A 55,865-nucleotide genomic window follows, 5' to 3' on the forward strand; every position below is an offset into this window, starting at 1 on the left:
GCCGGGCGGGGCCGCTCCGCGTCCCCGCCAACTGCATTGGAGCCGGGGCGCCTTCGGCGCCCCGGGGGTCGGCCTCCGGCCGACCCGTGGCCTCCGCTCCGCTCCAGCCACCGCCCGCGCTCCGCACGGGCACAGACCAGGCAGGCAGTAGACCAGCCATCAGACCGGACGGGGGTTAGGCCCAAGCGGCAGTAGAAGGCAGGGGGTGACGGGCCGTCGGGGAAAGAGCAGGAGCATGGGGGCCGACCACTCAGACGGGGGAGGCCAGCTCCGCGCGTCGGAGACCAATGCGTCAAATTGAGAGCTAGATTGGTTCTGGAATGGATGACACCCAGCATTCCGCCACAAATGGCGAATAGACGGACCGCCATAGCCGCAGGAGAAATGTAAATCAGAGGTGGGTCGAGTCCCCGAGTTCAGTAAATCCAGCGCGGTATTAGATGGTAGCGGATTAGCTGCTGAGCAGAATTGACGTGGTGGAGTTGAGCTTCGCAGCAGAGGGATGGCAGCGAGTGGCCCGTGAAGGACCGTAGAGACCTGGAGGTGTGCGGGACAGGATGCGGGCCGCGCGGAGCGCTGCAGAGGGAGCTGGGGGCCTTCGCAAGTGAGCAGGGACGAACAACCGAGTGTCGCTACCGGGACGGGCCACCAGCTGCGTGCGCACCTGCCGGCGCTGAGGGGCCTGCCGTCGGCTGCGGGCCTTCAGCGCCTGGGGCCGGCGTCGGCGCCTTCGTGCGCGAGGCCCTGGTGGTTGTCGAAGCCTCGCGCACGTGCGTCTTAGGGAAAAGAGGGCTGCTCCGAGAAACCGCTCCTGACCTGCGGTTTCTCGGAGGGGTATGTGTCGGCGCTGACACATTGACCTGCGGAAATGTGTCCGTGGTGCCACACCGGCACCCATATTCGCCAAGCTGTCTTGTACAACTGTGCATCGTTGCTGGTGAGGGCGTGTTCCCCGGAAACAGGCCCGGAATCGGCCGTGTCGGCAGCGACACTAAAGCGCCACGCCAGCATGTACAAATCAGCCAACTGAGGTTGGACAACTGTTAGGGTCCGTTGCCACCCCAAGATCGAGGAACAGGACGACCGTCGATGGCCCCCCGCCCCAAGCGCCCTGCCTCCGGCCGCAGCACGGGCCGGATCGCCGCTGTTCAGCCCGGTAGCGACAGTGCCTTCCGCGAGACCCTGTCCTCTCGGCTGGGGCAGGACATCAAGCCGCCGACCCGCAAGCGGCCGGTGCAGCAGATGGACGTCAACGTCCGGTACACGTACCGTGCGCCGCATGAGATGTACGGGCGGTCCGGCTACAGTGTGGTCTCCAACGACTTCCTCGCCGACGTCCTGGCCGTGCTGATCGCCCAGCACGGCATGTCGCCGATCCAGTCCGCGGTGCTGCTGTGGTGCATCGGCCGCCAGCGCGAGGGATGGCTGAAGGCCACGCACAAGAAAATCGCTGCCAAGCTGGGCGTGGAGCGGTCGAACGTCACCCGGGCGCTGGGGCGGCTGGAGACGTGGCACATGCTCCAGCGCGTCGACACCGGCCTCATCTTCGTGAACCCGTTGCTCGGCTTCGAGGGCAACGGCGACGTACAGCAGGAGATCCTGGAGGCCCTGCGCCGGGGAGCGCCGGAGGGCGCCTTCCCCGAAGTGAAGCCGCCGCCGGCACCGCGCAGCGTGCAGCTGGAGCTTGGATCCGAGAACGGGGACGATGAGGCTGTCGACAAGGAGGGGCGGGCATGCTGATCCAGGCGAGCGCCGGTTTTGGAATGCTGTACCGGCTGGACCTCACCAAGGCCGCGATGGAGCTGCTGAGCGCCCTCATCGAGCGCCAGGAGCCCGGCGGTGAGGTGAATGCCTCCCAGGCCGAGCTGGGGGCCCGTGTGGGCCTCTCCCGCAACTCCGCGAACACCGCAATGGCGCTGCTGGAGAGCCGCAACCTGGTGCTGAGGCCTGAGGACCGCAAGTACCGCACGTACTACCTCCACCCGTACATCGCCTCCTACGCCTCCCAAGAGGAGCTCGTGGAAGCGATCGAGGACGCCTCCGAGCGCATCGCCACTGGCGAGTTGCCTGAGATCACCGCCCCCCTGTACGAGACGCCCCCGCCGAAGCGTCAGCCGCAGGCGCCTCTCCGGGCCGTCCGCGCCGCCGGGTAGGGCCGGTCCTACCCGCCGAAGCGGCGCCGCGCCTTCATCACGAGGAAGCGGCGCCGCTTTCGTGTGGGGGCGCGGTGTGTCAGATCCCTGCATACCCATCCCGCAGGAGGGGAATCAGGCAGGTCGATCAGCAACGCCGTTCGGATCCCGGCTCACGCACTGCGGCCCAACAGCGCCGCCTCTGGACGACGCCGCCACTCACCGCCCTCGCAACGGCCGCTCTGATGGACATCTCATTCCGGTTGCTCGCCTTGCCTCAGGCCGCCTTCGGCCAGGCCGTCAACGCCCTGCTCAGAAACGCTCCCCCACCCTCGGCACTCGGTTGGGGACGGACCTGGACCATGATCCGCACACGCGAGGTCCCTGCGTTCACGAAGGAGGTCCGGGCCTCGCTGCCCCCACCCTTCGTCCCGACCGCACGGGTGGGGCAAACCCACATGGCAGCGCGCTCGCCAGCCGATCGCCGCCGTCCGAGACCGCGGCTACCTCCCCGAGCACATTCCCCAATGGCTCCCGGATGACTGGTTCACCGTCATGGTCACGCACAGCGGCGGGACAGCCCTCGCCCGAAGCGCCGTCTTCCGTCGCTTCGCGGCAGTTCAACTCGTACAGATCGCCACAGGAATGCAGATGGACGGTGCTGCTGCGTTCCTCGGCATCCCAGATGACTGGCATCTCTCCGACGTCCACAAACGGAAGCTCCACCCCCTTCACCGCTACCAACACCGACAAGAAGACCTCGTGCCCGCCCTCGAAGGGCTCGGTCAGCACATCTCCCACCTTCGGGCACCTATCGATTACCGGGCCCGACGTTGTCGCTTCGCCGACTGGGCCTTGGACCCCGCAGCCTGGGGCGTCATCCAGGCTGGGCTGCCCCGCCCCCACCGCAACCGCTGGAACATCCCCGAACACGAGGTCGAGGGCCTGCTTCAGGAATGCGCTTCCGAGTTCATCTGGTCTCAGCTCACCGGCAGCGAAATGAGCCTCGCTCCAACGAGCCGGGACCTTGGCCCCGACGCCTCCGAGCCTGCCCAGGCCAGCCCGAAGGGCCTCATCCGGCACCGCCTCGTTTGGCCTCGCGGCTTTCCCTACTACCTCGAACTGCGATCGGCTCTCACGAACCACGCGCACGCGCTCGCCACCAGCAGTGACCAGTGAGCGAATCCTTGACCATCGACTCTTGGAGAACACGAACCGTGACCACAACGGCCACGAGTGGCTTTGCAGGTGAGTTTGGAGAACGTCCGTCGCTCAGCAGCGAGAACGCCCGGATCCACGGGAGAGTGATGTCGCTGGGTTCTGGAAACACCTGGGTGCTTGCTTCGGGACCACTCGCGCCCGAGCCGAACAGTCCCTGGGCTGAGGGGCCCGATCGAAGAGGCGGGAAAGGTCAGGACTGCGTGGTCCGGAACGCGAGATACCGGCTGAAGGCTTCATGGCTGTCGGGAGTGAAGCGCCACTCCAACAGGGCCGAGTGAAGCTCCGACTCGGTCAGCCAGCCATGCCAGGCGACCTCATCGGGATCGGGGGTCACAGCGTCGGGAACCACGGCTTCATGCACGCCGAGCCAGTGAGGGCTCAAGCCGCTGCGGTTGATGAACGTGAACAGCAAGCGCGGCAGGCCACGGATGCCCAGCTCTTCGACCAGCTCCCGCGCGGCAGCCTGTTCATAGGATTCGCCGGCATCCACGGCGCCACCGACCACGACCTCATAGAGCCCGGGGAAGCGCGACAGATGCTCCGACCGCCGATGGACGAGGATCCGGCCACGCTCATCACGACACACCGTCGAGGCGATTCGATGCAGCCACCCCTCCCGGATGGCCTGCCGACGGGTGACCACCCCCAGGACACGATCTTGACAGTCGACACGCTCCACCAGTTCATCCATGAAGCACACCCTGGCAGAACCCACTGACAACGCCGTCTCTCGGCGAGCTGTTCTCGGAACTCGACAACATTCTGGACCCGCTTGATCAACATCTGTTGCCTGAACTCGGCATCAACCGTTCTCGCGTTTCATCGACGAAGCCACCACGAGCCGCCAACTAGCGATCAACAACTCCGCCAACTACCAATCAACGCACTCAAGCTACCGGCGCCGATTCCTCACGCAGCCGCCAACCACCGATCAAAGTCACACGCAGCTCGGGGTTGCCAGTGAAGGTCCAGCGAGCCGCGCAGCCCCGCCGTCACCTCCGGTCCTGCGCCGCGGTCAGCGGCGGCCGCGCTGGTTCGGCGACGGCTTCCTGGTCCTGGTCGTGCTCGCCCATGACCATCGCCCTCCGCGTCGGCGGGCAGGTGTCAGGCGTACGGAAGCACGGGCGCGAGCTCCGTCTAACTGGGTCACACGCACAGCCCCCTACCTGCGGACACGGGGTGGGGGAGGCTTACAACCACTCAGTCCTCGGCCGGATCCAGCACCTCCTTCCGCGGACGCGGTACAGCGGCCGCGGAGCGCCCCGGTACCGGGTGCTGCCGCTTGCGGATGGTGGAGGCGCGCCCGGTGCGCCAGCGGGAGCAGTACATGCGGGGGGCGGCGGGCGGAGGCGGGTAGCGGCTGGGCGCAGACCGGGCAGTGGCCGGCTCCGATGACGGGGGCAGGCGTGCCAGCAGTTCGTTGGCTTGGTCCTCTTCCTCTTGGTCGTACGGGATGGCGTCGGCCTGGCAGCTGGCGAGGAGTTCAGCGACGACGGTGCGCAGCACGGCCAGGTCGCGGCGGCAGGTGTCCAGGAGGCTGAGGTACTCCTCTACGGGCCAGCTGGCGAGGACGCCGGAGCGGGTGAGGTAGAGGCCCAGGGTGTCGAGCCGATAGCGGTCGGCGGTGTCGAGGAGCAGGTAGCCGATCAGCTGGTTCGCGGTCTGCTTGGACAGCCCGCCGGCGAAGGGGTGCTTGGTGCGCTAGTGCTGTGGCCGGAAAGGTTTGCCGGGTCGCGGCGTCCGGTGCGGTGCATCGCAAGGCGGAGGGCCGCAGCTCGTACTGGACGTACTTGCGCGGTCCGACAACGCGGCGAGGTGCCGTGCCGGGGGTCGTGACCCGGTGAACCTTTCCGGTCGCAGCACTAGCTGCTGAAAGCCCACTGACATACCCGTGGCAAACCGACTGACGTTCTCGTGGCGACCTGTGAATGGGTGCGGTGGTGGCACTGGATGGCGTCAGCAGAGACGGGATGGATCTTCCTGCTCGTGCTACGCAGAGATAGTGATCATGGCTGTCGCGAGGTGACCGAGCTGCTGGTGTCAGGTGCTCATCGCGAGAATGACTGGCTGTCATGGGCGTGCCTGTTCACACAACAGTGCCACACAACGCCGAACATCCCAGTGACATCACAGCCTCACAGCCGCTGTCAGCACAGCCCGGTCCGTTCCGTCATGCTGCTTGTCCCGCCTTCCTGAGAGTGCCGCCGTCGGCGAGGTCACCCGCGAACTCCAGCCACGTGTGCGCATACCCCTGGGCCAGCTCGGCCACCGCCCTCCGGCAGTGCGGTGGCAGGGACGCGGCGATGTCCTCCCGGTTGCGGGCGAAGGCGGTGCACGCGTCGAGTATCCGCAGGACGGCCCGCCCCCTGTCGTTCAGGCGCAGCGACGGGTCCCGCCGCAGCGACTCAAAGAGCCCGACCAGCTCGGTCGGCGTCCGCCCCGGACCCCCTGCGGCACCCGGCCCCCGTCCTGCGGCCAGGGTGCTCCTCATGGGCTCGTCGGCCAGGACGCTCCCCATGGGCTCCGCGGCCGGCGCGAGACCCATGGGCTCGTCGGCCAGGACGCTCCCCATGGGCTCCGCGGCCGGCGCGAGACGGATGCGCCGCCCCTGCTTGGCCTGTACGGGACTCTCGCCGCGCCGCATCCGATCACGGACGTCCGAGACCGTCGCGGGCGAGATCCCGGCCCGCCGCGCGATCTCGCGCAGAGATGCCTCCGGATGCGCCCGCAGCAGGTTCCCCGCGATCTCCCGCCTGTGCGCGGGGTCCACCGGCCGTGCCCGGCCGTCGCGGCCGATCCGGCTGCCCGTCGGCCGGTGTTCCTGCCCGAGCAGCCGCCGGCGGATATCCGCAGCCTTCTTCGCCGACATGCCCGCGACCGCCGCCACGGCCCGGTCGGACCAGTCGGGGTGCGCCGCGAGGATCCGCTCGACCGCGGCCGAGCGCTCGCTCATCGACAAGGGCATCCCGTGGGCTACGTTGACCGCCACGGCCAAGAGGTGGCCGTCGTCCTCGCTGCCGTCGAAGAAGCGCGCTTCGATGTGCGTACGCCCGCGCAGGACCGCTGCCCGCAGGCGGTGCACCCCGTCGACGACGCGCATCGTGCCCCGGTGCACCAGGATCGGCGGCAGTTCACCAGGAGCTTCGCTCAGGGTCCGTACGTACTCCGCGACCTCGCCCGAGAGCCGGGGTGAGCCGCCCAGCGTGAGGTCGTGCACGGGCACGAGTTCGACGGGCCCCTGGAGCACCTCGTTACGGAGTTTGAGCACGTAGTCCGAGTTGCTGCGGGATGAGTTCACGACGGCTCCGGGTCGGCTTGTGGGAGGCAGGACAAGCGAGGGGTAGGTCACTGCCAGCCCGCGTCGTCGTTCGGACCGTCGGTGCCGGTCGCTATCCGGGGGCCCGGGTTCTGCCAGCCGGAGTCTTCCGCCTGGCTGGCCAGGATCTCGGCGCGCTGCCACCCCGAGTCGCCGGTGACAGACGTGGCCACCGCCACGAGAGCCGCCGACAGTGCGAGAACCGTCCCCAGAACCTTGGTACGTCGCATCCTCGTTCCACTCCTACGTCCGTACGTCACTACGTCAAGGGCTGTGCCCGAGAAGAGTCTCGTTCGTCGAGGGGCTGCGATGAAGGTCCCCGGGGGCGGGCAAAGCGGCCATGTCCGCCTGAGGACACGCTCCACGTTCTAATTCTCGGGAGCCGGCGGCTCCCACCATTCGAGAAGCGGCATAACGAGCGGAACTTCGGCGCGCCGCAAACGCCAGTCCCGCAACCGCGGGTGCCCATCGGCCGCACGCCGCCAGAGTTCGGCGGCTGCGGCTTCGGCGGATTCGATATCGGCCGCCCGCAGGAACACCCCGACCACGGGATGCGAACGGGCGTCGCCGTGGACGGCGACGTGGATTACGTCGGCACTGGTGGTAGCAGCGGCTGCGGCCAGACGGGTCGCATCCTCCTCCGACAGTAGGTCACTGCCAGGATGAGGGTCGAGGTGCACATGGACGAGATACATGGTGAGAGACCTCGCAAAGCAGCGGAGGCACGAGACCGGTCCGCAAAGGATGCCCGGTTTGACCGAATGCTTCCCTATGGAAAGCATTTGTCGGGGCAATTCTAGAAAATCGGGTGGCGGCTCGGATACTCTGCATCCAATATTTCGCTCACGGGGACGGAGTATATGTTCAACAGGAGCAATACCCATGCTTTCTAAACTGGGGATAGATGCGGTCACCGAAGCTGTCTACCGGTGCATGCTGGAGCACCCGCAGAAGGACGTTCCCGAGTGGGCAGCCGGACTCGGCCTGAGCGAAGACGAGGTACGGCGGGCCCTGCACCGGCTGAGCGAACTCGCCCTCGTGCGCGTCTCCGCCGAGGACACCTCTACCGTCCGCCCGGTCAATCCGATCCTCGGACTCGAAGCCCTGGTTGCTCGTCAGCAGGCCGAACTCGCGGCGCAGACCCAACAGGTGGAGGCTTCCCGGGCCGCCGTCGCCGAGCTCCTCGCAGAGTACTCCCACCGGCACTCCCCGACCTCCAAGGTCGGCATGCAGTACCTCGCCGGCATCGACGAGATCCGCGACCAATTGGAGGCCATCAACAGCGAGGTGCGCGAGGAGTTCCTGACCTTCGCCCCCGGCGGCCCGCAGAGCCCCGAGAACATGCGGGCCTCTCGCCCGCTCAACCAGCGACTCCTGGACCGCGACATCACCATGCGGACCATCTACCTGAGCAGCATCCGCCGGGATGCCGCGACGGTCGCCCATGCGGAATGGCTGGAAAGCCTGGGTGCCCAGATCCGCACCGTGCCCACCCTGCCCAACCGAATCATCATCTGCGACCGGCGGATCGCACTCATCGCCGCCAACACCGAGAACACGGCCGACGGTGCCGTCGTCGTGACCAGCCCGGGCATGATCGCCCTGCTTTGTGCTCTCTTCGACCACGTCTGGCAGACCGCCGAACCGCTGGGCGCCAGCCCGCGCCGCTCTCCCGGTTCGCTCGACAAGCAACAGCTCGAGGTGCTCCGCCTGATGGCCCAGGGTCGTACTGACGAGTCGATCGCCAACAGCCTGGGCGTCTCCACCCGCACGGTACGGCGCATCGCCAACGGTCTGCTGACCCATCTCAACGCGCGCAGCCGGTTCCAGGCCGCGGTCCACGCGGTGCGGCAGGGCTACCTGTCGGCCTCGCCGGAGTGACACCGGCACCCGCGCCGACACCGGCCGCCGCCGTGAGCGGCGCGTCCGGGCGGGTAAGGTGCCGGGCCAGACGCCGGTCGGCCTGCCGGTGCTCCGCGCTGAACCCCAAGTGCGCGACGGTGTCGAGCAGCCGCTCGTCCGAGGGCCTCGCCGTTGCCACGAAGGAGTGGGACTCCTTCAGACGGGCCCGCCCGCAAGACAGATCGGCCACCAGCAAGGTCCCCTCCGGTACGAGCCAAACGTCCCGTCCCGAGAACCGCACCCCCGCGGCCCGCGCGGCCGCGCCGAACCAGCCTGGGTTCGACGCCCAGTACAGGGTTCCGTCCCCGGCGAAGGCCACCGCCAGCGGACTGATCGCCGTACGCGCCAGCCAGAGCAGCTCCGGAAAGCGCCGGTCCACCCAAACCAGGGCGGCCCGCCCCACACAGTGCCGCAGTACCTCCAGGACGGCCTCCCGCACGCCCGCCGCCCCGTCGAGGGCCTGGAACAGCACCTCGGTGTCGGTCTCCCCGACCGGCGATGGCAGCGCGTACCGAGCGCGCAGAACCGCCACGTCGACGTCCCCGTTGTGCGTCCCGATCAGCTGACCCACCGCGAGTGGACTGGTGTTCACTAAACGGGGCGTACGGCCCTGCGTCGGGAAGCGGGTGTGAGCTAGCACCACCCGCGCCCCGCCCGGGCCGGCGCCGACGTCCCGTACCGGCCAGTCGGCCCGGTCGAAGCGGTCCAGCCGCTTGACGATCCGCCAGCCGCCCCGCGTGGTATCGGCCGCGGCCGGTTCCACCCGCGCCACCGGGACGACAGGACCGGACACGGTCAGGGCGAGGCCCGCCGCATCCCAGCCCCGCTCCACGGCGAGACCGCCCAGCTCCACACAGACGCGGCAGGCCGCCGCACCGTCCCCGCCGGGGCCGAGAACCATGCCGAACAACCCGCACATCTAACCGGCCCGCCCGCCGGACGACCTGCTCGCGACATTCCGGGTCGCAGTCAGCCGATCGGTGAGCCGGAGCATGTCGTCCCAAGTGAGCAGATGGCCCGGCGCGGCGATCTGCGCCGCGGCCCGCTCGCCCGTCTCCTCCCGACCGCCCAGGGCTTCCTGTACAGACCGTACGGACTCCGCCGGAAGCCGGTGGGCCCCTACCGCCCGCCGCAGCACAAGCAGCAGCTCCGGCAGTGGACGCCGGTCCCGGTGCCTGTATGTCGTCCCTTTGTCCTCCTGCGGCCGCACAGTCAGCGACCGACCCTCCTCCAGGACGAGTGCCAGCTCAACGAGCCGCAGCGCCGCGTGGTGCACCGATCTGCTGTAGAGCCGCTCGTCGGTGTCACCCGGTAGGAAGCCCGGCGTAACCCGGTCCAGGAGCGGGCCGGCGTCGAGCGTCGGCGTCACCAGGTGCAGGCTCGCACCGATTCGCTCCCAGTCCTGCGCCCGGTAGGCGAAGTACACCGCGTGGTTGCCCTTGTACTCGGGCAGCCAGCCGCCATGAATGTTCACCATCATGCCCGGCGTGGCCTCGATGAGCCGCCGCCCCAGAACGCTTGTCCCGCACACCACCGTCAGGTCCGGAGCCGCTTCGGCCACCAGCCGCCGGGTCTCCGCACTATTGACGGAATCCACCCGGTGCAGCGGCGAACCCGCCTCCGGCAGCCCCTCCGAGAGCCTGGCGAAGTAGGCGCGCCGCCACCGGGCTCGGCCGGTCAGCCGCTGTCGCCACCCCTGGTAGACGCGATATGCCAGATCGCTATGGCGGCCCTTGTCACGCAACCGCCGCTTCTGCGCCGCACCCGGCTCCACGACCGTCATAACCAGGTCGAGGCGGTCTGCCAGGAGCCGCCGCAGCCAGGCGTGCTGGGGGTCGTTGGAGGTCAGCAGCAGGACCCGCAGACGCGCCCCGTCGGGGCGCGCGCGGACCGCCCACCCACCCTCGGCGACGTCCCTAGTGTCCTCCCGTACGTTGTCCTGAGTGGTCGTCATGCGAGGGCTCCCGGTCGGTCCGCCGCGATGCGGGTCCCGGAGCCCGGGCCGCCGACGGCACCGAGGAAGCGCTCCGTCCGCAGCGGGTGGTAGAGGGTGTGCATCGGATGATGACGGCCACCCAGGGCGTACAGGACCGCCTCGGCGACCACCGGGGCCTGCGCGAACCCGCCTGTGTTGTGCCCGCCGGTCATGACGAACGCGCCCCGCTCCGCCCGCTCCACGTCGAACAGGCCCAGGTTGGACGCGGTCCACGGCCGCACGCAGTGCTTCCGGGTAGCCCGTAGCCCCTCCTCGCCGCCTGCCTGCTCGAAGGCCCGCGGGAAGAGCCGGCGTGCCGTGTCCGCCACGGCCGTGTGGATGGCGTCGAGCTTCTGCTCGTCGATGTTGTGCGGATCGGCGCCGGTCCAGCCGTACCCCGAGCCGATCATCAGAGCCGGACGGCCCGCCGCGTCCCGCCCGACCGTCACGTTGGCATCCTCCGCGACATGCCCACGGCGCGCCACCTTGAGAGAATGGCCTAGCTCCGGCTCAACGTTCGGCAGTGTCGCCCAGCAGCCGACGACACCGTGAATCCGGCCCGCGAGCCGCCCGCCCGCCAGGAGCCCGGTGCCACCGACGCCCGGCGAGAGCACGTAGTGGTCGTGGACGAGTGGCCCGTCAGCAGTCAGGACACCAGTCACCTGGCCGCCGCCACCCGTGCCGTCACGGAGCACCCGCTCCGCCCGCAGGCCGAATCGCAGGACCGCTCCGGCCGCTTCCAGGCCGCCGAGCAGCCGGGCCATGAAGTCGTGGACGTTCACGGTGAACCCGCGGACGAGGAGCCCGCCCGCGAAGATGCCACCCTCGGCCTCGGCGAGCCCCGGGAACCGCTCGCGGACTTCGTCCGCGCCGAACGCGGCCAGCAGGGCGCCGACGCCCCGCTGGCGCCGGTTCGCCGCGACCAGTTGGTCTGGGTCCTGATAGAGCCGCAGGATGTCCTCGCGCAGGTGCGAGCCCTCGAACAGCTCGGGCGCCGACCGCCGCCAGACGTTCCACAGTTCGCCGGCGCGCCGGTTCAAACCGAGGATGTCGCCGTTGTACGCGCGGGCAAGCCAGGCTGGCACCCGCTTGAACTCCCGTACCCACGACTGGTCGCCGTCCGGGTTGTCGGGGTCGGGGCGGATGTCCCAGCCGAGCTGGCCCGGTGGCCGGTCGAAGACCAGGTTGCTCTCAGTGTCGGCTGCGCTCTTGCTGTGGTAGTCGTCCATCTCGGTGTACGTGAACATGCGGGCGTTGCCGCCGCCACGCGAGCAGCCGTACTCCTGCCACGGTCGCCGTAGGCGGGGATCGGGCGCCGCGTCGACGACCGTCACTCGGTAGCCGTGGGCCAGCAGGGTCCGCGCCGTGACCAGGTTGACGACCCCCGCCCCGACGAGCAGCACCGAGGGCGCCCCCGCCGGGCGGGTCGGCCGCACTGGGGGCAGCTCCTCCTTTGCCTGCTCCTGGAGGAATCGCTCGGCGACCGCGAGCGCCCGGTACATACCGGCCTCCCGGTCAGCCGTCCGCACCGCCGTGAACAGCGTGACGTCCAGCGGCGCGAGCCGCTGCCCCGGTTCCGGGAGCATCGTCGGAAGCCCTGCCCCGACACCGCTCCGGGACGGCCCGCGCCGCAGTCGCACCACGGCCCCCGGAACCCCGTCGCAGGCAGCGTGCCAGGCCCGCAGCACGGGCATCGACAGCTCGCGGTCGGTGAGGATTACACGGGGTCGCAACCGCCTCAGGGCCGCTGCGAGCGCGTCGTCGTCGGCGGCCTGGAGGTCCGGCCGGAAGACGACCTGCCCGTCGGCCGACTGCTCCGCCGGGTAGTCGCTGAGAGCGGTCAGGGCGAGGATCTGCATGGGGGTTCTCCAAGGTCGGCCGACCTGGTCGCTCATCTCATTCGCTCCTCGGCGCCATCAGCGTGAACCGGTCGGCCGGCCGGATGTACATGCGGTCGCCCTCGCCGACCCCGAACGCTTCGTAGAAATCGGGTATGTGGCCGAGGACGCCGTTGCAGCGGAATCGGGGCGGTGCGTGTGTGTCGTTCTCCAAACGCTCACGCATCCGTTCCGGTGTGCGCTTTCCACGCCACATCGACGCCCACAGCACGAAGAACCGGCGCAGTTCACGGCGGCGGGCGGCTCCAGTCACCCCGCGGGAGGCCAGGTGCTCGTCGAACGCGGCCTGCGCCACCGTCAGACCGGCGATGTCGGCGATGTTCTCGGCCAGCGTGCGGGCCCCGCTGACCCGGCGGCCGCCGGGTCCCTCGGGCGCGTAGCGGTCGTACTGAGCCGCCAGCGTGGCAGTACGGCGGTCGAACTCGGTGCGGTCGACGCCGGTGCGCCAGGCGCGGACGAAGGCGTGCGCCATTTCGTGGCAGACGATCGCGCCGAGCACGGCGTGGTCGCGAGCCGGGTCCTTCCCGGCGGTGAAGACCGGGGGCCGCAGGAGTCCGGCCGGGACCACGACCTGGTTGATTCCGTGCCGGTAGTAGGCGGTGACTGCCTGCGGCAGCACCCGCCATTCGGCCGGGTCCGGCGGACCGGCGAGCCGGCTCAGCTGGTGGGCGAACAGCCGGGCCCGGCCGCGCTTGACGTTGCCAATCAGGTCGGCGGGGTCGGTGACCAGCGGGCCGGGCTCGGCCGCGGGTCCGGGCTGGCTGGGACGGAGGTGACCGTTGGTAGCAGGGCCGCCGAGGTCGAAGCGCATGTCGGCCAGCAGTGCCAGGTCCGCCGCCCGGCCCGCGGGGCTCTGCCAGTCGGATCCGGCCAGCCGGTCGCGGAAAGCGGTGGCCAACCGGTTCACCAGGGCGGTGGCGGATTGAAGGGTGTGCGGGTCCAGGTGGGTGCGCAGGTAGCGGGCGCCGACCAGGTCGCCTGCAGCGGTCTGGACGAAGGCGGTGGCCCGCAACCGGCGCGGCCAGGGCCGGCGAACGCCGGTCAGGTCCCGCCAGTAGAAGTTGAAGTGCTCGGAGAACATCCGGCGTGGCGCGAACGGGGCCATCTCGTGGACGTAGCGCCAGACCAGCCAGAGCCGCAGAGACTCCAGCGGGGTGGTGGCCCACCAGTGTTCGAGAGCGTCCAGAAAGCCGGCGGGCCGGATCCGCACCCGGGCGGTACCGGGTACTGGGCCGAGCTCCTCCAACCACTCCAGCCAGGGGAACCCACGGTCCCGGTTGGCCAGCTCGGCGGCAGTGCCGGGCATCGGGGGAACGTTAGGGGCACCGGCACCCGTGCTGTCCGGCGGGACGTGCCCGCCGGACAGCAGGGTCTCCGCCCGCAGGACGCGGGCTGCGGCCGTTTCGGCGTCGGGCAGCCCGGCGAGGGAGAGCATCGCTGCCACATGGGCGGCGTACCGCTCGCGCAGGCGCCCGCTGCGCACCTCGCGGTACAGCGAGGCGGAAGGCAGGCCGAGGCCGGACGGGGTGAGGTCGAGTACGTACTCTCGCGCGTCGACGGTGACGGCGGGGGCGGCGGCGCCGGTCACGCCTTGCGCCTGCAGCCGTCCCAGCACCTGGGCGAGTGCCCGTCGGTCGGGCACGGTGCGGATCGCGGCCAGGTCGCTGGCGAGGGGGCGGACGCCGAGCTCCTCGATCCGCGGTTCGTCCATGAAACTCGTGTAGAGGTCGTCGATGCGGCGCCCGTCCGGGTCGGTACCGGGGGCCCGCACCAGGGCGGCGACCTCCTCCTGCACCTGTTCGGCGAGGAGGGACAGCATGGTGGCCTCGGCCCGGTGCTCGGGCAGGACGAATTTTTCGGCCCAGCGGCCCGATGTGTACTGGTGGAAGTCATCCTGCGGGCGGACCGACAGGTCGAACAGTTCGGGCTCGGTGCCGTGAGTCTCGGCAGCGGGATCGAAGATTCCGGCGGACGGGCGGGCGGGGGCCGGGACAGCGGTTGGGGCGGTGGTCATCGGGGCCCGCTCCCCGCCCTGACGGTGGCCGGTTCCAGCAAGCCGAGCCGGGTCAGGGACTCGGCGGCGCGCACGGAGCGCGGGGCGGGGGCGCCCTGGAGCAGTTCCCCAGCCTGGACCGACCCGCCCCCCTCGAGCAGACGGAGGGTGTCGGCCACCGCATCCGGGACGGCAAGGGTGTGGCCGTTGACGGTCAGCTGTGTGCGGCCGCCGTTGCTCGGGCCGATCGCGACCGGGATCTTGCTGCGTCGGAGCGGGTCTTGCGGGGAGAGCCCGGAGAGGGAGGCCAGCCGCTCGAACTCACGGGGCCGAAAGGCGCCCGCCCGCTCCTGGCCTGCTGTGGTGAGCCGTGCCGCCTCTGCGGCGGGGTCCACCTGAGCCAGCCGTTCGACGAGCAGTCCGAGCTTGACTGCGAGCGCGGTAGCGACCGGGTCGTTGTCCGTGCCCGTGCTGTCCAGGTAGGGAACGTTGGCGAAGTCCTCGCCGGCGGTCAGCGCGTCCACCGTCTCGCGCAGCAGATCCCGCCAGCGGCGGGGGGTGACGGTGACCGATACGTGCAGGGAGACCAGGTCCCCTGCAGCAGCGGCGTGCGGGGTGCCGTACGGAAGGTAGAGCACGTCGCCGGGGTACAGGGTGGTTTCAAGAGCGGGCTCGCCGAGAGTGCCGTCGGGGTAGGTGGCAGGGTCGCTGCGGCGTTCGCCCGCCGGCTCCCAGACCCGCCAGCGCTTGGTGCCCTCCGTCTGCACGACGAACACGTCCACCGGGTCATGGTGCGGGGCGTAGCCCTCGTGGCCGGCGGGAGTGAGGAAGGCGACCGCCTCGGCCGGGGCGGCGAAGGCCTGTGTGAACGCCTGAACCAGGCGGCGGGCGGAGGGTAGGAAGTGGTGGAGGTAGTTCCAGGTGACTGTGCCGCCGGAGCGGAACAACTCGTAGACCTGCTCGGGCACGACGGCCTCGGTGAGTGCGGCGCCATGCTCGGCGGCCACCCTGGTGTAGGCCTTGCCGGGGATGCCCTGGCCGCCGCGGGCCACGCGGATGTAGGCGGGGTGGACGGTCTCCATGGCGACGAGGTCGTCGAGCCGGCTGACCGACACCAGCTCCCGGGCGCGGGCGGCGTCCAGCGCACCGCGGCGCAGCAGCGGGCGCTCGCCGAAGTGCCGTGAGAAGAACTCTTCGGTGTCTCCGACCAGTTCCTCGAAGGTCCAGTCCGTCACGATCCCGTCTCCCATTCGTCCCTGCGGCCAAAGGGGCGGCCGAAGCCGCCCCTTATGCCGCGACCGGCTATTACTGGATGTTCACGTGGTACGCGGTGGCCAGCAGCTCGGCGGAGGTCTCGATGAACTCGATGTCGTCGTAGGTGTTCTCCATGGAAATCAACTCCTTTTTTCTGGCCGGGTTGTTCCCGGCGTTGATGAAATGTTGTCCCACGGAGGGGGTTGCCGTCAACGAATACCGATGGTGTTCAACCTGTTCAACCGATGCCGCGCACGCACTTGAACGGGATTTCGGAAGGAAGTGGAGCGGAAACACGAAAAAGCCGTGCCTCACTGCCGGAAAGGGCAGTGAGGCACGGCATGAAAGGGTTTTGCAGGTGCCGGGAGTTTAGACCCCGGTGCTGCCGTCGATTCCCTCGCGGAGGAAATCGGCGTGGCCGTTGTGCCGGGCGTATTCGTGGATCATGTGGAGCATCACCCAGCGGAGCGAGACGTCGAGGCCGCGACGACGCTCGTGGACGACGAGCTCCAGGGAGCCGGCCTCCTTCTCGATGCGCCGGGCGTGCTCGACCTCGGCCTGCCAGGCGGCGAATGCCGCGGACACGCTCGCGTCGTCGGCCTCGTAGGCCGTCTGGAAGTTGAAGTCTTCGGACCACACCAGCGGAATGTCCTGCCCATCGACCACCCGGCGGAACCAGGACCGTTCCACTTCGGCCATATGCCGGACCAGGCCCAGCAGGGTGAGGGTGGAGGGTGGCATGGAGCGTGTGCGGAGCTGGTCGTCGGACAGGCCGGCACACTTCAGTTCAAGGGTCTGCCGGTGGAATTCCAGGTGGGCGCGGAGCATCTCGCGCTCGTCGGCGACGGTGGGCGGAGAAGTGCGTTCGATGGTCACGGCCGGATCCTCTCATCCGGATGGCGGGACCGGTTCAGGCTGCTACCTCCAGCAGGCCGATCCTGGCCAACCCCTGCGCGGTACGGGTGGCCCGCTCGGCGGGGACCCCGGGAAACACATTGGCGGCAGCAATCTGTTCGCCCGCCGAGAGGTCCGCCAGGCTGACGGCCACCGGCTCGGGCACGGCGATTCGGTGCCCGTTGACGGTGAGCTGGACCCGTCCGTGGTCGGGAGCGTCGAATTCCACGGTGGCGGCGGTGCGGCGCATCGGCGTGTCCGGTTCCAGGGCGTCGAGGCGGGCGGTGGTCCGGAAGGTGCTCCCCGCGGAGTTGCCGGGCATCCGGCGGCCGAGCTCGGCCAGGCGGTCCAGCTCCGGTCCGGGGGCGAGGGTGGCCAGACGCTCGGCAACGGCTCGCAGCTTCTCGGTGAACAGCGTCTCGGTGCCGACCGCACGGTCCGCGCCGATGAACGGGAACTCGTTGAACTCCGGGTCCCGTACCAGCTCCTCAAAGGTCTGCTTGAGCAGGTCCTTCCACATCCGCGGGCGGATCATGATGGAGAGGTGAACCGAGGCCAGCTCCTCGGCGGCGGCCGCGTGCGGGGTGTCGTACGGCAGGTAGAGGACGTCACCGGGCTCGAGCAGGACGTCGATGACGGGCTCGCCGAGCTGCTCGGCGGTGTACGAGGCCGCCTCACCGCGGCGTACCTCGGCCGGGTTCCACAGCCGCCACCGCTTGGTGCCCTCGGTCTGCACGATGAACAGGTCGACCGGGTCGTGGTGCGGGGAGAAGCCCTGCTTGCCGGCCGGGGTCAGAAAGGCCACACAGTCGGTCTTGGCACCGAACCGCTCGCTGATCACGCGTGTGAAGTCGCGCAGCGAGGTGTCGAGGTGGTTCAGGGAGCTCCACACGATGGTGGCGCCGGCCCGGAACAGCTCGTAGACCTTCTCCGGGACGATGGCGTCGGTGAGGTCGGTGCCCTGGACGGTGATGGTCTGGGTAAACCCCTGGTCGGGGACGCCGGCGCCCTTGAGGTTGGCCCGCAGGTAGGGCGGACGGATGATCTCAAGCTGGACCAGCTCGTCGAGCCGACGCAGCGAGAGAATGTCCTGGGGGGCCTTCAGCGCGCCCTTGCGCAGCAGCGGCTTCTTGTTGAAGTACTCGGCGAAGAATTCCTTCTCGTCACCAACCAGGTCGGCGAAGGTGTAATGCGTCATGCCGGTAGTCCGTTCCAGGTGTCCCGGAGTCTCTCCGGGGATGGGTGTCAGTGTCGGAGAGCGGGGGCGTCGCCGAAGACCGTGCCCGGGCCGTGGTCGCGGCGGAACTGCTCGAGGTTTTGCTCGAAGGCCGGGTCCTTGGAGGCGATCCGCTCGGCGAGCAGCCGGACGCGGTTGGGGGTCCAGGTGCCGGGGTCTGCAAGAAGCTGCGGGGTGCCGGTGAGCAGCAGCAGGCCGGCTTCGGTGTGGCCGCGGTCGAGCCAGGACTGCCAGATTGCGTCGCGGTCGGCCTCCTGTCCGGCGAAGAACGCGGTGGCCCGGGGGTGCGGCCCGGCCGGCGGGACGGCGTCGGTGGTTCCGGGCTCGCGGAGCAGCACGCGACGGCCGGCCAGGTAGACGATCCGGATGCCCTTGCGGACGGCGAAGTTCAGCGACTGGGCGGCAGTGTCGGCGATCGGCTCCCCCTTGTCGTTGAGGGAGGTGTTGCACACGATCGGGACCCCGGTGGCGTCCCGGAACGCCTCGATCGCCCGGTACAGCAGCGGGTTGTCGGCGGCGGCCAGGGTCTGGTGGCGTGCGGTGCCGTCGAGGTGGAGGACGGCCGGTATGCGGTCTCGGGCCTCGGGGCGAACCCGGGCGGCCTCCAGCATGTAGGGGGAAGGGCGGTCCTGCTCGAACCAGTCGCCGGCGTGCTCGATGAGCACGATGGGGGCGACCGGGCGCCACCACTGGCGCTGCTTGTACTCGTTGAGGAGGTCCTTGACCTTCTCCGAGCGGGGGTCGCCGAGCAGGCTTCGGTGGCCGAGGGCGCGTGGTCCCATCTCGGCGGCGCCGTCCGCCCAGACCACCACCGAGTCGGTGAGGTCCTCGGCGAACCGTTCCGGGGTGAAGTCCTCGACGTCCTCGACGAACGGGGCGAACGCGGCCAGCGCCTCGTTGATCTCGTCGGTGCGCAGGTCATTGCCCTGGTAGGCGGTGGCGATCTTGAGTTCGGCGGTGTCGAGGGCGCCGCTTGTCCACAGCCCGAGCAGGCCCAGGCCCAGAGCCACGCCGGAGTCGTTGGCGCAGGGCGGGGTGAGCAGGCCGCGGAACCGGTACCGCTCCAGGGTCCGTGTGTTGGCCTGCACGTTGAGGGCGAAGCCGCCGCTGACGCAGAGGTAGCTGTCCTCGGGACGTACGCCTCCCAGCGCGGCGAGTTTGTCCACGGTGCGGGCCGTGATCAGCTCGCAGCACTCCTGGACCACCTTCATCACGGCGCTGTGCAGGTTCTCCTCGGCGGTGAACCTGGGGTCAGGGGTGGTGCCGGCCAGCTGCCGTTCCGCCTCCGCGAGCACCCGCCGGACCAGGCCGAACGCGGCGGTCCAGGGCTGGACATGCCCGCCGAAAAAGGTGAGGTCGCCAAGTTCGGCGGCCGCGTTGAGGTCGACTGTGGTGTCGCAGGCGGAGGCGAGTGCCATCAGGGTGCCCGGCTCCTTGCCCAGCACCCTGTCGGCGGCGTGGTAGAGAGGGGCAGGCGACTCGACCGAGGCGAAGGTGATCTCACCGCGGACCGATACGCATCCTGCGTAGTAGGCGGGCGGCAGCTCCCGCTCCAGGACCAGGTCGGGGGCGGCGTCCACAGCGAGCCCGATGATCACCGACTCCTTGAACAGCCGGGTGTCCAGCATCAGTCCGCTGAACAGGTGGCCCAGGCTGTGCAGCGGCAGCTTCTCGGCGCCCGCGGGCACCTTGAGCGGCTGGTAGCCGGGCAGGCCGGGAGTGCCCCAGCTGACGGTGACGTCGGCCAGGGTGAGACCCTCGCCGGCCAGCAGGTGGGCCAGGAAGGCCTCGGACCGCTCGGCGGTGTAGAGCGGCCAGGAGTGGTGCTTCTGGCCGCTGATCCGTTCCAGCTCCCAGTGCCGGACCAGTTCGACCCGGTCGGCGGTGCGCCGCCACAGCGAGATGTTGTGGTCGTGGCGCGGGGAGATGACGGCCCGTTCGCCGGGCGGGGTGAGATAGGTGGAGAGGATGTACTCGGCGGGCTGGTCAGCGTGCGGGGGCACAGTTGTCCTCCTCGGGCATCTGGCGGGACCACCAGTCGAGGATCGCCTCGTAGCGGGCGACCCGGTGGCTGGGTAGACCGGTGCGGGACATGTCGTGCCCCTCGCCGGGGAACAGCAGCAGTTCGACCGGTACCCCGCGCATCTTCAGCGCGACGAACATCCGCTGCGCCTGCTCCATGGGGGTGTGCCGGTCCTCCTCGGACTGGATGAACATCATCGGGATGTCGATCTGGTCGGCGTAGCTGATCGGGCTGAGCTCCGCCCATCGGGCGGTGTCGGCGCCGTACAGGGCGATGGAGTTGTTGACCCCGTCGTCGGCTGAGCCGAAGTGGCTGTCGATGGCGTAGCAGCCGCGCTCGCCAATCGCTGCCCGGAACCGCTTGCCGTGATGGGCGGCCAGCCAGGCCGACATGTAGCCACCGAACGAGCCGCCCTGGACGCCGACGCGGTTGGCGTCCAAGGCGCTGTCGCGCAACGCGTGGTCCAGCAGGGCCAGCAGGTCGGGGGCGGTCCGGCGGGCCAGGTCGTCGGCGGCCCAGCGGCCGTGCGCCTGCCCGTACCCGGAAGTGCCGCGCGGGTTGCCGAGGACCACCGCGTAGCCGGCGCGGGCGTAGACCTGCGCCTCCTCGAAGGAGGCGGGCCCATTGAGGGTGTAGCCCCACTGGGTATACGGGCCGCCCTTGATCTGGAGCAGCACTGGGTGCGGCCCGGGGCCCTCCGGACGGACCAGCCAGCCCTGGAGGGGGTATCCGTCCTCGGCGTGCGCGGTGAACTCCTCGACCGGCCGCAGCCGTGCGCGGGCCCGCAGTTCAGCGCCGAAGGGGGTCAGTTCGCGTTCGACGCCCTCGCGCAGCAGAGTGAGGTCGCCGGCGCTCTCGGCGGAGGACAGAACGGCGGCCACGGTGGTGGTGCCGTCCGGGGCCTCGGCAACCGCGAATCCGTTGACCTGGCGAAGACCGGTGACGACCGGGCGGGGTTCGCCACCGTCGTAGGGCACGAGGACCAGGTGGACCTCGCCGTGCCAGTCGTTGGGGAAGTACACCCCGTCATGGCCAGTCTGGATCATCAGGGAGGAGAAGCTCAGGTGGTAGGTCTCGGGGTCGGTGAGCCGGACCGGGTCGGCGGAGCCGTCGCTGAGGACCGACCACAGGCCGTAGCTGCTGGCACCGCGGGCGCGACCGTCCTCGGTGAGGGTCTCGGCGGCGAAGTAGACGTTCCTGCCGTCCGGGGAGAACTTCGGACAGCTCATCTCCAAGCCGCCCTGTGTAAGCGGGCGTTGGCCGCTACCATCCGGCGCGCATACCCACACGTCACGGCGCAGGTCGTCGGCGTGCCCGGGGTGGCGGCCGGAGACGAAGGTGAGCAGGGAGCCGTCCGGACTCCAGGCCACATCGTCGTGGTCGAAGGGACCTGAAGTGAGCTGGGCGGCGGCCGGGGCAGCAGCGAAGGCGCCCGTGGCGAACGGGGCGGTGACGAACACGTGCCGGGGCCGGTCGAAGGTGAACCCGAGGCCGTCCGCCATGAAGCGCAGCGCGGTGATCCGGCGCGGCCGCTCCTTGCCCGGCGGTACCCCGGGCAGATACCGGCCCGAGTCGGGCACCCGGGCCGTGAAGGCAAGCCGGGTGCCGTCCGGGCTCCACACCGGCTGACCGGCGCCAAGCGGCAGGTCCGTCACGGGGAACGGGTCGCCGCCGTCCATCGGAAGCAGGTGGATCTGGGCGGCACCACCTCCAGGCAGCGGACGCAGGAAGGCAAGCCAGCGTCCGTCCGGGGAGAATGCCGGGGCGCTGTCCGAGGGGCCCCGGGTGAGCCGGCGGGCTGGCGTGGACCCATCGGTCGCGGCTACCCACAGCTCGGTCGCGTTGGCATCGGCGGCCACGTCGGGCGCCATCACGCTGACGGCAGCCAGACGTCCGTCGCCAGACAGGGTGGGCCGTCCTAGAATTCGCAGCAGATCGATATCCGTAGGGAGCATGGACGGCAAATTAGGGGCGGAATCCGGATTTCCTCAACCGCGTTCAACTGAGCGTTCAACTGCGCCTTTGGCCTCCCGAGGTGTTCAACCGCTGTAATGCAACGGTTGAACAGGGAAGTTGAGCAGGCCGCGAGCGTCCGGCATCATCATGCGCTCCTGCCCGCCGACCGCAGATGGTGAGGTCTCCGCAATGACCCGAGCGAAAGGTCTCCCGAAGAGGCCGCTGAAGGGTCCGTTGGCGAACCCGGATTTCCGGCGGCTGTGGACCGCCGGATTCATCTCGGAGACCGGCGACTGGATCTTCATGATCGCGATGCCGGTGTTCGTCTATCAGCTCACCGGCTCGGTCACGGCTACCGCGACCAATTTCATCCTGGAGCTGCTGCCCGGTCTGCTGCTGTCGCCGGTGGCCGGGGTGCTCGCGGACCGCTGGGACCGGCGTCGGTTGATGATCGGCGTGAGCCTGCTCCAAGTGCTGGTGCTGCTGCCGCTGCTCGCCGTCGATGGGCCTGGCCAGCTGTACCTGGTCAACCTGGTCACCTGCGCACAGGCAGCACTGACCACCATCTTCCAGCCCGCCAAGTACGCGCTGCTGCCTTCGGTGGTCGCGCCGGAAGATGTTGCCGCCGCCAACGGTCTGGCCAGCCTCAACGGCAACCTGGCGCGGCTGCTGGGCGCGTCCTGCGGCGGGTTCGTGGTAGGGGGTATGGGGCTGCCAGGAGTCTTGGTCCTCGACGCGGCCTCCTTCCTGCTGGCGGTGGCGCTGCTGGCTCGTCCGTTCGGGGCTACGCAGACGGCTGTGGTGCGAGAGCCGGTGTGGCGGGCCTGGGTCGCCGGTCTAAAGGAGATCAGGAATCAGCGCGGGCTGCGGCTGATGGTGCTCCCGGTGGGACTGATCGGCCTTGCACAGGGTCTGTTCGCCGTGCTGTTCGTCGTATTCGTGACCGAACAGCTGGGCGGCGGCGAGGGCGAAACCGGTCTGCTGCGCGGGGTCCAGGCGATCGGAGGCATGGTGGGCGGGGCACTGATTGGCACGCTGGCCCGTCGCACCGATCCCGGCCGGCTGCTGGGCTGGGCGCTGCTGGTGTTCTCCGCCACGACCGCCCTGGCCTGGAACAGCGCGTACGTGACCACCGCCATCTGGTTCCAGGCGGCGCTGTTCGCGGTGCTGGGTGCCCCGGGGATCGGGGTATTCGCGGGCCGGATGGCCATCGTGCAACTGCACACCTCGGACGCCACACGTGGGCGGGTCCTGGCGAGTTTTCAGAGCGTGTTCGACGGGTTCACGGCCCTGGGCATGGCACTGGCTGGAGCCCTGGCCGGCATGCTCGGGCTCCCATTCGCGCTCGATGTCCAGGCCGCGCTGCTGGGCGTGGCGGGGCTGTTGGCGCTGTGGCACTTCCGGCCCGGGACTCGGACGGCGGAGCCGGACACCGGTACCGCAACGGACACTGGGGCGGCGAGCACCGCGAGGGCACCGGAACGGGCACCGTCGCCCACTCCCTGAGTGACGTCGTGCGGTGGGTGACCCCATGGGTGGTCGGCTCTGACCGGCCTATGCCCCCTGACGGCTTCAACGAGGACTTGTGGGCTGCGAACCCGGATCTCGTATCGGAGCGGGAGCGCGGGCACACTCGCCGCATGCTGGAGGCCCGCTGGCCGCTGCCTCGTCCGGAGAGACTCTGCTACACCTGCCCTCACACCCGCTGGATCGTTGCGTACCAGCGGGTCGGCTGGCTGGTCCCGCGTAGTGCCGACCACGTTGAGCAGCTGGCACCAGCAGGGCCTTCCCGGGCGGAGCTGGAGCGTCGCCTGCGGAGGGCCGAGTCCCGGGCGGAACACCTCCGAACGCAGCTGGCTCAGCGGGAGGAGCAGCTGGACTGAACCGGTCAGGAGCCCAGGTCGCTCATGTCGGAGAGCAGAGCCATGTGACAGAACGGCGCTTGAGTGGGCTTGCTAGGCCGCCTGGCTGGTGAACCGGCCGAAGACGTCGTCGAAGCAGTGTGCGCGGCGGGTGTGGATGAGCCGGTAGGAACCGGTTCCAGGCTGCGCGTGGTCGGTGTAGTGGAGGACTTCGACGGGGGTGAGGACCTTGAGGTCGCCGAAGACGTAGTAGAGCGGTGTGGGGGCGTGGGCGGCGGTGAATTGCAGGCCGGCTGTGAGGGCGGCGTTGCTGAGGGCGTAGCGGTTAGTGGTGGAAGAGGGCATCCGGTCCTTGGCGTCGATCGTGACGAGCTGGCCAGCGCGAGCGGCGATCAGGTCAGGGAACCAGCGCAGGGCTGAGGTGGTGCGAACAAGCGCCTGCTGGATTGCGGGTGCGTAGGTGCCCTGCCCGCAGTTCTGGACCGTCCATCCACGTGCCCGCAGGGCGTCGGCAACTGTCTGCTCATGCCCTTCTCCGATCGCTTTGCGGTCCTGCCAGTGCGTCACGACGGCTCCCCCTCCAGCGAGTTCAGCATGCGTGTGATACGAACAGGCTGCTTTTCGTATGCCCTCTCCTATGGTTAGGATGCCGTACATGGCGGCATACGTTGACCCACGCTTTCGTCCCACGCTCTGGCCCGGGACTCCGGTCCCCGCACCGCAGTTGAGCCCGCTGCCCGACGCGAGGACCGAGGGTGAGTGGATCGTCTGGAGCCCGCGGCTGCGCTCGCCCGGCGACGGTACGGTGTCGCTGCCGGAGGACTTCTACCTGCGCGAACTGATGGAACTGGACCCCACAGACCTGGGCGCGGTCGCCGCGCTGATGCGCTCCTATGGACATCTGGGCGGTGACGTCCCGTCCCTGAGCCTGGACGTCGAGGAGCACGAGCACTACACCGCACTGGCGGACGGACTCCACCCTGAGCGAGGCCCTTTCGCCCTCCACGGCGAGCTGGCGGCCCTCTTCTTGAGCGACGCCCAGGACGCGATCGCCACCTGGCTGGCACTGCGGCGCGAGGGCGGGCTGGACGCACTCGTTGAGGCCGAGGCCACCGAGGAGGAACTCGCCCGATGGCAGACCGCCAACAGCGACCGGAAAGAACCGTGGCCACGCGACCTGGACCACATGCGCGAGGAGCTGCTGAAGCTGAAGATCAGCGACCTGGCCAGCACGCTCAACTCGGCGCTGGAGCGCTTCAGCATCGGCATCGGCGGACTCGAGGACCGCTACCCCACCCTCTTGTCCGTGGCGTTCCTCCAGCTGTACAACCACCTCGCCGAGGACGCCACCATCCGCGAGTGCGCCAACGAGAACTGCCGCCGTGCCTACGTACGCCAACGCGGCCGCGCCGAATACGGACAGAACCGCACCAGCGGAACCAAGTACTGCACCCGCGAATGCGCCCGCGCCCAGGCCCAGCGCGAACACCGCCGGCGCCGCAAAGCCGCCAGCACGCAGGAACCGGCACGCTCCCTGCGAGGAATCGAAGGAAGCGGAGCATGAAGGCGTACCTGTACCCACACCAGCGGGAGGCCGTCGACGCCGTTGTGCGAGCGCTCGCCATGCCCGCCACGGGCACGATCCCGGAACAGGGACTGCGCACCCAGGTGATCATGGCGACCGGATCCGGGAAGACGAGGGTCGCGGTCCGCAGCGCGGAGGAGCTCCACGCGGGCCGTGTGCTGGTGCTCGTGCCCTCGCTGGACCTGCTCGCCCAGACCGAGGCCGCGTGGCGCGAGGGCGGCCGCCGGGGCCCGATGATCGGGGTGTCCTCGCTGCGGGGCGAGGAGGTGTCCTTCCCCAACACCACGGACGTGGACGATCTGGTGGAGTGGACGCGGGGCCTGGAGAAGGTCACCGTGTACGCCACGTACGCGAGCCTCGGACTGGGCACGCTGGAGCGGGCGCACGCCCGGGGCTTGGCGGCTTGGGACCTCATTGTCGTGGACGAGGCGCACCGGACGTCGGGCCGGATCGGGAAGCCGTGGGCGGTCATCCACGACAACACCCGCATCCCCTCGCTGCGCCGGCTGTACATGACGGCCACGCCCCGGATGTGGCAGCTCGGGGACGAGGACGAGGCCGGCGCACCGGGCGAGCTGGTCGCGAGCATGGATGACGACCCGGACGGCCCGTTCGGCAGTCGGTGCTTCACTTTGTCGCTTTCGGAGGCCATCGACCGGGGAATCTGTGCCCCCTACCAGGTCGTATGCGTGGACGTCACCGACACCCAGCTCCAGGCCGCGCAGCTCCTGGGCGCGGAGGGTCGCTCGGCCGAGGTCCGCGGGGCGCGGCTCGCCGCTCTGCAGACCGCGCTGGTGAAGGCGTCGGCGGAGGAGGGCTTCCGCAGGACGCTGGTCTTCCACCACGTGGTGAAGGAGGCCGAAGCGTTCGCGGCCGGCCTCCCCGACGTCGCCGCGCAGCTGCACGCCAGCGACCGCGAGCTGTACCCGGCCACGATCTGGGCGGACTGGCTGTGCGGTGAGCACAAGCCGCTCCACCGGCGCCGCGTCCTCGCCGAGTTCGCCGAGGGGATCGCCACGGACGGCACGGTGGTGGAGAAGGGCTACCTGGGCTCGGTGAAGGTCCTCGGGGAAGGCGTCGACACGAAGAACTGCGACTCCGTGTACTGGGCGGATGTGCGGGGCTCCATGCCCGACCTCGTCCAGGCCGTGGGCCGGGCCCTGCGCATGCAGCCGGGCGAGGGCAAGGTCGCCTCGCTCGTGGTGCCGATCCTGCTGGGGCCGGGCGAGACGGCCGACAACATGCTCACCAGCCGGGCTTACGGCGGCCTCGCCAAGCTCCTCGAAGCACTCCGGGCCCACGACGCACGGATCGTGGAAACCCTCGCCGAGCAGCAGGCCCCGAGCCGCTACAAGCCCATCAGCAAGGACGGCAGCGGCCAGAGTGGCAACGGGACGGGCAGCGGCTCCGGGGGCGTCAGCGGGCCCGCCAAGGCGCTGCTGAAGTTCTCTACGCCCCGCGACCCGGCCGCGCTCGCCGCGTTCATCAACCTGCGCGTCCTCAACCCGGAACACGAGCACTGGCGGCGCGGCGTGGAAGCCGCCGTCATCTACGCCCGCGCCCACGGCGACCTGCGCGTCCCGTTCACCTTCCGCGTCCCGCCCGCCGAGGACGCCGAGAAGGCGGGATGGCCGGCCTCGCTCGCGAACTTCCCACTCGGGCAGTGGACCGCCGACGCCCGCCGCTTCTACGCCCGCGGCGACATGGACGAGCAGCGCGTCGCGCAACTGGAGAAGCTCGGGATGGTCTGGTCCCACTTCGACGTCGCCTGGGCGGAGGGGCTGTCGGCCGCGCGCGGGTGGGCGGCCGAGCACGGGCATCTCCTGGCGCCGCTGGACGCCGCCTTCCAGGGCGCTCCGGTGGGGATCTGGCTGAAGAACGCCCGGGTCGCTGCGCGGAAGGCGCAGGAGATCGAGCAGCGACGTGCCGAGGGGCTGCCGGTGGAATCGTCGGCCGGGGCGATGACGCGGGAGCGACGCGAGCAGCTGGAGGAGATCGACCCGTCCTGGTGCCCGGCGTGGCCGGTGACCTGGCAGCGCTGCTTCCACCTCGTCCGACTGCACCTGGACGGCGGTGAAGCGCTGCCGACCACGGCGGGGGAGGTCGTGCGCCAGGGCGAGGACCTCGGCCGGTGGGTCACCTCGGTCCGGCACGGCTGGGACCAGCTCACCGCGGTGCAGCAGTGGATGTGCGAACAAGTCCTGGGCATCGAGCCCGCCGGCGAGGACGAGAAGCCGAAGCCGCGCACCAGCCAGGCGGACAAGTGGGCGATGCACCTCGCCGCCGCTGAGCAGTTCTTCGCGCGCGAGGGCCACCTGACGGTGCCACGCAAGCACGTCGAGACCATCACCCTCGGCGGCGACGGCCAGGCGCAGCGGGACGTCCCGCTGAAGCTCGGTACGTGGGTCGACAACCAGCGCCGCCGGGCCGCCACGCTCACGCCGGAGCGGGTGGAGCAGCTGTCCAAAGTCGGGATGAGGTGGGGGTAGCCACCACCGGGTGGCAGGGCGGCCACGTTGCGAAGCGTAGGTCGCAATTCCTGCAGGTGGGGCCGTCCAGCAAGCGCTGTCCGGCCCCGCTCGTACGTTGCCAGCTGCCGTCCGGACCAGGTGCTGGCGGACAAGGCCTACAGTTCTCGCGGACTCCGCCGCTATCTATGCAAACGCGGCATCGCGCACACGATCCCGGAGAAGAGCGACCAGCAACGACACCGCAGGAAGCGTGGCCGGCAGGGCGGCCGGCCACCGCGGTTCGAACGCGACACCTACCGCCGTCGCAACACTGTGGAGCGATGCTTCAACACGCTGAAGCACTTCCGCGGCATCGCGACCCGCTACGACAAGACAGCTGTCTCGTTCGAAGCCGCGATCAAGCTCGCCTCATTCCTGATCTGGGCACTGCATGCCTGGGAGCGATGCGTGAATGCAGGGATAGCGGTTTCCTTGAAGGTAGTACCACGATTCTTGAAAGGGCTGCTATTCATGACCGCGGAGCGTACTTCTCCTGGGCTGCAGGACGCCGAGAGCCTCGGCGAGGCGGTGACCGCATGTCCGGTCACTCCGATCACCGACATCGTCTTCAGCCGTTGGACCACACCGATCCTGTGGACGCTGCGCCATCACGGCACTCAACGCTTCAACGGGCTGCAGCGCCTCATTCCGGGGATCACGCCGAAGGTGCTCACCAGCAGGCTGCGGCAGCTGGAACGCGACGGCCTGGTCGTCCGCAGCTACCACCCGGACATCCCGCCTCGGGTGGAGTACACCCTCAGCGACCTCGGAAGGAGTCTCACTCCGATTTTCCAGACCCTGCTCGCCTGGGGCGAGGCTCACCTGACCGCAGTGGAGGCCGCCAGGCATGCCTACGACACCGCGCGCGCCGAGGAAGAGGCCTGGGCGGAAGGCTGAGTGTGTCAACCGGGCGTGGAATGAGGCACTTTCCTCCAGGAAACCACTATCCAGACGGCAGTAGCGTTGTAGTCACCGGCTTCGCGAACGAGCCGTATCTTTCGGGTCGACGTCAGTGGGAAGCCGGCAGCAGCCAGCTGCCATGGGGCGACTGACTACCGAGTGGCACACCGGCTCGGGACGCCGCCAGGCAGCGCGTTCGCCGGCAACACAACAACGGCGCATACCGGGTGTGTCCTGATCGAGGTCACCGACCGCACCCCCGTTGCTGACGGGCAGCGGCGCTTGCCGCTCTCGCCGTCAGGACGACAACGAAGAGGCACCACGAAAGGGGCCTAGGAATGTCCATCAACCTCGTCACCCCCACCGACGGCGAAGTACTCGACATGAGGATCAGTCGCACTCGAATCCTGGAAGACGGCTCTCGCACCAATGGACGCCTGGGCGTCGCGGAGATCTGGCTTGCCGCGGGTTTCGCCGGCCCCCCGCAGCACGTGCACCGCCAGCACGAGGAAACGTTCTTCGTTCTGTCGGGCACGATCGATTTCACCTCCGGCACCGACACCACCCGAGTCCATCCCGGCAGCCTCGTGACCGCGCCCATCGGCGTGCCCCACACCTTCGCCAACCCCGACAAGGACCAGGACGCCAGCTTCCTGTTCACGTCCACCCCTGATCTTTACATCGGCTACTTCCGGGACCTCGCCAAACTCGCCTCGCGCACCGGCGGCCTGAACCCGGACGACATGCTCGAGATCATGAGCCGCTATGCCACCGAGCCATACCGTCCCTGACCGGTGCCTTACACGTCGCGGATCGCGCCCGGGCGCTTGATCAGGCGCGGCGCAGGGCAGCCGAGGGCGCCGGGCACGGGTAGAGACCCACGTCAACGGGAGCAGATCCGTGGAAAGCACTCCGGGCGGTTCGGGCGACCGCCCCGCCGATCCAACGGCGACGAACGCGTCCGCCGTGCCCGAACCTCCGCGGGCCTTGATTCCGGCGCTGATCTTCATCGCACTCGTGGTCGCCGCGATCGGCAGCCTCGGCGCCCCGCTGGTCCCCAGCGTGGCCGCCGCCGAGGGCGTGTCGCTCGCCGCCGCACAATGGACCCTGACCATCACCCTGCTCGTGGGAGCAGTTGCCACCCCGCTCCTCGGACGGCTGGGCGACGGGCCACGCCGCCGGGAAGTGGTACTGGCCACCCTCGCTACCGCGACGGCCGGCGGACTCCTCACCGCTCTGCCCCTGGGATTCACCCCGCTGCTGCTCGGACGCGCCCTGCAAGGCGTCGGCCTCGGGCTGCCCCCTCTGATGATCGCCGTCGCACGCGACACCTTCGACGGCCCCCGCCGGCGCTCGATCGTCAGCCTGCTGTCAGTGACCACCGTCGCCGGCGTCGGCATCGGCTATCCCGTCGCGGGAGCCATCACCCAATACGCCGGACTCCGCTCCGCGTACGCCACCGGCGCCGGAGTCACCGCGCTGGCCCTGCTGGCCGCCGTGCTCCTGGTGCCGCCCAGCCCGCCACGGCCCAAACACCGCCTGGACGCCCTGGGCGCAGTCCTCCTCGGTGCCTGCCTGTCCGGCCTGCTCTTCGCCATCAGCGAAGCCGCCGGAACCACGATCTCCCCCGCAACGCTGCTGGGCATCGTGATCGCATCTCTGTTCATCGCCCTGCTGTGGGTCCGCCACGAACTGCGCACCCCGCACCCGCTCGTCGACCTGCGCCTGCTCCGCAACCGCTCCGTCCTGGCAGCCGACCTCACCGTCTTGCTGGGCGGCGCCAGCATCTACCTGCTGACCGCCCTCATCATCCGCCTCGTCCAGACACCCACCGCCGCCGGCTACGGATTCGGCTCCACCGTCATCGTCGCCGGGTCCATGCTCGTCCCCATGTCCGCTCTGAGCTTCGCCGCCAGCCGCGCCACCCCCGCCCTCACCAGACACATCACATCCGCCGCCTGCCTGCCCCTTGGCTGCACGCTCCTCCTCACCGCCTCATTGATCTTCGCCATCACACGCACCCACCTGTGGGAGCTCTACACAGTCATGGCCATCAGCGGCCTCGGCATCGGCACCATCTTCGCCGCCATCCCCGGACTCATCATCCGCGCAGTGCCCGCCACCGAGACCGGCAGCGCCCTCGGCTTCAACCAGGTACTGCGCACCATCGGCTTCTCCATCGGCAGCGCCCTCAGCGCACTCATCCTCCAAGCCAAGACCCCCACCGGACAGGCCCTGCCCACAGCAGACGGATACACAACCGCAGCCCTCGTCGGAGCAGGCCTGGTGCTAGCCACCATCACCCTGACCGCCGCCCTACGCCCCCGGCACAGCGCAGCCTCGGTCTCCTGACCCACTCCTGACGTCGAGGCCGCCGGACCGGGAGCACCCAGCCAACAGGCAGGGCCCTTCGGACACACCGCCCACGTCCGGATAGGTTGCCCACGTCAGTGGGACCGCCGACCGCAAAACGCCGCATTGAAGACGGACCCCTAGCGGGTACTCCTACGGCTCTGGCTCAAGCTGCGATCGCGGAACCCCAGCAACCCCCGCTATGGCGTACGGGGCTCCTCTGGCTGGACCACCGTGTCCGGCCGACTCCGGTGTCGTTGTCCGTGGGCGTGCACGATCCGTCCCCCGCGGAGCGCGCTGAGGGGCCCCAGCTCCCCCCGGCCAGGGGCCCCTCACTCCCATTCAAGCGGGGCAGGACGTCAGGCGCAGACGAGCCGGTCGGCCACGAGCCACTCGACGCCTACCCCGCGCCGGATTTGCCGGGCGATGCCGTAGACCTGGTCGGCGTGCCGCTGGCGCTGCATGAAGTACCGCAGGGCGCGGCTGACCCCGTCGCGGAGCTCCGCGTCCGTCATCGTCTCCGGCCGCTCCTGCAGTTCGTTCAGGAGCCGCCTGGCGCGGGCTCCGCGGTCCAGCGCCGCATCGGCGAGCGGCCCTTCGGCGAAGCCGTTCCTCTCTGTCCGGGCGCGTGCCGTCTCCCAGGATGGAGACGCGGTCACGGGACCGGGCGAGCGGGAACGTAGGGCACGGACTTCGTTAGCGTCTCGGCCTCACCGCCGGCCGGGCAGTGAGCTGCTCCTCTTCCCCACGGCTACTGCGTGGGAAAGAGGTGTCGTTTCACGAAGGGGGCTTGCCCACAGCCACTGACCTGCATAAATGGAAGATCACGAACTTCGGGGGGTCCCACCTCCGGTCACACCTGCGGTCCCCCGCTGAAAGCAACCGTGCAGACAACCCTCCAGCCGCCCTCCGGTGCAACCCTCCCCGCGACCGGCGCGGCATGCGGAAGGCGCAGTGTGCCTCGCAGCGATAGTTGTCACTTGGCAGAGGTAGCTGTCACCGAGTTGAGCCGTGACGCGCTATTTGGAACCTGGCCATGAAAGCTGGAATCAGTGCTGCGGGCGCCGACTAGGCTCACCTCCATGTCCGAGCCAGCCCCTGACCCTCGCATGCAGTCCTTGATCAACCAGCTCTGGCCGGGGGTCGTGAGAACGGTGAAGGTCACCGGGTTCGACGGAGCGGACATCCTGGTGCAGCTAGTGGGTGCCGAAGGGGCGGAGGCCGAGACCGGTCGGATTCCTCAGCATGAGGCATCGATGCGTCGGATCGAGCATCCGTCTGAGCTGTTTGAGGTCGGCCAGGAGATCGATGCTGAAGAGATCGGGCGTTGGCGCGAAGGCCAGCTTCAACTCTCCGCCAGGGCGTGCGAGATTCCGGCCTTGCGGTCTTTCCTCCTCTCGCTCGAAGAAGGGCAGGTCGTCGCGGGGACGGTCTCCGGGGTGCACAACTTCGGGGTCTTCGTTCACGTCGACGGCGAACCGGACGGTCTGTGCACCGGCTTCATCCGGGTGCCGGATCTGACGTGGGGCTGGATCGAACATCCCTCCGAGGCAGTCGAAGCCGGCCAGCGGATCACCGCCGAAGTGATCATTGCCGAGACCCGCTCCGGCCAGGTCACGCTCTCCTTGAAAGCTCTGCAGGAAGATCCACTCATTCTGTTCGCGGATCAGGTCGGCCGGGTCCTCACCAGGCCGATCACCAAGATCCTCCCCTTCGGCGTATTCGTGCAGCTCGCTCCCGACGTGGTGGGGTTTCTTCACCTCTCTGAGCTGACTGACGAGCCCGTCGAAACCCCGGATCAGCTCGTCAATGAGGGCGAGCTGATCACAGTGAGGGTCGAGGAGGTCGACCTACAGTGTCACCGTGTGCGGCTGGCCGCCGCTGGCGGAGCGGGCGGAACCTATCGCCGAAGCTGGTGACAACGCGATTGAGACCAGGGCAGAAGTGACAACTACCGCGCGCATCTGGTGACAACCACCGCTGCCAACACGTCGCACAGAACCACGTCGCGGCGTACTACCGGTGACAACTATCGCTGCGAGGCACACGCAGCGCGGGACAGGCCGGCTCCCACCGCGGCCGCGGCGCGGGGAGTCGCCTTGGCCAGACTCATCTCAGCGCGCTGCGGCAGCCGTGGGCAAGCCTCATTCGGAGGGTGGCTTGCCCAGCGGTCACGTGGCTTGCCCATTCGGCCACCAGGAGGCTTGCCCGGCGGTCAGGAGGCTTGCCCGGGGCGGAAGCGGGTGAGCCATCCGCCGGCCTTCTGCTCAGGCAGGGCCTGTTCCTGTTCCTGGTCCCGTTCTTGCCCCTGCCGCTGCTGCTCCTGCGAGGGCCAGTCCGACCAGGCTTGGCGTATGCCGGCCTCGTCCCGCTCATCGCAGTCCTCACACAAGGACGGGTTGGCCTCTTGGGGAAGAACACCCCAGCCGCCGCGCTCGACCGCCTTCCACCGTTCGTCGGTGAACTGGGCACCGCACTCGGTACAGACAGGGCGGCGATAACGCTGGAAGTCGTACGGATCTACCCCCCGGCTCACCGACTCATGGTGCTCCTGCTTGGCCGCCGCTTGGCCTTCGTCGACGACGGCCCATTGCTTGCAGCCGTCGCACAAGCGCGGGTGGCTGTCCTTGGGGACTCCCCAGTCCGTCGCGCTGGCCGCCTCCCAGCGTTCATCGGTGAACCTCGCCCCGCAGTCGGCGCAGACGGGCCGACGGGCCTCACGCTCGGCGGCCTTCTTCGTCGCCTGCTCCGAGGCCACCCGCCGCAGCTTTGCCTGGTACTCCTCCTGGGCACGCCTGGTCTCGTCCCGGGCCCGGGCTTCGGCTGCCTCACGCCGGGGATTGCCGACCGCTGCCCACAGGGGCTCCATGTGGTCGCGGCCGAAGCGGAGGAACACCGGGCCGTGCGGTCCGTGCTCCCGCAGCTTGGTCAGGCCGGTCGCGATGATCGGGACCTTCCCGTCGTAGTCGTGGAATCCGCCCCTCTGCCGCTCGCCCTCCCACAGATGCCGGGTGAGCTCGATCAGCCGCGCGATGGTCCGGTTGGGATTGCGGTCGCCGACATGGTTGAACACCAGCAGCACGGGCGGGTGCACCGCATCGCCCGACCAGGTGTCCGGAGCAGTCCAGCGGGTGCGCCACATCGGGCGCTCCTTGCCGTCGGTGTCCTTCACCTTCCGCCGGAAGAACCGGGCGTACTTCTCCAGCTTGAGGGCGAGCTCCTCGGCGGTCTCGTGGCAGTTGTCGACCTCGATGAACAGCAGCGGCATCTTGTCCTGCGGGGCGGTGAGGACGATGTCGGCTTGGGCGCCGCCCTTGCCGGGTGCGTTCCAGGTGCCGGTGGCGGGCAGCGGAACCTCGGTCCAGTACGAGGCGATCGTGCCGACCCCGGGGGGTGCGTCGACGGCGGCCTGGGCCGCTGCCCGCACCTCGGGCGGGTCCTCGGCGAGCTTGGCGAGGTCCGGCTTCGGACGCAGCATGGCGATCACGGTCTCGTTGACGGCCATCGGGTGGGAGCCGCCGCTGGAGCCTGCGCCGCGGGCGGTTGAGCCCATCTCCGTTACCGGACGCCGCAGCTCGTGGGAGGCGGCCTCCAGGCCCTTGAGGGTCAAGTTCCGCAGCCTCTCGCCCGCCGTGGTGGAGCCGCCGGTCTCGGACAGGCCGTGCTTGCGCATGTCGGAGAGCGCGCCGGTGTGCGCGGCGGTACGGGCGGCCTTCTGCTCGGACGGGCTGCCCTTGTCCATGTGCCGGTAGGTCAGGTGCGGAGCGCCGATCCGCTGGATCTGATCAGCCGTCGCGACTTTCAGCGCTCCGAGCACGCGCAGCACATCTCCGCGCAAGTTGTTCGTGGATCCCGCCGGGTTGGTCTTCCGCTTACCCGCCATCAGCTGTGCTCCCTCGTTGCTCGCGACCGGCCGCCGACCAGCCGCTGCCGGCCGCGCCACGCCTGGGAGGGCGTCAGGGCCCCCCGGAACCCGATGCTCTCCTCCAATACGGACATCAGTAGGAGAGAAGAGGGTTGTGACGCTGCGGTTTTCGCGCCGATTCGCACGCTGACCAGCACGTTTCCCGTCCTGCCGGGGGTCGGGCACCCAAGGGGGTTCCGAAGGACGGACCGAAGTGCCCCCTCAAGGAACTCCCTTCGGCTTGCCCAGCCGGCGCTGGGGTTGTCCGCGCCCAGCTCGGCGCGCGGCCGGGCTGGCCGCCGTGGGCTGCCTCCCGGACGGGAGTGGATTGTCGCCATCGTCGTATCCCCTTCGCTTCCTTCACCGCCCCGCACCGGGGCCGTGGAAGGAGAGCGTGCAGAACGCCCCCTTGACCGCTGTCTGACGGCCGCCGTCAGCGGGCCGTGTCCAGGGGAAATACCGTGCCCGCCGACCCGGACAAGGGGTCCACCGCCCCGTCGACCGCCCGGAACAGCACCCGGACAAGGGGGCCCGGTATGACCCTTGACCATCCGTTATGACCCTTGACTAGATACTTCGCCCGTTACGGAGGATGGAGAGAGCACCGTCCCGCATCCACAGGCCCGCGGCTCCACCCTGCTGGAGAAGTCGCCGTGACCCACGCGGTGGCCGTACGACAGGAGACTCCGATGCCCGAGAACATGCCGACGAACTGCGCGCAGCTGACCCCGGCGCAGGTACAGCTCGCGTTCGACTACGTGCTGGCGGTCGACGCTGGCGACGTCGATGCCGTGGACCGGCTCGCGGTCGAGATCCTCGCCCACACCGGCCTGCTGGTCGCCATCGCAGAGGAGCTCGTCTTCCCGGTGACCGCGCTGCCCCACGACATCGACGACATCAACGCCGACTCCTTCGTCCTGGACGAGCTCGGCGTCATCTTCCTCATGGCGATCCGCGCGTGGGCCCACCACTGCCCCGCCAGCGCGGCACCGGCCATCGCCCGCTGCATCGTGCACTTCGTCGCCCAGGTCTTCAACACCGAACCGAAGGACGTCGCCCGCGCCCTGGAGGTGATACGCGACGGGCGCCTGGAGCTGGCCCGCACGGTGCACACGGCCGGGGCGCACCGGTAGCCGCGCACCGGCCACACCGGTACGCACCCACTCAGTGGCTCCACTCAGTGGCGACCACTCAGTGGTCGCCACCCGACCCAGTACACGATGCTCGCCGTGGATCGCCGACGGGTGGAAGTGGCGCACATCGGGTGGCCTCGGTGCGGTGTTCCGGGTGTGCCCGGTGCAGCGCGCTTCTCCTTGACCTGAGCCAAAGTCAAGGAGAAACGCGGCGGGCGCGCACCGGGTGGATGCGCGGCATCGCCCCCGTCGATGTCGCGCACTCCCACACGATGTCGTCCACTCCACCGAGTGGGCTCCACTCGGTGGAGTGGATGCTCAGCATGGTGTCGTCCCACTCCCTGCCGGTGGACTCCACTCAGTGGAGTGGACGCCGGACACCGTCGGTGCGCACCCCGGCATCGAGTGCGCGCCATCGGGTGCACTCAGTGGCCGGCCTCCCGGCCGCGGTGCGGTCCCGGTTTCTGCGGGCGGTGCGCCTGCTGGTCGTCCTGGCGCACCGGGCGCACTGCGTCGGCATCGTCCTGTTCGGCGTAGCGGTCCGTGCGGGCGCGGGAGTCGTCGGCCGCCTTGGTGAACGCGTCCCGGAGGTGGCGCAGCCGCTCGGCAGTGAGATCGAGGGCTTCCACGTCCGTGCGGGATTCCCTCAAGGCCCGCAGCGCCGTCAGGTCGATCGCCTCCCGGCGTCCGGCCTCCGGCTCCTGGTCGTCGTGCTCGGGGTCGGCGGCCGCGGGCGCGAGCAGCTGCTCTGGCATCGCCGCCTGCTGGTGCGCGATGACGTCGTACGCCCGGCCCCGCACGGCGGCGGTGGTGGTGCGCAGCTTCTCCCGCACCACCGCACCGGCGAGGACGGCCCGCTCGTACTGCAGCGGGACGCGGGGTATCTCCCACTCCCCCGCGTCCTGGCCCGGCGGCCGGAGCGCAGCCGGCTCGCCGGGATCGGCCGGGGGATGCCGGTCCGGGCCGGGCGCGGAAGTGGGCGGGCGGCGCCGGGCGGGGAGGTCGGCCAGGTCCCACCGGGCGGTGTAGAGGCGGTAGTCCGCCAACAGGCCGATCGTGGTCTTCGGCTCGCTGATGTCCAGGCAGTGGGCGGAGATGGCGGCGGCCACGATCCGGTCGTCCAGGCCGGGTTCGCGGCGGCGGCCGCGCAAGACCAGGGCGAGGTGGCGGCGGGCTTCGGCAAGCAGGTGCCGGCGGTGGAAGCGCCCGCCCTCGTTCATCACGAACACCGTCGCGGCGACGTCGACGGCCGCCAGGGCGACGTCGACCACGGCGGCGACCCGGGCACGGATCGCCGCAGCCGCGGCACGGGCGTACTCAAGGAGGGAGGTGATGACGCCGACGGCCACCCCAGAGGTGAGGATCGCGCTCGCCTTCCACCACGCGCGCAGCTGCCCGAGCGGCCGCGCCGTCTGCTTCGGCGGGCGCGTCTTGCGGGCGGCCATCTGGTTCAGCTTGGCGCGGGCCCGCTCGGAGACCACGGGCAGGAACTTCAGCTCGCCGTCGTCGTCGACGGCGGTGACGTACTCGTGCTCCAGCTCGGCCAGGCAGGCGGCGATCTGGTCGCTGCGCCGGGAGGTCCAGCGGATCAGCTCGTGCGGCACCCCAGCAATCTCCATCACAGGCCGGCGCCCCGGGGTGACGGTGCGCGGCTTGGTCGCCAGCCCCAGCGCCTCGCAGACCTCAGCGGCCACGAGCTCGTTGTAGAGCGCTGAGGCGGCCACGGTGTTCTCGTGCAGGGCCAGGGTGTGGATCGAGCCCCACTTCCCGTCCAGGCGCTGCCCCTTCACCGACAGCAGCAGATGGTCGTGCAGCAACGGTCGGCCCGATCGCGCCTCGTAATGGCGGAAGCGGGCGGCGACCAGGCCGCCGGGCGGCCGTACCCGGTAGATGCCGTCCTTGCCGTACCGGATCGCCGCAACCTCGTCCTCGATCCACTCCAGCACCCGCTCGATCGCCCGCTCGTGCGCGGCCTCGATCACCCGCCGGGTCTCCTCATCCCCCAGTGCCCACAAGAGGTAGATCGTCGGCTGCGGCCGGAACACGAAGTCGACGCCCGTGACCATCACCCGGCGGCCGAGGGCGCCGGCCTTGAACGCCTTCTTCGGAGAGTCGCCCTTGGCGAGCAGGTCGGCCTCGATCCAGTCCGCGTACGGGTGCCGGCCCCGCTCGCCGAACAGGTTCCGCAGCTGCGCCTCGGTCACCTCCTCACCCGGCGCGAGTCCGAGCGCGGCCAGGCCGCGGCCCATCCATCTCCCGGCCGGGACCCCGGCTTGCTCCTGGGCGTCGAGAAGCGGCGTGCGGGCCGGGCGGCGGCCGTCGCCGACAACGGTCTCGCGCAGGTAGTAGCGGTACATCTGACCGGCCCGGATGACCCTGATATCCACTGTCATGCAGACCACGCCACACGGCTCTGACCTGCAAGGAAAGGCCGATCAGCGGGACGTCCCGCCAGGCGGGATCAGCGGCCGAACATTCTTCTCAGTTGCCCGCCGGGCGGGAAGCGACCCGGGCCGGAAGCGAATGTCATCGCTCTCCGGCTCCGGCACCCCTGAGCACCATCCAGCGAGCACCGCCTTCTCCTTGCCGCCGTACGGCTGCGCAGGACCGTACCGGCGATGCGGGGCAGGAGCAGCATCGACCGGATCCCGGTTCGGAGCCGGACCGCCCGAGCAAGCCCGGCTGGCGCAAGCGGGCAGAACGCGCGGCCCGGTTTACGTTGAAGGAGACGCTCCGCGGCATCAGTTCCGGCCTCGGCGGCGGCGTCGTCACCGTCGCGATCCTCTGGTGGCAGTCCCGCCGCTGAACGTCTGCTCCATAGCGGGGCCACTGACGGAACTGCAACAAGGCCGGGGTGCTAACGGCGTTAGCACCCCGGCCTCGTACAGATGCGGCCCCGGCCTTAGCCAAACGTCAGTGGACGGCGGCCATAAGGCGCTCGAGGAGTACCGAACGCTGCTCTTCGGTCATCTTCTCGAAGATCAGGTCGGCTACGGCGTTGCCGTCGTGCCATGGGACGCGGGGCAGGTTGCGGATGTCTACGAGGTGTGGTTCGAAGTCGCTGTTTGGGGCCGCTTCCACGAGCTGCTGCGAGTCGCTGATAGCGGCAGGCTGGTGTGGCGGCTCCGGGTCGCTGACCGTAACGGGCTGCTGTGGCAGCGCCTGGTTCTTGTCGGCAGTGGTGGCTGGCGAAGGACTGGGGGTGCTAACGGCGTTAGCAGCCTGCGTGGGGCCGCGCCGCTTCTTGGCTTGCCGCTTGGCCATGGCTTCATCTGCAGCGCTCTGCTGCTGTTGTGCTGGCAGCTGCCCGACGTTGCGGGCGATCTCCACCGGCAGGCTGCGGTCTTCGACCTGCTGCTGGAGTTCGGGGGTGAGCTTGAGAAGGGCAATGCGCTGTGTCACCCACGGACTGGACTTCCCTAGGGCCCGAGCGACAGCGCGCTGGGATCCGTGGACGTGGACGAGCCGTTCGAGCGCTTTGGCTTCTTCCAGGGGTTCGAGGTTCTCGTGCTGGATCGCGGCGGTGAGGGCGGTTTCGAGAAGAGTGTCGGCGTCTTGCGCGAGGGAGTCGTCCAGATGGATGGGGAGGTCGTCGAGGCCGGCGAGCTTGGCGGCTGCGAGTCGCCGGTTGCCGTCGACGACTACGTATGCCGCGTCACCGATCTGGTCTTCGTGGCTGGGGTGGGCGGCGAGGAAGGCTTGGCGAGTGACGATGGCGAGCGGCTGGATGACCCCTCGGGCGGTGAGGCTGTCTGCGAGTTCGTCGACGGCCTTGAGTTCCTCGCGAGGGTTGTAGGGGTTGTGGGCGAGTGCGCTCAGGGCTACGCGGAGGGTTCCCGTGTGGCTGGACGAGGCGGGCACCGTCGAAGGGGTGTCCTGGCCGGAGAAGCGCGCGAAGGATGCGGCGCGGCTGCTCATCGGCTGGGCGACCGCGTTGAAGGTGGGGGAGTCCCCGAGCATGTCTGCCTTACTCATGCGGCTTTCACTCCTCGGGCGATCTTCCTCATCTGGTGGGACTGCTCGCAGTCCGGCGCGTAGTCCAGGAGGGGGCGCTGCTTGCGGACGGCTTCGCGCTGTTCCTTGACGTCGGGCACGACAGCGAGGACCGGTGGAGTGCCGAGGGACTTCCATTTGTCGAGGGAGGAGGTGGCGATGTAGCCGCGGCGGCTGTCGAACTTGTTGACGACGAGGCCGAGCTGGTTGATGACGATGTCGAAGTCCCGGGAGAGGGAGTCGATCTGCTGGATGAGCATGCCGTATGCCTGGGCGGAGGTGTCTTCGGCCTCCACGGGGATGACGAGTCCGGAGGAGCCGGGCTTCTCGTCGTGGCGCTGGCGCCCGTAGGTGAGTGCGGCGTCCATGGCGAGGCCGAGGCTGGGGGGTGAGTCCACGACGATGACGTCGAAGTGCTCTTCGAGGGGGGCTAGTGCGCGCTCTAGTGCGGCGTGGCGGGGCCCGCGGAAGACGGTGAGCCCTGAGTCGAGGAGGAACGCGTCGAATGCTGCGGGGAGGATCCGCAGACGGCCGTCGAAGCGGTCACCGCTTATGGGGATGGTCAGGTCGAGCAGCGACTGCTTGGCCTGCTCGCGGTGCAGCATGTGCGTGATGAGACTCTCCTCGCCCGCCGGGATGGCGGTGAGGCCGAGCTGGTGGGTGAGATGGCCCTGCGGGTCGTAGTCGACTAGCAGAACGCGAAGGCCGCTGTTGGCCGCGTCAGCGGCGGCGCCGATGGAGGTCGGATCTTCCGCGAGAGCCTGGGCAAGGCCGGCGGAGACTGCCGTCTTACCGACTCCGCCCTTCTGGTTGCAGACGATGATCCGACGGGTGGTTCCCCGGCTGGCTGCCGGGTTATCGGCCAGCCAGAGGACAACAGACTGGGCGAGGCCCTGGATGTAGGAAACGCCGCGCCCGCGGCAGTCCGCCTTGAAGTCCTCATAGAGGCCTTCGGGAAGGTAGGTGCCGAACGAATCGGCGCCGGCGGTGTTGACGGTGGGGAGTTCGTCCGTGCAATCCCGCCACGCCTGGATGCCGTTGGCCACGGCGTCCTGCATGTCGGTCTGGAGCTGCGCCGCACGGACCTTGAGTGCTTGCTGGAGGTGAGCGGGCAGCTTGGAGACGAGCTTCTCCCGCTCACCCCCCGAGGTGGGAGATGCCATGGACGGCAGCATACTGCCGCGAAGTGAGGAGGAGGCCACACGGAAGAGGCGTTTTGCCTAGTTTCAACGTTAGTTCTTGCAGGGGTGCTAACGGCGTTAGCACCCTGACCGCCTCAGACTCCCTTGAGGCGACCCGTCAACCGTGGAGGTGTCCCGTGACCGCTCTCATCCAACCGAGGCGTTTACTCACCGAACCCAGTCGTTCGGCCTTCCGTCTAGTGAACCTAGCGTGCGGGCAATCGCACTAGGGGGGTCCTGGGTGGTCCTACAGGCTGTCAGGACTGTTGAACAGTCCTGACAGCCTCGGCTCGTGCGGGTCAAGCGCCGTCTACTGCGGCTCCGTCAAATGCGGGACCGGGTTGCGCCCGGCCTCCTCGACGGGGACCGCAGGCGTCTTCCTCTCAGTGGCCCGGCGGGGCGTTCCCGGGCATCGACGGGGTACCGGCCGGGCTCTGATGCGTCGTCGGTACCTGCACATCATCGGCGGTGAGCTCCGGCCCGAGGACCACGTACAGCAGCCCTATAACCGCGACGCCTACCAGGATGGCGGCGCCCTTCTTCTCGTCGTGGTAGGCGACCCAGGTTGCAAATCCCCCCAGGGCCAGCACGACAATGACGGCAAGGGTCATCGGGACCTCCCAAGTCCAGACCCCGGGCCCGCTCGCCGCGAACGGCCAGAACTCGGCGAGTGGGCCCTCCCCCACCACGGAATGTGGCTTGCTCTGCACTGTAAGCACACGCCAACAGGAACACATTCGACGGCCCCCCTGGTCAGGGGGCGGGTAGAGCACAACAGCAACACCCGCCACAGGGATGGCAACATCCGCCGCTCCGCGCCCTTTTTGCCCGTGCGTCTCATTGAGATGACGTCCAGCCAGCGGGTCCGCGTGCCCTCCATGGCGCTTTCGTCCTGGATTCCTCGAAGACGTGCCGGTCATGCGGAGCGGCGGATGTCCCGGAGAGGTCCACGAGGCCGGGCCGTTCACCGTTCCGGGCGGGGGCTGGTGGCCGGCCCAGGGCCGAGGGCCGTGTGCGGCGGCCCGGAGGGCCGGCCCTGCCTAAGAACTTCTAACGAAATGATCTTCGAGGTGGTTGGATCACCCCGGGAGCGTTGATCGGAGTGTGGGGTGGCTCGGCCGAAGCCGTGGGAAATCGATGACGAGTTGTGGGCGGTGATCGAGCCGCTGCTGCCGAAGGTGGAGCGTCGGATCCGGCATCCGGGGCGGAAGCGGCATCCGGACCGGCTGGTGTTCCAGGGCATCTTGTTTGTGCTGCATACCGGGATGGCCTGGGCATCTGCCGCAGGAGCTGGGCTTCGGTTCGGGCATGACGTGCTGGCGGCGGCTGGCTGAGTGGACTGAGGCTGGCGTGTGGCCCCGGCTCCACGAAGTGCCCTTGGCCAAGCTCCGCAGCGCGGACGCCCTGCACTTCTCCTGTGCGGCGGTCGACGACTCCCACAGCCGGGCGTTAAAAGGAGCTCCATGACGGGACGAAGCCCCGTCGACCGGGGCAGGACGGGCAGCAAGCACCACCTGATCACCGACGCCACCGGCATACCGCTCGCCGTCACCCTGACCGGCGGCAACCGCAACGACGTCACCCAACTCATCCCACTGCTCCAGGCAGTGCCGCCCGTCCGGGGCAAGAGAGGCCGACCCCGGCGCCGCCCCAACGTCGTACTCGGTGACCGCGGCTACGACCACGACAAGTACCGCCGCCTCGTCCGAGACCTCAGAGCGTCCGAGACCTCGGCCGTAAAACCAACCAAGAGCTGACCGCTCCAGAAACGCAAAAAGCGGCCCCCGCCGCCCGGATCGAGGTCCGGACAGCGGGGGCCGCTTCGTGTGCTCAGGAGCGCAGTTCGTTGCCGGGTCAGCGGGTGGCCTGGGTGAGCGCGGTCTTGTGACTGTCGCGGTGTGCGCTCTGCGCCGGTTCGGCGAGGACCCGCAGGTTGCGCGGATCATCGACCGGGCCGCAGGCGCTGCACACCACGGCGTAGTGGCGGCGCCCGGTGCAGCCGGAGTCGGGGTCGCGGGGCTTGCCGGAGGGCCGGACCGCGTGGGTGCACTCGGTTCCGTCGGGGTGGAGCGGGGCGATCTTCACGCTGATGCGGGCCATGGGCTTCGTCTCCTGTTCGAGTTCCGGGAAGGGCAGTTGGTGGAGCGCGGCCGCGGGGGCTCGGCTCCGGGTGGGGCGCGGCGGGGTGGGCGGCTCGGTGCGGGTGAGCGCGGTCTCGGGGAGGAGTCCGAGTTGACCGGCGGCGGCCGCGCGGGCGGCGAGGGTGATCGAGCGGGTGATCCGGTGGTGTCCGTGGTCGATGCGCAGGTGGCAGAGCTGGCAGGCGGCGAGGAGGTTCTCGACTGCGGCCTGGTTCTCCTGCCCGAACACGGTCCGGACTGCGAGAACGGCTGCCGTTGAGACCTCGACCTGCTCGGCGCTGGGGCAGAAGCGGACATGTCGCCGGTGGCACTACTGAGCGCCACCGAAATTCCGACAATGGGTTTGCTCCAGCCGCCTAGTGTCCTGGCCATGGACTCTGAACGACTCAAGCTCTCTTCGCGCAAATGGATGATCGCGGCCTTCGCCGCGCTCGCCGAAGGCCCGTCGTCTCATGACCTGGCGGTCCACCACGCCGGAATCGCTGCCGAGCATCTCCTCAAGTCATACCTGGCCAGCCTGCACCCGGCTCTCGTAGTGGAGGGCAAGGATTTCAACTCCTTGCTGCACGCGACGGGTCACGGGGCACACGCTTCGGTTCCCGCGGAGCAGGTCAAGACCATCGGCTTGGCCGAAGCCCATGCCCGAGCGCAGAAGATCTTGCGGAAGAAGATGCCGGTCGATCAGCGGGCGCTTGGACCGCTAGCCAATGCTCGTAACGGCGTCGCACACAGTGGCATGTACGACCGGTCAGAGGTCAATGCCGTCTTCACCACGTGTCTCCGGCTGATCGACCCCTTGCTCGTCGAGCTCAAGATCGACACTTCCTACTGGGGCCGTTACGAGTCCCTGCACGACCGGCTTCTCGAAGAGAACGTGGAAGCTGTCCGTGTCCGGCTGGAGAGCAAACTTGCTCGGGCCAAGGATGTCTTCTCTGAACGTTACGGCCACTTGCCCCAGAAGGAACGCGAGCTCGTCCTCGGCACGATTGCACGAGTCTCTCCTCCCGGCTACATCGAACACGACGAGCCCGCCACCTGCCCGGCATGCGACTCGCAGGGCTGGCTTAGTGGTGACACGCACGTGGACGAGGATGAGTGGGCGGTCATGTTCACCCCGTTCGTCTTCACCTGCCCAGCCTGCGACCTGTGTGTCGAGCACGAGGAACTTGAAGAGCTGGGGGGGCTTGCGGAGGAGGTCAAGCTGGATGAGCCACCAACCGACTTCTACGCGGACTGGGAGCCAAGTGAAGTCCGTGGATCTTCATGGGATGGAGGACCATTCCACAACTTCTGATAGCCGGACTCACCAACATCTCGCATGTCTTCGGGGGTGTGGTTGAGGTGGGCGGTGGTGAGGCCGACCACGGAGCCGGTGTCGGGGTGAATCTGCTCGTGGAGGGCCGGGCAGCGGCCGCCCGGGGTGCGTCAGGCCGCAGTGGCCCGTGCACTCGCAGCGGCCGCCTGCCCGCTCGAACCGGATCCGCGCGCTGATCTCGTTCCAGTCGCGCGGGTACCGGTGCAGGTTCTCGGGACGGATGGGCACGGCGGCTCACTCGCCGTCGGCGGCCTGGCGGTGCTCGAAGGCTTCGAACAGTTCGCCCAGGTCGTTCGGCTCGGGTGCGGTGCCGACCCAGTCGCCGGTCTCAGTGAACACCTCCACGTCGGTGGTGTCGGCGTCGAACCAGCAGACGTACGGCCCGTACCGATGGATGACCGCCGTGGCGACGGCGGCCGGGTCGGACAGCTGCGGCGCGGTCTCCAGCACGGCGAGCGTGTTGACGGCCAGCCACATCGGCTCGTCCGGCGTGCGAGGGAGCCGGAGGTAGCCGGTGACGCGGAGCTTGTCGCCGGGGACCAGGTCGTGGATGACCGCGTGCGCCAGCTCCGGGTCGGCGACGCTGCACGGCAGGATCATCTCGTCCGTGCGCTCGTCCGTCGGGGAGACGGTGAGCCGGAACCGTGCCGTGCTGCCGTGCAGGTCGCCGGGCACGGTCTCTTCGTCCAGGAAGCCGTCCAGGGCTATCGGGTCGGTGTCCACGGGTCAGCCGGCCTTCCGGACCGGCGCCTGGTGGGCGGCGTCGTACGCCTCCACGATCCGCTTGGGCACCATGCCCTGGTCGGCGACCTGGTGGCCGTGCTCGCGCGCCCACGTCCTGATGGCGGCGAGCTCCTCCCGGGTGCGGCCGCTGCCCAGGCCCGCCCGGATCGGGGTGGGCGCGGTGGCGGCCGCCGTGGTGCGGGTGCTGGCCTTCACAGTGCGCAGCTCCTCCTGCGCCTTCTCCAGTTCGGCGCGTGCCTTGGCGACCTTCTCTTCGGCCTCGCGCTGTGCGGCCTCGCTGTCGCGGCGATCGGTCAGCTCGGAGAGGTCGGCGGTGATGCGGGCGGCGCGGCTGCGGACCGAGGCGGCCGGGTGCGCGGCCGCCCAGTCGAGCAGCTTCTGCATCTCGTTGGGGACGGCCAGCGGGATGGCCGGGACGTCGATGGCCGGGGCGGCGGCCGCGCGGGGCAGTCCGAGGACCCGGTCCGCAATGAGGTCGCTGAGCTCGGTCTCGCTCAGGCCGGTGGCCTCGCGGATGGCCTGCTCGCTGTCGCCGTTGTTGTGCATGGAGATCGCCATGGCCTCGTGCGCGGACAGGGCCGGGGCGGCGGGGGTGTTCGTCATGGTGGGTGCGTCTCCGGTTTCCGGGATGAGGGGGAGCAGGGCGGTGAGGGTGTCGGTGTCGGTGGGCAGCCCGAGGACGTCCAGGAGCAGCGCCATGTCGTCCTTGTTGCGGGAGCTGCGGGCGGTGGCCCGGGCCGCGGCGGCGAGCTGCTGCGCCGGGTTCGGGTCCAGGGGCAGTGCTTCGGCCTCGAGGGCTTCGGTCCAGTCGGTGAACACGGTCAGGCCGCCTTGCCGCTGGCGACCAGCTCCAGCACGCGCCGGTTGGACGCCGCCTGCGCCGCGGTGATCGGTTCCTTCCAGCGGTTGTACGGCGCGGGCCGGGTGGGGATGCCCTCCAGCTCGAGTCGGGCGAGGGCCAGTTCGCCGAGGGTCGGCGGGACGACGCGCGCCGCGCGCCGCCGCTCACGTCGGCGGCGGTCCTGTTCGGCGACGACGCCGACCCAGTCGTCCCCGAGGCGCGCGGTGAGCTGCTTGCGCAGCTGCGTGCGGTCGCGGGCGGTGGTGGCCGCCCACACCCCGGTCTTCGTCAGGTCGGGGTTGGCCAGCGCCCACTTCAGGCAGTCCTTGACGATCGGGCAGCCGGAGCAGGCGTGCTTGGCCTTGATGAGCGTCTTGTCACGGGCGCGGGGGTCTTCGTCGGTGTTGTGGATGTCCTCGATCGAGAACAGGCCGGGCTCTGTGCGGCAGCGCAGGGCCTGGTCGGTGTGGGGGAAGGGGATCCGGTCGTCGGCCGCGATGAACGTCGGCGGCTGCGGGACGCAGGTGCGGTTGCCGCTCATGAGGTGCCCTCCGGAGCGAGGTGGGGGAGCTGGAGGAGGACCTGGTCCACGAGGTCCTGGGGCGGGCGCCACGGTCCGAGCTGGCCGTTGAGCCACGGGATGGGGAGCGCGAGCTCCTGGATGTCGGCGAGGACGAGGTGGAACGCGTCGGGCTGCGCCCACTTCGAGCAGGGGGCGGTGCCGGCGGCGTCGTGGTGGCAGTCGGTGAGGCGGGCGACGCCGATGACGGCCCGGGTGTGCAGGGCGCGGTCGCGGATCGCGGTGGCGACCAGCGGGTCGTGCATCGGGGCTCGCTCGGTGGCTGCTCCGGCGTGCAGCAGCAGCCAGCCGCGCCAGGACCAGGGGGCTGGGCGGTTCTCCACGTTCTTCCCGGCGAGGATGCAGGTCGTCCAGGGCTGGCGGATCGTGATGCCCCGGATCCAGGTGCCCGGGTCGGCGGTGTTGGTCTCGTTCATGCCGCCTGTCCCAGGGAGTGGGTGCCCGGCCGTCCGGCGCGGCGGCCGTTGATGGATGGCACGGCGGCGTGCTGCGGTCCGGCGAGGACGGCGCGGCCGGTGTGCTTGCCCGCGTACATCGCAGCGTCGGCGGCTCGCAGAAGCAGGCCCGGGTCCTTCGTACCGAGGACGCCGGGGGAAGCAGCGCCGATCGACGCGGCGACGTCGACCAGGGCGCCGTCGTCGACCTCAACGGGCTGCGCGAGCAACTGCGTGAGCTGGGCGAGACGGATCTCGCGGCGGGCGGCTCCGATCCGGACCGCGACGGCGAACTCGTCGCCCCCGAGCCGGCCGACCGCCCCGCGGCGGCCTGCCCAGGCCGTGAGGCGCTGCGCGGTCGCGGCCAGGACGCGGTCGCCGGCAGCGTGCCCGCCGGGTCCGTCGTTGATCGCCTTGAAGTGGTCCAGGTCCACCAGGGCCACCAGGGCGTTGTCGCCATACCGGTCGGTGATCTGCCGGGCCTTGGCGGTGTACCCGTCGCGTCCGAGCAAACCGGTGAGCGGGTCGCGGCGGGCGGCGGACAGCTTCCGGTGCAGCGCGAGCGCATGCACGGTCCAGCCGGTGAGCGGCACAGCGAGCGTGGTGATGATGAGAGCGCGTTGCCCGAGCGGGGCCTGTACGCGCACGGTGGAGGCCATACTGGTCTCTCCCTCTCGTCTTGTACGGGATGGGTGGCCCGAGGCAGGCGACGGTTTCCACACCTGGTGCGCCTGCCTCGGGGCGTATCTACAGCTCGTAGGGTTTCGTGCGGGTCCAGCTGTCTGGGTTGGACCAGCGGCCGGCCTTCGCCGCCGCCCAGTCCAGCTCCCAGCCGTCGCGGACACCGCGCGCTCCCCAGCCCCCGTCCTGCTGTCCGGGGATTTCGAGTCCGGCCTGCCGCGCGGCATTCGCCGCGTCGTAGACCTGGTGGGCGCGGGCCAGGGCCTCGTCGACCGAGGACGCCTTGCCGGTGAAGAGGTGCACATGTGACTGAGCAGGCCAGTTGGCCACTCTGAGCGTCACAGTTGGCCGCAGGTCAAGCTGGGAGAATGCCAGCAGGGATCCGTGAGGTAGGGACGGCTGGACTCGCTCACCACAAACCGCTGGTTCTCTGCCCGAGCAGGAGCAGGAGGGCGAGGATGAAGAGGCCGACTCTGAGTCTGGGGCTGATCCCGTAGGTTGGCTGCCCTCTCCACAAGAAGAGTGTCGCCGCAAGGCTGACACAGGCGGCCGTGGTGAGGCTGTACAGGAGGAGTAGACCCGGCTCGTCTACGATCATTCCAACTTCGACGCCGTGGTAGTGATCCATGGCGGCGAGTACGACAGCGGTCACGGTGCACAGGAGTGTGGCAATCAGCCGCCAGATACGCCCTTCCGCTGCCGGTTGGTCAGGCAGCCTGGGCAGCGATTCCGCGAACGTACCGACCAGCGGTTGACTCTTGGGAGCGCGCCGCCTTGGTGTGGGGCCGGCGGTGGCGGTGCGGAGCATAGCCAGGGCGCTGTCGATGGTCGGGCGGTCCTCAGGCTCCTTGGCGAGCAGAGCGGTGATCAACCGTGCTAGCGCAGGATCCGCCCGCTTCGGCGGCGGTGGGTCGTACACCGCCACTGCGGCTGCGGTGGCGGTCAGGGTGTCCCGCCGGAAGGGAGACACTCCCTCCACCATCTCGTACAGGGTTGCCCCCAGCGAGAAGAGATCCCCTGAACCATGCTCCTTGACACCCTTGAGACGCTCCGGAGCCATGTACTCGACCGAGCCGATGACCGTTCCGGTCTCGGTGAGACCTCTGGTGTCGGTCTCGTGTACGGCGATGCCGAAATCGGTGAGTAGAACGTGATCGTCTGCAGCCAGCATCACATTGGCGGGCTTGAGGTCGCGATGCACGACGCCGGCCTCATGGGCAGCCTTTAGCGCCTTCAGCAGCGCGACGGCCACCTCGGCTACCTGCGGGGCGGCGAGTGGACCGTCGGCGCGCAGGCGCTCGCCCAGGGAGCAGCCGTCGACAAGACGCATCACTATCCAGGGGCTGCCGTCCTCGATCACCACGTCGTGGACGGCGACGATGTGGGGATGGTCGCGCAGCTTGGCAGCGTTGCGGGCTTCACGTGCGGCCCGGACCACGTGCTTGTGGTGCTCGTGTTGGGATCCCGACGGCTGCGGCAGCCGCACTTCCTTGACCGCCACGTCCACATCCAGGGCTTCGTCGTGCGCCCGCCAGACTCGCCCGAAGCCACCGCTTCCGAGCTCCTGGAGGAGCCGATAGCGGCCGCCGAGGATGCGTTCTTGGTGTTCCTGGGTCCCCAAAGCCCCTCGCCTTCAGGTGAGTTCACCACCCGGGAAGCTCCCGGAGCTTGTGAAAGTAGAGCGTACGGAGCGGCACACCGAGGATCAACGACGAGGCAGTGAAGATCCCCGAAGCGACACACACCCAGCACATCGGCACTGAGGGTCAAAGCGGCCAACTGAAGTGCGCATCGGCTAACTGAGGCGTCAGTCACACACACCGTGCTGGGCCCGGCTGCTGTCGTGTATCGGGACGTCAACCTCGTAGAACTCCAGGTGCGGCATGACGCCCTCTCCTTCCTGTCGCTGGTCGTGGCGGAACACCGCGACCGCCCCGGCCGGGAAGGGCCGGGGCGGCACGGAGGAACGCCGCGCTGGCGCGGTAGGGGTCAGCGGTTCGCGGCCGCTGTGTCCTCGCGGGCGGCGGCGGCTTCGGCCTGCCGGTTCTGCCGGATGACCTTCCCGACGATCTGCCCGGTGGCCTTCTCGGCTTGGGCCTCCATCTCCGCTTCGACCCGGTACAGGCTGCGGACCTTGCCCTTGGACAGGACGTGGGTGCCCATCTCGTGCCGGGTCAGGGCGATGCGCCGCTCCAGCGAGCCCTTGCGGCACAGCTGGTCGACCTCCACGAACGCCCAGACCAGCGTCGCGCCGATCTCGCGCGGGCGGCGGCGCAGCCGCTTGGCGTTGATCAGGACGCGGATCGTGTTCTTCGGGGCGATCACGGTGACGGAGTACAGGTCATGGGGCTTGGCGGTGAAGCTGAGGAGCTTCTCCGCGTAGACCTTCTCCGGGATGCCCGCGGCTGCGCCCTGCGCCGTGGCGGCGAGGGCGGGGATCTTCTTGGGGGAGGTGACCACCACTTCCACGGCGGTCAGCGGGCGCCGGCCGAAGTGCTCCTTCACTAGGCGCTGCGCGGTGGTGACGGTGTCGTTGATGTCGGCGGTCAGGCTGCGGGAAGTGAACAGGCCGTCGCGGATAACGGTGATCTGAGTGGGCTGCGACATGCGGGAGGGCCTTCCGGTTCGAGGGGCTGAGGGGCCACCGCACCGCCCCGGTCACGTGGGGCCGGGGCGGAACGGGTAGCCCGTCAGGCTTCGAGGGCCTTGAGGTGGTTGTCCAGCTCGGTGATCGAGACCTTGTGCTCGTCTGCGTCCCCGCTGTCGACGGCCGCCGGGACGGCCGGAAGGCCGGCGGCGCGGGCGGCGAGGTGGTGGCGAATCTGCTCCATGCCGGTGATGGTCACCGGCTGCTCGCCGTCGCCGGTCAGCAGCGTGAAGCGGTGCTCGCGGCCGTACTTGCCCAGCTCGCTGCGGTGGTGGAGCCAGACGCCGGGGGCGAGGTAGAAGGACGCTTCGCCGTCCTCGTAGCCGCGCCACCGGTCCTCGTCCCGCAGGAAGTCGTCGCCGTTGTCGATGCGGAAGGCGGCGCTGGCGGCGCGGTGTGCGGCGTCCTCCTCGGTCGCGGTGATGACCTGTAAGAGGGCCTCCTCCAGCGTGGCGGCCGGGGCCGGGGCCGACCGGCGAGTGGAGGACAGCGGGCTGCGGGTCCGCATCAGCCGGCGCATCGGGGCGAGGACGAGTTCGGCGAGCCCGTCGATGGCGACGGCCCCGACGACGGCGACCGCTCCGGCGAACAGGATGCGGGTTCCGTCCGTCCAGCCGGTGGGGGCGAGCTGGTAGCCGAGGTAGGCGCCGACCGCGCCGCCGATCAGCGCGGACGCCATGCTCGCGCCTTCGATCGTCGAGTTGGCGACGGTGTTGGCCGTCTGACGCAGGGTTGCGGTCATGATGTTGGGGCTCCTTCTTCTGTCAGTGCGCTCTGGGAGGGGAGGGGGCGTTGCTCCGGGGCGGCCGGGTTCGATGCCTGCGGCTGCCCCGGGCGCTCAACTGGCCGCGTGGAGTGCGGCGGTGGTGCGGACGGTCTCGGCGAGCAGCACGGTCATCTCGTGGCCGTGGTCGACGGCGTCCTCCAGGCGCTCGATGAGCTCTGGGGGCAGGCCCCGGTTGCGGGCGCCGACCAGCAGGCCCTCGAGGTAGAGGACGTCGGCGAGGACGCGGCCGCGGACGTCCAGGACGCAGGGCTGCACGTGCAGGGCGTCGGTGTTCTTCGCGGTGGCGAGGGCCGCGTGGTCGGCGGCCTCGGTGTACGCGGTCTCGCTCTGCTCGGTGAGCAGCTCGTCGACGGCGGTGGTGTCGGCGTAGGCGCGGCGCCAGCCGAAGCGGACGGCAGCGACTTCCATGAGGGAGCGGCGGGCGAGGGACACGGTGACCTCCGAGGGAGGGCCGGTCGTCCGGTCTCGGCTGACCGGGCGGACACCGCGCGACCCCGGCCGCCAGGGAGGCCGGCGGGCCGGGGGCGCACGGAGAGCGCCGGTCAGTTCTCCGGGAGGCGGCGTGCGTAGTACGAGATGTGGTCGCTGTACTGGCTGCGCTCGATGCGCAGGATCTCCGGCTGGTCGACGGCCAGCTGCTTGAGCGCGCCCACGATCCAGTCGTTGGAGCGCTGGAGGGTGAGGCGGAGCAGGTCCAGGTCGCACAGCCACAGCTGCATGTCCTCGTCCCGGCGGCGGGCGTTGCCGACCCAGGTGTGCAGCCGCTCGCGGACGGTGTCGTCGTCCGGGCGGGCGGGGATGTCGCGGGGCAGCGCCCGGCAGGTCGTGGCGTGTTCGTTGGCGACCTTCGCGGCGTCGGCGAGGTTGTAGCGCGTGTTGTAGGTGCGCTTCCCGTCTCTCGCGGTGGCGTAGTGGCAGCCGAGGCAGGCGATCGAGTAGTAGGTGCCGTGGGGGCCGTCGTCGGTGGTGTAGACGAGGACGACCGCGTGCGCCTGGTTGTAGTACCGCTGGGCGATGGTGACGCCTTCGGGCTTCCAGGTCTCGCCGATCTCGGGCCACGGCTCGGGGGCCGGCGGTTCGACGGGCTCGGGGCGGCGGGTGAAAAGGGTGAGGGCCATGGGGGCTACTCCTTGGCGGTGTCGGTGCGGTGGGCGTGCCGGGCGGCGACGGTGGCCGCCAAGGCGATGAGGACCAGGGCGAGCGCGTACGGCCAGCTGTTCATCCGGTGACCGCGAGGACGGCGGCGACCAGGAGCAGGGCGAGCGCGGCGAGGATCGTGTCGACCGCGCGGGCCAGGCGCTGGTACTTGGCGACCGCGATGGTGGCCAGGATCTTGATGCGGGCGGCGCGGGTGTCGGTGTCCATGGAGGCCCGGATGGCGTCCGCGTCCAGCTGCGCCCAGTGCGGGAACGAGCCGGGTGCCGGGGTGCGGCCTCCGAGGTTGGGCCGCACGACCAGGAGCAGCAGCACGGAGGCGGCCGCGAGCGTGAGGCCGGCGGCGCCGCCGATGAGCTGGGCGGGCAGCGGCAGCTTCTTGTCGGCGAGGCTGGCGAGTCCGGCGAGGACCGCGCCGTCGAACGCGAGCAGCAGGGACGCCTTGTTGTCGGTGCGGCCGATCTCCGTGGTGACGGCGGAGCAGGCCGCGTCCAGGTTCTTGTCCGTCATGGCGGGCTCGGTGCTGACGGTCATGGCCGCCTCCCCTTTTCCGGCCGGGCACGCTGTCCGGCTCCCCGTCACCACCCGGCCCGCGCGGTGGCGGGGCGGGTGGATCAGGCAGCCGCCAGAGCGTCAGCGGGCGGGGTGGTTGTGGTTGTGGATGTGGATGTTGATGAGCGGACGCAGGGACAGGCCGCGCAGCGCGAAGAAGGAGCCGATGGTCCAGGCGAGGACGGCCAGGGCGGTGGCGACGGGGCGGCCTGCGGCGGGGGAGGCGTCCCACACCATCAGCACCGAGCAGACGCCGTGCGCGATCCAGGTCAGCCGGGCCCCGACCGCGCCGGTGAACCAGGCCAGGGCCAGGGAGGCGATGCCGACGCCCTGCCAGATGACGAACGCGCTGGAGGCCGTCAGCGGGAGGCCGGCGGTGTGCGCGGTCAGGTAGGCGTGGACGGGGTCGGCGATGGTGGCGGTCGACTGGGTGAACCAGGACCAGTCCTGGTGGTGGGACCAGTCGATCACCTTCGGCACGCCCCACTTGAGGGTGAGGATCACCGCGATGATGCCGACGACGGCGAAGGCGGCGATGGCGCCGGGCGGAACGTCGGCGGTGGTGCGGATCGGCTCGGTCTGTGGCGCGGCCGGCTGCCGGGGGCGGGGGATGCGCTGGCTGTCATCGATGGTCGTCAGCGGCGGGACTGCGGGGTCGGGCTTGTGGGGCTCGGTCACCGGTGGTTCTCCTTCGCGGTGGTCGACGGCGTCGCGGACGGGGTGACGCTGTGGGCGGGGCGGGCAGGGCCGTGCTGGTCGTGGTTGGCGGCGCCGCTGCTCGCCCCGCACAGCTGCCAGCCGAGGAAGATCCCGGCGATCAGTGCGCCCTGGTGGCGGTGGGCCTTCCACCAGGTGGGCGGTGCGGGTTCGGTCAGGACGCCGATCACGGCGGGCGGCTTCTCCGCCATCGGGGGTGGGCTCTCCCAGGCACAGGGGACAAGGTCGTGTGCGAGGGGCTGGTCTGCCCGGCTCCCCGTCACCACCCGGGCCGCATGGCGCGGTACGGGTGGATCAGGCAGCCGTCAGGGGTGAACGGTCATGCGGCGGCGGCCAGGTGGCCGCTGCTGGAGTGCATGTAGCTGCCGGGCGCGGCCGGGGTGCCGTCGTAGCACTCCAGGCACGAGCCGAGGGTGCGTAAAGGGAGGCAGTGGTAGTACCGGCGCGAGCACTTCGGGCAGGTCTGCCGGGCGGCCATCGCCTTGTCGAGCGCGACTTCCTTGGCGAAGGTCATCGGCCGTATCGGCTTGGCCTTGGCGATCTCGTACAGGTAGGCCATGCGCTTGCCGCCCCGGCACTCGATGACGGCGACCGGGTCCTGGCCGCCGGGCCGTAAGCGTCGCTCCCTGAGTTGCCGTCTGGTCGCGAGCCCTTTCGGGGCCTGCCTCCAGCGGTGTACGGGGAGGGCGCCGGTGGGGTCGGCGTAGATGTCGACGTCCCGGACGGCCGGCGGGGACGCAGCTTCAGCGGCGGCGGCCACGGTTGTGCCCGCGGCCGGTGTGGACCTGCACCTTGGCGCGGCCCCGGGCGTTGACGTTGATCGAGCCGCCGCCCCGGCCGGGGCCGGTGGCGAGCATCTTCAGCAGGACGAAGCCGACCAGGGCGACGCCGGCGATGATGGCGAGCGCCTTGGCGAGCTCGAGGATGGCGGCGGCCAGGAAGTAGATGCCGACCCCGGCGATGCCGACGATGACCGCGACCAGCGCGGCCTTCACCAGGAGCGGGGAGACGTAGGGCTGCGGGGCCGGGGCGGGCGGCGCCGTGTAGTAGGCGACCGGGTGGCCGTTCGGGCCGGGCATCACCACGACGCCGTCCAGGCCGGCGGTCGGCGGGTAGACGACCGCGCCCTGGGGGAGCGGGATGACGTGCTGGCCGTACGCGGGGACGGGCTGCTGTCCGTACTGGGGCGGCAGCGGCTCGGGGTAGTAGGTGGGCTGGGGCTGCTCGCCGTATGACGGCATGATGGGGTCTCTCCTCTGCTTGGGGAGCTCGGGCGAATGTCATTTGGCGTGAGATCGCCCGGGGAGGCTTCGGCCTCTTCACCGGCCCCCGAGGTGCTTGATTCATCTCGGGGGCCAGTGGAGCCGTCGAAGCGACGCTCAGTCCGCGGCGCGTCCGTACCGGGTGGGCAGCAGCGGTTCGCTGCGGGACAAGATCGTCGGCGGGTGGCCGGGTTCGGCCGCAGGCAGCTCGATCGGCTCGGCCGGCTGCTCGGTGAAGTCGAACGTGAACTCCACGGCGCTCTCCTCTTCTTCCTTATGCGCCATCGGGCGCTACGCGGTCTCTTCCAGGACGAGCTCGCCGTTGGCGATCTCCTCGTTGAGCAGATCGGCGATCGCCTGGAGCGTCTCGGTCTTGCCGGGAAGGCCGGCGGCCTTGAGCGAGCGACGCGAGACCTTGCCGGACCCGGCGCGGATGATGCCGCGCGCGAGGTCCCGGGCTTCGGCGAGCTTGATGTCGTCGATGTCCGGGCGCGCGGGCGGGACCTGGTGCTCACGGGCGCGGGCGTTGGCCCCCTGAATGAAGTCCGTCTCGGGGGTGCGGCCCTCGGGGAGGGGTCCGAAGGTGTCCGCGTGCTGGGGGCCGGGGCCGGTGGTGGGGGCCGCCGACTCGCTGGTGGTCCCCTCCGTGTCCTCGTGGTCCCCGTCGGTGGTCCCCGCCGGGGCGGGGTGGTCCCCCTCGGTGGCGGGTTCGGCGGGGACCTTCACAGTGACGGTCCCCGGCGTGTGGGCGCGTGCGGCGGCGGTCCCGGCGGTGCGGGAGCCGGTCT

Annotated in this window: 54 protein-coding genes and 2 pseudogenes (1 of these 56 running past the window's edge); 15 read left to right on the forward strand and 41 right to left on the reverse strand. The window is 69.8% G+C overall.

Annotated elements, in window-relative coordinates; all coding sequences use genetic code 11:
- Nucleotides 1–1,089: 1,089 nt before the first annotated feature.
- From AB0B01_RS12090 to AB0B01_RS12100, 3 genes are all read left to right on the forward strand, one after another.
- The gene (locus tag AB0B01_RS12090; RefSeq protein WP_361716251.1) at nt 1,090–1,740 is read left to right on the forward strand and encodes a helix-turn-helix domain-containing protein; all 651 of its coding nucleotides are present in this window, start codon (nt 1,090–1,092) and stop codon (nt 1,738–1,740) included.
- Nucleotides 1,734–2,153, forward strand: a complete 420-nt coding sequence (locus tag AB0B01_RS12095; protein WP_361716254.1) for a hypothetical protein — start codon at nt 1,734–1,736, stop codon at nt 2,151–2,153. The genes AB0B01_RS12090 and AB0B01_RS12095 overlap by 7 nt, the downstream gene beginning before the upstream one ends.
- A 534-nt stretch (nt 2,154–2,687) precedes the next feature.
- On the forward strand, nt 2,688–3,311 hold the full coding sequence (locus AB0B01_RS12100; RefSeq protein WP_361716257.1) for a hypothetical protein: 624 nt from the start codon (nt 2,688–2,690) through the stop codon (nt 3,309–3,311).
- A 232-nt stretch (nt 3,312–3,543) separates the two neighbouring features.
- Here AB0B01_RS12100 and AB0B01_RS12105 read toward each other — a convergent pair whose 3' ends face one another.
- From AB0B01_RS12105 to AB0B01_RS12125, 5 genes are all read right to left on the reverse strand, one after another.
- A complete protein-coding gene (locus AB0B01_RS12105; protein WP_361716260.1) occupies nt 3,544–4,044 on the reverse strand; it encodes an NUDIX domain-containing protein in 501 nt (166 codons plus the stop codon).
- A gap of 509 nt (nt 4,045–4,553) precedes the next feature.
- Nucleotides 4,554–4,859 carry a hypothetical protein gene (locus AB0B01_RS12110; RefSeq protein WP_361716263.1) on the reverse strand — a complete coding sequence of 102 codons (306 nt, stop codon included), beginning with the start codon at nt 4,857–4,859 and terminating at the stop codon, nt 4,554–4,556.
- 664 nt (nt 4,860–5,523) lie between these two features.
- Nucleotides 5,524–6,651: a hypothetical protein gene (locus tag AB0B01_RS12115; RefSeq protein ID WP_361716266.1), complete on the reverse strand. Its 1,128-nt coding sequence runs from the start codon at nt 6,649–6,651 to the stop codon at nt 5,524–5,526.
- 47 nt (nt 6,652–6,698) lie between these two features.
- Nucleotides 6,699–6,899 (reverse strand): hypothetical protein, encoded by a 201-nt coding sequence (locus tag AB0B01_RS12120; protein WP_361716269.1) that lies wholly within the window; start codon nt 6,897–6,899, stop codon nt 6,699–6,701.
- A 138-nt stretch (nt 6,900–7,037) separates the two neighbouring features.
- Complete coding sequence (locus AB0B01_RS12125) at nt 7,038–7,364, reverse strand: hypothetical protein (protein WP_361716272.1); 327 nt, start codon at nt 7,362–7,364, stop codon at nt 7,038–7,040.
- Between the two features lie 187 nt (nt 7,365–7,551).
- Between AB0B01_RS12125 and AB0B01_RS12130 the strand changes: the two genes are divergently transcribed.
- A complete protein-coding gene (locus AB0B01_RS12130; protein WP_361716275.1) occupies nt 7,552–8,550 on the forward strand; it encodes a helix-turn-helix transcriptional regulator in 999 nt (332 codons plus the stop codon).
- Here the strand turns inward: AB0B01_RS12130 and AB0B01_RS12135 are convergent.
- From AB0B01_RS12135 to AB0B01_RS12180, 10 genes are all read right to left on the reverse strand, one after another.
- Complete coding sequence (locus AB0B01_RS12135) at nt 8,477–9,472, reverse strand: hypothetical protein (RefSeq protein WP_361716548.1); 996 nt, start codon at nt 9,470–9,472, stop codon at nt 8,477–8,479. The genes AB0B01_RS12130 and AB0B01_RS12135 overlap by 74 nt on opposite strands.
- An 18-nt stretch (nt 9,473–9,490) precedes the next feature.
- Nucleotides 9,491–10,525, reverse strand: coding sequence for a formyltransferase family protein (locus tag AB0B01_RS12140; protein WP_361716278.1), 1,035 nt, complete (start codon nt 10,523–10,525; stop codon nt 9,491–9,493).
- Complete coding sequence (locus AB0B01_RS12145; RefSeq protein WP_361716285.1) at nt 10,522–12,441, reverse strand: FAD-dependent oxidoreductase; 1,920 nt, start codon at nt 12,439–12,441, stop codon at nt 10,522–10,524. The genes AB0B01_RS12140 and AB0B01_RS12145 overlap by 4 nt, the downstream gene beginning before the upstream one ends.
- A 1-nt stretch (nt 12,442) precedes the next feature.
- Entirely contained in the window at nt 12,443–14,458 is a 2,016-nt protein-coding gene (locus AB0B01_RS12150; protein WP_361716288.1) for a M13 family metallopeptidase, read from the reverse strand.
- Nucleotides 14,455–15,672 (reverse strand): cupin domain-containing protein, encoded by a 1,218-nt coding sequence (locus AB0B01_RS12155; RefSeq protein ID WP_361716291.1) that lies wholly within the window; start codon nt 15,670–15,672, stop codon nt 14,455–14,457. The genes AB0B01_RS12150 and AB0B01_RS12155 overlap by 4 nt, the downstream gene beginning before the upstream one ends.
- 70 nt (nt 15,673–15,742) lie before the next feature.
- On the reverse strand, nt 15,743–15,886 hold the full coding sequence (locus AB0B01_RS12160; protein WP_361716294.1) for a hypothetical protein: 144 nt from the start codon (nt 15,884–15,886) through the stop codon (nt 15,743–15,745).
- A gap of 174 nt (nt 15,887–16,060) precedes the next feature.
- On the reverse strand, nt 16,061–16,567 hold the full coding sequence (locus AB0B01_RS12165; protein ID WP_361716297.1) for a DinB family protein: 507 nt from the start codon (nt 16,565–16,567) through the stop codon (nt 16,061–16,063).
- A 34-nt stretch (nt 16,568–16,601) separates the two neighbouring features.
- Nucleotides 16,602–17,783 carry a cupin domain-containing protein gene (locus AB0B01_RS12170; RefSeq protein WP_361716300.1) on the reverse strand — a complete coding sequence of 394 codons (1,182 nt, stop codon included), beginning with the start codon at nt 17,781–17,783 and terminating at the stop codon, nt 16,602–16,604.
- Nucleotides 17,784–17,830: 47 nt separating this feature from the next.
- Nucleotides 17,831–19,825, reverse strand: coding sequence for a carbamoyltransferase C-terminal domain-containing protein (locus AB0B01_RS12175; protein ID WP_361716303.1), 1,995 nt, complete (start codon nt 19,823–19,825; stop codon nt 17,831–17,833).
- A complete protein-coding gene (locus AB0B01_RS12180; RefSeq protein ID WP_361716306.1) occupies nt 19,809–21,800 on the reverse strand; it encodes a prolyl oligopeptidase family serine peptidase in 1,992 nt (663 codons plus the stop codon). The genes AB0B01_RS12175 and AB0B01_RS12180 overlap by 17 nt, the downstream gene beginning before the upstream one ends.
- 235 nt (nt 21,801–22,035) lie before the next feature.
- Between AB0B01_RS12180 and AB0B01_RS12185 the strand changes: the two genes are divergently transcribed.
- On the forward strand, nt 22,036–23,307 hold the full coding sequence (locus AB0B01_RS12185; RefSeq protein ID WP_361716309.1) for an MFS transporter: 1,272 nt from the start codon (nt 22,036–22,038) through the stop codon (nt 23,305–23,307).
- A gap of 449 nt (nt 23,308–23,756) precedes the next feature.
- Here the strand turns inward: AB0B01_RS12185 and AB0B01_RS12190 are convergent, their stop codons facing one another.
- On the reverse strand, nt 23,757–24,230 hold the full coding sequence (locus AB0B01_RS12190; RefSeq protein WP_361716312.1) for a hypothetical protein: 474 nt from the start codon (nt 24,228–24,230) through the stop codon (nt 23,757–23,759).
- A gap of 88 nt (nt 24,231–24,318) precedes the next feature.
- Here AB0B01_RS12190 and AB0B01_RS12195 point away from each other — a divergent pair, with 88 nt between their 5' ends.
- The 6 genes and pseudogenes from AB0B01_RS12195 to AB0B01_RS12220 all read left to right on the forward strand — a co-directional run bounded on the left by AB0B01_RS12195 (nt 24,319) and on the right by AB0B01_RS12220 (nt 31,010).
- Nucleotides 24,319–25,227: a hypothetical protein gene (locus AB0B01_RS12195; RefSeq protein WP_361716315.1), complete on the forward strand. Its 909-nt coding sequence runs from the start codon at nt 24,319–24,321 to the stop codon at nt 25,225–25,227.
- Nucleotides 25,224–27,737: a Helicase associated domain protein gene (locus tag AB0B01_RS12200; RefSeq protein WP_361716318.1), complete on the forward strand. Its 2,514-nt coding sequence runs from the start codon at nt 25,224–25,226 to the stop codon at nt 27,735–27,737. The genes AB0B01_RS12195 and AB0B01_RS12200 overlap by 4 nt, the downstream gene beginning before the upstream one ends.
- 108 nt (nt 27,738–27,845) lie before the next feature.
- A pseudogene (locus AB0B01_RS12205) lies at nt 27,846–28,130 on the forward strand (transposase); the annotation flags it as partial.
- Between the two features lie 99 nt (nt 28,131–28,229).
- Nucleotides 28,230–28,655: a helix-turn-helix domain-containing protein gene (locus AB0B01_RS12210; RefSeq protein ID WP_361716550.1), complete on the forward strand. Its 426-nt coding sequence runs from the start codon at nt 28,230–28,232 to the stop codon at nt 28,653–28,655.
- Nucleotides 28,656–28,996: 341 nt separating this feature from the next.
- Nucleotides 28,997–29,449, forward strand: coding sequence for a cupin domain-containing protein (locus AB0B01_RS12215; RefSeq protein ID WP_361716321.1), 453 nt, complete (start codon nt 28,997–28,999; stop codon nt 29,447–29,449).
- Nucleotides 29,450–29,558: 109 nt separating this feature from the next.
- Entirely contained in the window at nt 29,559–31,010 is a 1,452-nt protein-coding gene (locus AB0B01_RS12220) for an MFS transporter (RefSeq protein WP_361716324.1), read from the forward strand.
- 359 nt (nt 31,011–31,369) lie between these two features.
- Here AB0B01_RS12220 and AB0B01_RS12225 read toward each other — a convergent pair whose 3' ends face one another.
- Nucleotides 31,370–31,669, reverse strand: coding sequence for a hypothetical protein (locus tag AB0B01_RS12225; RefSeq protein ID WP_361716327.1), 300 nt, complete (start codon nt 31,667–31,669; stop codon nt 31,370–31,372).
- Nucleotides 31,670–32,119: 450 nt separating this feature from the next.
- Between AB0B01_RS12225 and AB0B01_RS12230 the strand changes: the two genes are divergently transcribed.
- Nucleotides 32,120–32,929, forward strand: coding sequence for a S1 RNA-binding domain-containing protein (locus AB0B01_RS12230; RefSeq protein ID WP_361716553.1), 810 nt, complete (start codon nt 32,120–32,122; stop codon nt 32,927–32,929).
- Between the two features lie 296 nt (nt 32,930–33,225).
- On the opposite strand, the gene AB0B01_RS12235 is transcribed toward AB0B01_RS12230, so the two are convergent.
- Nucleotides 33,226–34,893 (reverse strand): replication-relaxation family protein, encoded by a 1,668-nt coding sequence (locus AB0B01_RS12235; RefSeq protein ID WP_361716330.1) that lies wholly within the window; start codon nt 34,891–34,893, stop codon nt 33,226–33,228.
- 710 nt (nt 34,894–35,603) lie between these two features.
- On the opposite strand from AB0B01_RS12235, the gene AB0B01_RS12240 reads away from it, so the two are divergent.
- Nucleotides 35,604–36,047, forward strand: coding sequence for a hypothetical protein (locus AB0B01_RS12240; protein ID WP_361716333.1), 444 nt, complete (start codon nt 35,604–35,606; stop codon nt 36,045–36,047).
- 425 nt (nt 36,048–36,472) lie between these two features.
- Here the strand turns inward: AB0B01_RS12240 and mobF are convergent, their stop codons facing one another.
- The 4 genes from mobF to AB0B01_RS12260 form a co-directional block, all read right to left on the reverse strand.
- A complete protein-coding gene (mobF, locus tag AB0B01_RS12245; protein ID WP_361716336.1) occupies nt 36,473–38,440 on the reverse strand; it encodes a MobF family relaxase in 1,968 nt (655 codons plus the stop codon).
- Between the two features lie 520 nt (nt 38,441–38,960).
- Entirely contained in the window at nt 38,961–40,022 is a 1,062-nt protein-coding gene (locus tag AB0B01_RS12250) for a ParB/RepB/Spo0J family partition protein (RefSeq protein WP_361716339.1), read from the reverse strand.
- Nucleotides 40,019–41,203, reverse strand: coding sequence for a ParA family protein (locus AB0B01_RS12255; RefSeq protein ID WP_361716342.1), 1,185 nt, complete (start codon nt 41,201–41,203; stop codon nt 40,019–40,021). Before AB0B01_RS12255 ends, AB0B01_RS12250 begins: the two co-directional genes overlap by 4 nt.
- Before the next feature lie 401 nt (nt 41,204–41,604).
- Nucleotides 41,605–41,832 (reverse strand): hypothetical protein, encoded by a 228-nt coding sequence (locus AB0B01_RS12260; RefSeq protein ID WP_361716345.1) that lies wholly within the window; start codon nt 41,830–41,832, stop codon nt 41,605–41,607.
- A gap of 498 nt (nt 41,833–42,330) precedes the next feature.
- Between AB0B01_RS12260 and AB0B01_RS12265 the strand changes: the two are divergent.
- A pseudogene (locus tag AB0B01_RS12265) lies at nt 42,331–42,978 on the forward strand (IS5 family transposase).
- Between the two features lie 97 nt (nt 42,979–43,075).
- On the opposite strand, the gene AB0B01_RS12270 reads toward AB0B01_RS12265, so the two are convergent.
- Nucleotides 43,076–43,591, reverse strand: coding sequence for a hypothetical protein (locus tag AB0B01_RS12270; RefSeq protein ID WP_361716347.1), 516 nt, complete (start codon nt 43,589–43,591; stop codon nt 43,076–43,078).
- 141 nt (nt 43,592–43,732) lie between these two features.
- On the opposite strand from AB0B01_RS12270, the gene AB0B01_RS12275 reads away from it, so the two are divergent.
- Complete coding sequence (locus AB0B01_RS12275) at nt 43,733–44,656, forward strand: hypothetical protein (protein ID WP_361716350.1); 924 nt, start codon at nt 43,733–43,735, stop codon at nt 44,654–44,656.
- Between the two features lie 255 nt (nt 44,657–44,911).
- Here the strand turns inward: AB0B01_RS12275 and AB0B01_RS12280 are convergent, their stop codons facing one another.
- From AB0B01_RS12280 to AB0B01_RS12365, 18 genes are all read right to left on the reverse strand, one after another.
- Nucleotides 44,912–45,400, reverse strand: coding sequence for a hypothetical protein (locus tag AB0B01_RS12280; RefSeq protein ID WP_361716353.1), 489 nt, complete (start codon nt 45,398–45,400; stop codon nt 44,912–44,914).
- Nucleotides 45,401–45,403: 3 nt separating this feature from the next.
- The gene (locus AB0B01_RS12285; protein ID WP_361716356.1) at nt 45,404–46,240 is read right to left on the reverse strand and encodes a histone-like nucleoid-structuring protein Lsr2; all 837 of its coding nucleotides are present in this window, start codon (nt 46,238–46,240) and stop codon (nt 45,404–45,406) included.
- A gap of 2 nt (nt 46,241–46,242) precedes the next feature.
- Complete coding sequence (locus tag AB0B01_RS12290; RefSeq protein ID WP_361716359.1) at nt 46,243–46,803, reverse strand: WhiB family transcriptional regulator; 561 nt, start codon at nt 46,801–46,803, stop codon at nt 46,243–46,245.
- Entirely contained in the window at nt 46,800–47,258 is a 459-nt protein-coding gene (locus AB0B01_RS12295; protein WP_361716362.1) for a hypothetical protein, read from the reverse strand. Before AB0B01_RS12295 ends, AB0B01_RS12290 begins: the two co-directional genes overlap by 4 nt.
- On the reverse strand, nt 47,255–47,935 hold the full coding sequence (locus tag AB0B01_RS12300) for a GGDEF domain-containing protein (RefSeq protein ID WP_361716365.1): 681 nt from the start codon (nt 47,933–47,935) through the stop codon (nt 47,255–47,257). Before AB0B01_RS12300 ends, AB0B01_RS12295 begins: the two co-directional genes overlap by 4 nt.
- 88 nt (nt 47,936–48,023) lie before the next feature.
- Nucleotides 48,024–48,287 carry a hypothetical protein gene (locus AB0B01_RS12305; protein WP_361716368.1) on the reverse strand — a complete coding sequence of 88 codons (264 nt, stop codon included), beginning with the start codon at nt 48,285–48,287 and terminating at the stop codon, nt 48,024–48,026.
- A 79-nt stretch (nt 48,288–48,366) separates the two neighbouring features.
- The gene (locus tag AB0B01_RS12310) at nt 48,367–49,578 is read right to left on the reverse strand and encodes a serine/threonine-protein kinase (RefSeq protein ID WP_361716371.1); all 1,212 of its coding nucleotides are present in this window, start codon (nt 49,576–49,578) and stop codon (nt 48,367–48,369) included.
- A 368-nt stretch (nt 49,579–49,946) separates the two neighbouring features.
- Nucleotides 49,947–50,564, reverse strand: a complete 618-nt coding sequence (locus AB0B01_RS12315) for a hypothetical protein (RefSeq protein WP_361716374.1) — start codon at nt 50,562–50,564, stop codon at nt 49,947–49,949.
- Between the two features lie 83 nt (nt 50,565–50,647).
- A complete protein-coding gene (locus AB0B01_RS12320; RefSeq protein WP_361716377.1) occupies nt 50,648–51,346 on the reverse strand; it encodes a hypothetical protein in 699 nt (232 codons plus the stop codon).
- A 96-nt stretch (nt 51,347–51,442) separates the two neighbouring features.
- Nucleotides 51,443–51,823 (reverse strand): hypothetical protein, encoded by a 381-nt coding sequence (locus AB0B01_RS12325; protein ID WP_361716380.1) that lies wholly within the window; start codon nt 51,821–51,823, stop codon nt 51,443–51,445.
- Nucleotides 51,824–51,933: 110 nt separating this feature from the next.
- Entirely contained in the window at nt 51,934–52,509 is a 576-nt protein-coding gene (locus AB0B01_RS12330; protein ID WP_361716383.1) for a hypothetical protein, read from the reverse strand.
- Nucleotides 52,510–52,609: 100 nt separating this feature from the next.
- Complete coding sequence (locus AB0B01_RS12335) at nt 52,610–53,080, reverse strand: Pycsar system effector family protein (protein ID WP_361716386.1); 471 nt, start codon at nt 53,078–53,080, stop codon at nt 52,610–52,612.
- Between the two features lie 99 nt (nt 53,081–53,179).
- Nucleotides 53,180–53,776, reverse strand: coding sequence for a hypothetical protein (locus tag AB0B01_RS12340; RefSeq protein ID WP_361716389.1), 597 nt, complete (start codon nt 53,774–53,776; stop codon nt 53,180–53,182).
- A complete protein-coding gene (locus AB0B01_RS12345) occupies nt 53,773–54,006 on the reverse strand; it encodes a hypothetical protein (protein ID WP_361716392.1) in 234 nt (77 codons plus the stop codon). The genes AB0B01_RS12340 and AB0B01_RS12345 overlap by 4 nt, the downstream gene beginning before the upstream one ends.
- 128 nt (nt 54,007–54,134) lie before the next feature.
- On the reverse strand, nt 54,135–54,575 hold the full coding sequence (locus tag AB0B01_RS12350) for an RRQRL motif-containing zinc-binding protein (RefSeq protein WP_361716395.1): 441 nt from the start codon (nt 54,573–54,575) through the stop codon (nt 54,135–54,137).
- A complete protein-coding gene (locus AB0B01_RS12355) occupies nt 54,559–55,056 on the reverse strand; it encodes a hypothetical protein (RefSeq protein ID WP_361716398.1) in 498 nt (165 codons plus the stop codon). The genes AB0B01_RS12350 and AB0B01_RS12355 overlap by 17 nt, the downstream gene beginning before the upstream one ends.
- Before the next feature lie 138 nt (nt 55,057–55,194).
- Nucleotides 55,195–55,332 (reverse strand): hypothetical protein, encoded by a 138-nt coding sequence (locus tag AB0B01_RS12360; protein WP_361716401.1) that lies wholly within the window; start codon nt 55,330–55,332, stop codon nt 55,195–55,197.
- A 36-nt stretch (nt 55,333–55,368) separates the two neighbouring features.
- Nucleotides 55,369–55,865, reverse strand: the final stretch of a protein-coding gene (locus AB0B01_RS12365) for a DUF2637 domain-containing protein (RefSeq protein WP_361716404.1). 901 nt of this gene lie beyond the right edge of the window; only the last 497 of its 1,398 coding nucleotides appear in the window; its start codon lies beyond the right edge, outside the window — the gene reads right to left on this strand; it ends in the stop codon at nt 55,369–55,371.

Origin of the sequence: Streptomyces sp. NPDC044571, assembly GCF_040647115.1 — a bacterium.
Classification (GTDB): Bacteria; Actinomycetota; Actinomycetes; order Streptomycetales; family Streptomycetaceae; genus Streptomyces.

Bases quoted from the DNA above. Each gene is read 5' to 3' on its own strand.
- AB0B01_RS12210 (WP_361716550.1), top strand. From the start codon at position 28,230: ATGACCGCGGAGCGTACTTCTCCTGGGCTGCAGGACGCCGAGAGCCTC.
- AB0B01_RS12330 (WP_361716383.1), bottom strand. From the start codon at position 52,509: ATGGCCCTCACCCTTTTCACCCGCCGCCCCGAGCCCGTCGAACCGCCG.
- AB0B01_RS12215 (WP_361716321.1), top strand. From the start codon at position 28,997: ATGTCCATCAACCTCGTCACCCCCACCGACGGCGAAGTACTCGACATG.
- AB0B01_RS12235 (WP_361716330.1), bottom strand. From the start codon at position 34,893: ATGGCGGGTAAGCGGAAGACCAACCCGGCGGGATCCACGAACAACTTG.
- AB0B01_RS12300 (WP_361716365.1), bottom strand. From the start codon at position 47,935: ATGGCCTCCACCGTGCGCGTACAGGCCCCGCTCGGGCAACGCGCTCTC.
- AB0B01_RS12260 (WP_361716345.1), bottom strand. From the start codon at position 41,832: ATGACCCTTGCCGTCATTGTCGTGCTGGCCCTGGGGGGATTTGCAACC.
- AB0B01_RS12230 (WP_361716553.1), top strand. From the start codon at position 32,120: ATGCAGTCCTTGATCAACCAGCTCTGGCCGGGGGTCGTGAGAACGGTG.
- AB0B01_RS12335 (WP_361716386.1), bottom strand. From the start codon at position 53,080: ATGACCGTCAGCACCGAGCCCGCCATGACGGACAAGAACCTGGACGCG.
- mobF (WP_361716336.1), bottom strand. From the start codon at position 38,440: ATGACAGTGGATATCAGGGTCATCCGGGCCGGTCAGATGTACCGCTAC.
- AB0B01_RS12255 (WP_361716342.1), bottom strand. From the start codon at position 41,203: ATGGCATCTCCCACCTCGGGGGGTGAGCGGGAGAAGCTCGTCTCCAAG.
- AB0B01_RS12195 (WP_361716315.1), top strand. From the start codon at position 24,319: ATGGCGGCATACGTTGACCCACGCTTTCGTCCCACGCTCTGGCCCGGG.
- AB0B01_RS12095 (WP_361716254.1), top strand. From the start codon at position 1,734: ATGCTGATCCAGGCGAGCGCCGGTTTTGGAATGCTGTACCGGCTGGAC.
- AB0B01_RS12345 (WP_361716392.1), bottom strand. From the start codon at position 54,006: ATGGCGGAGAAGCCGCCCGCCGTGATCGGCGTCCTGACCGAACCCGCA.
- AB0B01_RS12275 (WP_361716350.1), top strand. From the start codon at position 43,733: ATGGACTCTGAACGACTCAAGCTCTCTTCGCGCAAATGGATGATCGCG.
- AB0B01_RS12240 (WP_361716333.1), top strand. From the start codon at position 35,604: ATGCCCGAGAACATGCCGACGAACTGCGCGCAGCTGACCCCGGCGCAG.
- AB0B01_RS12250 (WP_361716339.1), bottom strand. From the start codon at position 40,022: ATGAGTAAGGCAGACATGCTCGGGGACTCCCCCACCTTCAACGCGGTC.
- AB0B01_RS12315 (WP_361716374.1), bottom strand. From the start codon at position 50,564: ATGTCGCAGCCCACTCAGATCACCGTTATCCGCGACGGCCTGTTCACT.
- AB0B01_RS12140 (WP_361716278.1), bottom strand. From the start codon at position 10,525: ATGACGACCACTCAGGACAACGTACGGGAGGACACTAGGGACGTCGCC.
- AB0B01_RS12150 (WP_361716288.1), bottom strand. From the start codon at position 14,458: ATGACCACCGCCCCAACCGCTGTCCCGGCCCCCGCCCGCCCGTCCGCC.
- AB0B01_RS12135 (WP_361716548.1), bottom strand. From the start codon at position 9,472: ATGGTTCTCGGCCCCGGCGGGGACGGTGCGGCGGCCTGCCGCGTCTGT.
- AB0B01_RS12100 (WP_361716257.1), top strand. From the start codon at position 2,688: ATGGTCACGCACAGCGGCGGGACAGCCCTCGCCCGAAGCGCCGTCTTC.
- AB0B01_RS12320 (WP_361716377.1), bottom strand. From the start codon at position 51,346: ATGACCGCAACCCTGCGTCAGACGGCCAACACCGTCGCCAACTCGACG.
- AB0B01_RS12145 (WP_361716285.1), bottom strand. From the start codon at position 12,441: ATGAGCGACCAGGTCGGCCGACCTTGGAGAACCCCCATGCAGATCCTC.
- AB0B01_RS12120 (WP_361716269.1), bottom strand. From the start codon at position 6,899: ATGCGACGTACCAAGGTTCTGGGGACGGTTCTCGCACTGTCGGCGGCT.
- AB0B01_RS12200 (WP_361716318.1), top strand. From the start codon at position 25,224: ATGAAGGCGTACCTGTACCCACACCAGCGGGAGGCCGTCGACGCCGTT.
- AB0B01_RS12090 (WP_361716251.1), top strand. From the start codon at position 1,090: ATGGCCCCCCGCCCCAAGCGCCCTGCCTCCGGCCGCAGCACGGGCCGG.
- AB0B01_RS12130 (WP_361716275.1), top strand. From the start codon at position 7,552: ATGCTTTCTAAACTGGGGATAGATGCGGTCACCGAAGCTGTCTACCGG.
- AB0B01_RS12105 (WP_361716260.1), bottom strand. From the start codon at position 4,044: ATGGATGAACTGGTGGAGCGTGTCGACTGTCAAGATCGTGTCCTGGGG.
- AB0B01_RS12125 (WP_361716272.1), bottom strand. From the start codon at position 7,364: ATGTATCTCGTCCATGTGCACCTCGACCCTCATCCTGGCAGTGACCTA.
- AB0B01_RS12355 (WP_361716398.1), bottom strand. From the start codon at position 55,056: ATGCCGTCATACGGCGAGCAGCCCCAGCCCACCTACTACCCCGAGCCG.
- AB0B01_RS12295 (WP_361716362.1), bottom strand. From the start codon at position 47,258: ATGAACGAGACCAACACCGCCGACCCGGGCACCTGGATCCGGGGCATC.
- AB0B01_RS12290 (WP_361716359.1), bottom strand. From the start codon at position 46,803: ATGAGCGGCAACCGCACCTGCGTCCCGCAGCCGCCGACGTTCATCGCG.
- AB0B01_RS12170 (WP_361716300.1), bottom strand. From the start codon at position 17,783: ATGACGCATTACACCTTCGCCGACCTGGTTGGTGACGAGAAGGAATTC.
- AB0B01_RS12180 (WP_361716306.1), bottom strand. From the start codon at position 21,800: ATGCTCCCTACGGATATCGATCTGCTGCGAATTCTAGGACGGCCCACC.